Here is a 54,735-nt window from a genome sequence, read left to right on the forward strand (position 1 = left end):
CGATGACGCTGCGGTCTTTCATCGTTGCGTTTTCGATGGGCACGAGTCGCTCTAGCAGGCCCTCGGTCAGCACGAAGCCGCCGACGTGCTGGGAGAGGTGGCGCGGCAGGCCGTTGAGCTGGCGGCCGAGCGTGATGAGCTGCTGCAGGCGCGGGTCGTCATCAGGCAGGCCGAGCTGTTGAAGCAGTTCGACGCGGTGCTCTTCGGGCAGCACTTGGGTGGCCCAGCCGCTGTGGTCACTGCTCATCACGTCGAGCTGTTCTTCGCTGAAACCCAGCGCCTTGCCGACGTCGCGGATGGCGCTCTTGGGGCGGTAGCAGATGACCACGGCCGTCAGCGCGGCGCGGTCGCGTCCGTACTTCTTGTAGAGGTATTGGATGACCTCTTCGCGGCGCTCGTGTTCGAAATCGATGTCGATGTCCGGCGGCTCGTTGCGCTCGCGGCTGATGAAGCGTTCGAACAGCAGCGTGCTGCGGTCCGGATCGACCGACGTGACGTGCAGGCAGTAGCAGACGACGCTGTTGGCTGCCGAGCCGCGGCCCTGGCAGAGGATCTCGATGCTGCGTGCGAACTGCACGACATCGGCGACGGTCAGGAAGTAATGCTCGTAGCCCATGTCCTCGATCAGTTCGAGTTCGTGCGCAATGCGGGTTTGCCATTTGTCTGGCACGCCATCGGGCCAGCGCTTGGCCGCGCCCGCATAGGTCAGGTCGCGCAGATGCTGGCGCGGGGTGCGACCCGATGGCACAACCTCGCTCGGGTACTGGTAGCGAATCTCGTTGAGGCTGAACGTGCACCGCGCTGCCACCTGCAGCGTCTCGGCCATCAACTCTGGCGGGCAGATCTGCGAGATGCGCTGCCGGCTGCGCAGATGCCGCTCGGCATTGGGCTGCAGATCGAAGCCGCACGCGGCCACCGTGCGGCCCAGGCGCGTGGCCGTCATCACATCCTGCAGCGCCTTGCGGGAGCGCACATGAAAGTGCACGTCACCTGCGGCGACCAGGGGCAGGGCGGTGTCTTCCGACAGCTGCTGCAGGCGCTGCAGCCACAGCGCGTCACTGGCCTCGCGCAGCAACTCGACAGCGAGCCACGCGCGGCCGGCAAAGTGGCGCAGCGCCCAGTGGGCGGGCGCGGCCAGCTCGGCGTCGGCCGCCTCGCGCGGCAGCACGAGCAGGGCCAGGCAGTCGGCCAGCTTCTCGGGTGCGATCTGGCGCCAGTGCAGCGTGTACTCGCCCTTGACCGGGCTGGCGCGGCGCAGCTGCGTGATGAACTGGCTGAGGTTGCCGTAGCCGTTGAGGTTCTGTGCGAGCAGCACGAGCTTGAAGCGCGGCGTGCCGGCGTCGTCGCGGACGAGGAACTCGCTGCCGATCAGCAGCTTCAGCAGCTGCGGCTGCGGGATGGTGACGTCGTCGTCCGGCAGGCCGGCTTGGCGCGCAGCTTCCTTCAGCCCGTGATGGGCCGCCTCGCGCATTTCGCGCAGCTGTTTGTGGGCCCGCACGACGCCGGCCAGCGAGCATTCGTCGGTGATGGCCAGCGCTTCATAGCCCAGCTGGGCAGCACGCTCCACCAGCTCGGCCGGCTCGGACGCGCCGCGCAGGAAGCTGAACGCAGACAGGCAGTGCAGCTCGGCATAGCTCGGCACGTTGGCGCGCGAGCCGGGCTGGCTGCGCTGCCACCCGTCGGCGACGCGGCGCAGCTCGGCTTCCGAAGCGATCCCCTGCTCGCGCAGCATCGCCAGCCGCTCGTCGCGGTCCGACATGGGCGGGCTCATGCAAACACCCCGTGCAAGAACCATTCGGACGCCGAACCGGTGGCGTCGGGAAACCGCTCGTGATAGACCCACAGCAGCCCGCGTGCGGCGCTGCGGTAGACGAAGTAGTCGCGCGTCTGCAATCTGCCGCGGCCTTCCCACCAACCGGCCTCGATGCGGTGCGGGCCGCTGATGCGCGCCAGCGGCCCGGCGTACAGCGGCTGCTCCTGCGCATCGCAGCGCAGCGGCTGCGGTGGTTCGACGAGCCAGGTCGGCTGCGGCCCCGGCGGCGCGCGCACGGCCAGGGCGGGCGGCGCGGGCCAGGCCTGCCAGCGCTGCATCTCGGCCAGGCGGTGGTCCTCGTGCAGGCGGCCTTCACGCACTTGGGCCGACCCCAGGCGCACCGACAGCCGCTCCAGCAGCGCATTTGTCGTGGTGCGCTCCTGCGGGTCGGTCGGCCCGGGCAGCAGGCCGGCGCTGGTCTCCTCCAGCGGCAGCACGCTGTCGGCGCTGAGGCTGATTTCGCCGGCCGGCGCCGCCAGCGTCGTGCGGCCCAGGTGCTCGGCCAGCAGGCGCGTGAGGCGGCGCAGGTCGCGCGTCGTGTCGGCGGTGGCCACGGTCAGCTCGCCACCGTCGGCCACGTCGCGGGCGCGCATCGCGTCGTGCTGCCAGCCCAGACGCAGCGCGCGCACGCCGGCATGGCGCGCGGCCAGGAAGGCGCAGAGCTGGCGCAGCAGGGTCTCGGCAAAGTGCAGCAGCACGGGCGCGTGTTCGACGCGGTACGGCAGCTCCAGCCGCGCACTGAAGCGCTCCGGCAGGGTCAGCCAGCCGTGCACTTCGGGCAGGTCGCCATAGGCCCGGTCCAGCGCCGTCAGCAGCGCCGGGCCGAAGCGCTTGGCCAGCGCGGGGCGCGGCAGCCGGCGCAACTCGCCCAGGCGCTGGCAGCCCAGGCGGGCCAGCATGGCGTGGTGGGCCTGGGCGGCGCTGAGGGCCGCGAGGGGCAGCGCGTCGAGCCGTTCGCCCAGCCTGCCTTGCTGCGGCGGGGAGTGGCAGCGCGCCAGCGCCAGCGCCGCCAGTGCGGTCGGCGCCCAGGCCATGGCGCCCAGGGCCAGGCCGACCAGCTCGGCGTCAGCCTGCAGCTTGCCGCGCAACGCCCGCGCGCCGCCGAACAGCCGCAGGCTGGCCGACACCTCGGCGACGACCGCCTCCTCCAGCCGCGCCACGCGCGGCGTGAAGCTCAGCGCCAGCCAAGCCAGGGCGTCGGCATCGTCGGCGGGCGCATCAAGCCTGCAGCACAGCGCGAGCCAGCGCATGGGAGCGTTCCTTCGGAGGACTGACCGGCGCGGGGGCGGGCGCAGGCGTAGGCATCGGTGCCGGAACAGGCGAGGGCAGGGGCTTGCGCTTGGCCGCCGTCAGCAGCGGCTCGACCGCGCCCGGCACGGTAGGCAGTTCCAGCCAGCCCTCGTGCGCCGGCCCGCGGCGCTTGAGCACATGCACCTGCAGGCGCCAGTCCTCGCCGGGCTGCACAACGAGGCGCAGCGGTGCCGCCGAGGACTGCTGTCTCACGTGCTCCGGCCGCACCAGGAAGGCCGGCGCATCCGAACTCAGCGCATTGACCTGCAGCCGCCGGATCTGCTCCGGCCGCGCCTCGGGCAGCCAAGCCAGCACGGCCACGCGCGACTTGATGGCCTGCTCGGCCGCCCACAGCGCTTGGGCGGGTGTGGCGGCCGACACCCAGACCAGCGCCGAATGCGGCAGGCCCAGTGCTTGCAGGCCCGGCAGATGGGGCGTGTGCGGCGGGTTGATGAGCAGCAATGAGCGCAACGCCGGTGCCGCCGTCCGCGCGCGCCGGCCCGAGGAGGCGGGCAGTGCTTGCCCCGCCCACCAGCCGCGCAGGCCCGGCGCCAGCAGCCGCCACTCCAGCACACCGAACTGCGGCGTCAGCAGCTCGGTGACGGCCCGCAGCGGCCAGCCTCCGCCGGGCAGTTCGGCGTCCAGCGCCGCGAAGCCGCTGGCCAGCGTCGGGTCGGCAGTCGCGCTCAGGCTGCTGCCGCGCCACAGCCGGCCTTGCAACTGGGAGTCAAACGATGGCCGACCCGGTGAGCCGTGCAAGGGCGCAGACCCGAGGGCAGGCGGGCTGGCTGTAGAGGTGATGGAGGCGGACAACATGGCCAGACAGACAAGGCGGAAGGCGGGGGAAGAAACCTGGAGCTTGAATGTGACCACAATACTGTATGTATATCCAGTATTTTTGACCTATCGCCCCAGCCCGTCCGCTAGCATTTCATGCAATTTCCGAAAGAGCCGCCATGCAACTCGCCCCGTTGATCTGCGTCCACGATGTGCCTGCCAGCAGCCTCTGGTACCAGCGCCTGCTGGGCACCCACAGCGGCCATGGCGGCGACGAATACGAGCGACTGAACGACGCCGACGGGCGCCTTCTGCTGCAGTTGCACCGCTGGGAGGTCGAGCACCACCATGGCCCGCTCGGTGACCCCGGCTTGCCTCATGGCAACGGCGTACTGCTGTGGTTCGAGCTGGCGGATTTCGACGCTGCCGTCGAACGCGCGCTGTCCCTGGGCGTCGAGGTCGTCAGGCCCAGCCAGCTGAGCGAGAACGGCAACTGGGAGTTCTGGCTGCGTGACCCGGATGGGTATCAGGTGGTGCTGACCAGCCCGCTGCCTTGATGTCGATCAGCGGCGTTCAGGCAAACCCGTCGCCGTCGAAGTTGACAACATCCTCGTCCCGCACCACCGTCGGCGGCGCGTCCTTGGGCCGCATCGCCTCCAGTTGCTCGCGCAGCAGGGCGGCCTGGTCCATCCAGTAGTTGGGCGTGCCGAACCACGGGAAGGCGGCCGGAAACGCCGGGTCGCCCCAGCGGCGGGCCAGCCAGGCGCTGTGGTGAATCATGCGCATCGTGCGCAGCGGCTCGATGAGGCGCAGCTCGCGGTCGTCGAACTCGGCGATCTGCTCGTAGCCATCGAGCACGGCGTTGAGCTGGCGGCGGGTGGCGTCGGTCTCGCCGCCGGTCAGTAGCATCCAGAGGTCCTGCACGGCCGGGCCCATGACGGCGTCGTCGAGGTCGACGAAGTGCGGGCCTCGGTCGGGCGTCCACAGGATGTTGCCGGGGTGGCAATCGCCGTGCAGGCGCGTCAGCTGCAGGCCGGGCAGGCTGTCGAAGGCGGCCTGGATGCTGTCGATGCAGCGGCGCGCGGCGTCGTCCCAGGCTGAGGCGGTCTCGGGCGGGATGGCATCGTTGGCGATGAGCCAGTCGCGCGCGGCCTGGGCCGGTGCGGCGCTGGCCCAGGTCAGGCGCTCTGCAAAGGGCCGGCTGCGGCCAACGCCGTGCAGCCGGGCCAGCAGCCGGCCGATCCAGCGCAGCACCTCGGGGTCTTCCAGCTCTGGCCCCCGCCCGCCCTGGCGTGGCGTGACGGCGAGGCGCTGGCCCTGGTAGTGGAAGAGCGTGGAGCCGCCCTCCAGCGTCCACGGCGCGGCGACGGGCACCTCGGCGGCGGCGAGCTCGGTGGCGAAGGCGTGTTCTTCGAGGATCTGCACATCGCTCCAGCGCGCCGGGCGGTAGAACTTGGCGACGGCCGCCGAACTGCCGAATTGAGCGTCCTCCACATGCAGCATCAGCACGCGGTTCTCGAAGGAATTCAGCTGCAGCATGCGGCCATCGGCGCGCAGGCCGGCGGCTTCCAGGGCGTCGAGCATGAACTCCGGCGTCAGGTCGCCGAAGCTGAGATCAGGAGTCGCGTGATGCATCCGGCGAGTGTCGCCGGTCAGCCTCAACCCCGACGGGGACGCTGGGTCGCGTAGCGCGGCGCGTCAACGACGACGCCGACGATGTCGTCCATCATGGCCTCGTCGTCGGCATCGTCCAGCACGGGCAGGCTGCGTGGGTTGTAGCGCCCCGTGTCGAGGCTGCGCTGCGGCGCGACTCGGCGCTCAACTGGGTGGCCGTGATGCTGCGTGGGCATGCGTGGCTGGCGTTCGCCATGGGGCTCGCGCTCGCCGCCACCGAAGACGCCCGCGTCCTGCCAGAGCGGCAGTGGCTGCGAGAACTGGCCCCAGTCGCTGCCGAATTCATCTTCGCCAATGCTGCTGCGGCGACGCGGCAGGCTGGACGTGGCCGCAGGCGCCGGCAGCGGGCCGCGTGGGTTGCTGCCTTGCGGCACGAGCAGCTGCAACTCGGCGATGCTGGGCAACTGGTCCATCGCGCAGCGCAGGTAGCGCACACGGCAGGCCGACAGCACGGCATGCTTGATCTGCAGGCTGCGCGGCGTGACGCCCCGTTCGCCCTCCAGGTCGATGGCGGCCAGCACGCGGCCGTTGGGGCTGCAGACGGCAAAGGTCACATGCGAGGCGCCCAGCAGGTCGAACCAGTAACGCACTTCCTTGGCCTCGGTCGGCTGGCAAAAGCGCACCAGCGGCAGCTTGGACAGCACGATGTGGTGGGGCAGCGCCTCGCGCAGCAGACGGAAGACACGCCGCTCGTCGCTCGTGAAAACCGGCCGTGCCGTGAGTGACCACTCCGCCGGCAGGCCTCTATTGGCGTAGGCGGGGCGGCGCAGGGCCCAAACCAGGCTGATGGCCAGGCCCAGTACGCAAACAGCCAGCGCGGCGATCCAATAGATGGCGTACGGCATGTGCCTCGAAGAAGTTCGGCGTCGTCGCCGACGGACTTGCGGCGCATTAGGAGTTCAATGTAGCGCAATCAAGTGACAGGAAATTACTCGCTATTCCCGATGCCCCCAGTCTGAGGGGGGGCGTGAACCGGGGGGCTTTTAGTGGTTTATTCCTTGGCCGCGCGCCCGGAACTGTCGAAGTGCGCCTTGACCTCGGCAACGCTGTCGACGAAGTCGTTCAGCACCTGGGCCTGGCGCTTGAACTGGAAGTCCAGCTCGCCGAGATGCCGCTCCAGGGCCTGTTCGACCTGTGAGCCGAACGAGTCCGGCGGCAGCCGTAGGTAGGCCGCAGACTCGCCGCCGTCACGCTCGACGATGGCGCCAGCGGCGGTCGCGATGCGCAGCATCGGGCGGTTCTCGCTCAACGCGTGGATGAAGAGGGTGTCGATGCCCCGGTTGCGCGCGTGCAGCGCGGCGGTCTCGAACAGCCGCCGGCCCAGGCCCCGGCCGCGCGACTCAGGCAGCACCGAGACGCCGAACTCGGCCATGGTGCGGGTCGGGTCGCCCGGCACGGGCTGTCCATAGGCCAGGTGGGCTAGCGCCACCAGTTGCAGGCGGCGGTTGAAGATGCCCAGCACCTCGTCACGGGTGAAGTCGATGCCCAGCGCATATTTGTGAATCTGCTCGTCAGACGCTGGGTAGCCGAAGCGCAGGTAGCGGTCGCCGGGCTCCATCGCCAGCAGGTGGTCGATGATGCGGCGGCGGTGGCGGCGGGCCAGCGAGCGGATGGGCACCCAGGTCGACAGCCGCTCCAGCGCCGCCCGGGCACTGACCAGCGGGCCTGCGGTCGGCGTGGCCGGTGGAGGCGCCGGATGCGGGTCGGGGCCGAAGGCCGACAGCACCTGATCCCAGTCGGTCGCGGGTGCATCAGACGGGGTGACAGGGGGTGCAGGCGGTTTGCGGGGCATGGTGTGGCTGGTCGACGTGGATAGGTTAACGTGCCTGCTACTTTCAAACGATGACTGACGCTGCTACACTCATGGGCTTTTCCGTCAACAGGCTGCGGGAAAGAAGACCGAAGCGCACGCAAGTGCGCCGTGCCGAGAGGCTGTGCATCAGACACAAGCACCGAGGCCGGTAAAAATCAGCCATCTATTGCCGGTTCTCTTATGTTGAGGGCCGGCACAGCGAAAGCAACTCATGAAGACCTTCAGCGCCAAGCCGGCCGAGGTGACGCACGAGTGGTTTGTGATTGACGCCACCGACAAGGTGCTCGGACGTGTTGCCAGCGAAGTGGCACTCCGTTTGCGCGGCAAGCACAAGGCCATTTACACGCCTCACGTGGACACCGGTGATTTCATCGTCATCGTCAATGCGGAAAAGCTCCGTGTGACCGGCAACAAGGCCACCGACAAGGTGTACTACCGTCACAGCGGCTACCCCGGTGGCATCTACGCCACAAAGTTCAAGGACATGCAAGCCAAGCACCCCGGCCGCGCGCTGGAAAAGGCCGTCAAGGGCATGCTGCCCAAGGGCCCGCTTGGTTACGCCATGGTCAAGAAGCTGAAGGTCTACGCAGGCCCGACGCACCCGCATACCGCCCAGCAGCCCAAGGCTCTCGAGATCTAAGGAACGGCCATGATCGGAAACTGGAATTACGGTACGGGCCGTCGCAAGTCGTCGGTCGCTCGCGTCTTCATGAAGAAGGGCACGGGCCAGATCATCGTCAACGGCAAAGCCATTGACACTTACTTTGGTCGTCAGACCTCGATCATGATCGCCAAGCAGCCTCTGCTGCTGACGAACAATGGCGAGGCCTTCGACATCAAGGTGAACGTGCATGGCGGCGGCGAATCGGGTCAAGCCGGCGCCCTGCGCCTGGGTATCACCCGCGCGCTGATCGACTACGACGCGACCCTGAAGCCCGAGCTGAGCAAAGCCGGCTTCGTCACGCGTGACGCGCGTGAAGTCGAGCGTAAGAAGGTCGGCCTGCACGGCGCTCGCCGCAGGAAGCAGTTCAGCAAGCGTTAATTTCTGCGCTTGGACACAAAAGGCCGCTCTCAGCGGCCTTTTGTTTTTGCGCGGACAATCCCCATATTCGTCTCTGGACAGATTCACAGGAGCCTCGCCATGAGCGCCGTGCTTGATACCCCCGTCACCGACATTCCCGTCCCCCTGGTCTTCACCGACAGCGCCGCCGACAAGGTGCGCGATCTGGTGGTCGAGGAGGGCAACCCTGAGCTGAAGCTGCGCGTGTTCGTGCAAGGCGGCGGCTGCTCGGGCTTCCAGTACGGCTTCACGTTCGACGAGGCCGTCAACGATGACGACACCCAGATGAGCAAGAACGGCGTGACGCTGCTGATCGACGCGATGAGCCTGCAGTACCTGATGGGCGCCGAGATCGACTACAAGGAAGATCTGCAGGGCGCCCAGTTCGTCATCAAGAACCCGAACGCCACGTCGACCTGCGGTTGCGGGTCGAGCTTCTCGGCCTAAGAGGCTAGCCGGGGTACAACGCCCCGAGCACCCGGAGCCCCGCGGCTCCCGTAACGGCCGGCAAATTGCCCGGCCGTTTTGTTTTGAAGCGCATGGCCAGCCAGGCGAAGGCGGCGGCTTCGACCTGATCGACCGGCAGGCCGCGCGCGGCGCTGGATTCGACCGCGACGCCGGGCAGCAGGTCGGACAGGCGCTGCATCAGCCGCCCATTCAACGCGCCGCCGCCGCAGGCGATCAGGGATTTGGCGCCGCGCATTTGCCCCTGCAGTGATTCGGCCACGATGCGCGCGCTGAGTTCCAACAGCGTGGCCTGCACGTCTTCTGGCGCCAGGCCGGGGATGAGCCGGGCCTGAAGCCAACCTAGGTGGAACAGGTCGCGGCCCGTGCTCCTGGGCGGCGGCAGTGCGAAGAAGGGCTCGGCCAGCAACGTGGCCAGCAGCGCGGGCGAGACACGGCCCGTGGCCGCCCAGGCGCCGTCGGTGTCGTAAGCCTTGCCTTGGTGACGGGCGATCCAGCCGTCCATCAGGCAGTTGGCCGGGCCGCAGTCGAAGCCGCCGGTGCGGCCATCGGCGAACAGCAGGCTCAGGTTGCTGATGCCGCCGAGATTCAGCACGGCGGTGTCCTGGCCTTCAGTGCCAAAGACGGCGCGGTGGAAGGCTGGCACCAGCGGCGCGCCTTGGCCACCCGCAGCGATGTCGCGGCTGCGCAGGTCGCAGACCACATCGATGCCGGTTTGTTCGGCCAGCAAGGCGCCGTTCAGCAACTGTGTCGTGTAGCCCTCGATGCCGTCGGGCCGGTGCCGCACGGTCTGGCCATGGGCGCCGAGAGCGGCAACCTGCTCGCGCCGCGTGCCGGTCGCTTCCAGCAGCTGGGCGACGAGGTCCGCATAGCCGCGCGCAACGCCGTTAGCCGCCAGTGCGGCGCGGTGCAGTTCGTTGTCGCCGGGCGTGTTCAGCGCGAGCAGTTCATCGCGCAGCGCGGGCGAAAAGGGCGCGTGGACATGGCTCGTGACGGCCAGCCGTTGCGCATCGAAGAGAACCCCATCGATGCCGTCGAGCGAGGTGCCCGACATCAGCCCGATGTAGAGCTGGTTCGGCTCAGTCAGCGGCAGAGACGCCATCCATGGTCTCAGCCACGGAGAGCTGGGTCTTCACGCTGGCAACGGTTTGCTGGAACTGCGCCTTGGCGTAGTTGGGCAGGGTGACGGCTTCGGAGGCGCGGGCAATGACGCGCGGGTCCATGTGGCGGCCACCGACGCGGAACTCGAAGTGCAGATGCGGGCCGGTGGCCCAGCCGGTGGCGCCGACGGCACCGATGCGCTGGCCTTGCTCGATGCGCTGGCCCTTCTTCACGTCGATCTTGCTCAGGTGGGCGTAGACGGTGGTGCGGTCGCCGCTGTGGCGCACATGCACGACGTTGCCGAAGCCGTTTTGCCAGCCGGCCATCTCCACCACGCCGTCACCGACCGAGCGAACGGCCGTGCCGGTGGGGGCGCCGTAGTCGGTGCCGTTGTGCTGGCGCCAGGTCTGCAGGATGGGATGGAAGCGCATCGCGAAACCGCTGGTGATGCGCGAGAACTCCATCGGGCTGGCCAGGAAGGCGCGGCGCTTGCTCTGGCCATCGAAGCCATAGAAGCTGCCCTTGCCCGAGGCGTTGTCCTTGAACCAGACGGCCGAGTAGGTGCGGCCGTTGTTCGTGAACTCGCCGGCCAGCAGGCGGCCAACGCCGCCGTCCCAGGTGATGGGCTCGCCGTCGGCGGTCAGGGTTTCGTAGACGATGCTGAAGCGGTCGCCCTTGCGCAGTTCGCGGTGGAAGTCGATGTCGCCGGAGAACATGTCGGCCATCTGCGAGGCAATGGCGTCGGGGATGTTGGCGTCGTCGGTGGCGGCGAACAGCGAGGTGCGGATGACGCCGCTGCCCAGAGCAACCTGGGCCTGCAGCGGCGCGGTCTCGGTGCGGGCGGAGAAACCGGCGCCGTTGCGCTCGATCATCAGGCGGGTGAAGTGACTCCCTTGCTGCTCGACCTTCTCGGCGGGGAAGCGCACGACGATCTTCTGCACCTGGCCGGAGGCGTCGGCCGTCAGGTGCACCATCTTGCCGGCGCGGCCTTGCAGCACGCGGCGGGCGAGCGGGTCGGCGCGCAGGAAGGCGGCGGCGGCGGGATCGAAGGCACCGGCGCGCTTGAGCAGGCTGTCGGGCGTGTCGCTGGAGCGGGTAGCCTCAGAACGGGTCAGCGCCACGTGGTGGGCGGCGAGTTCGTCGAGTTGAGCCTCGATGCTGGGCGTGGCCAGCGTTTCGATCACGGTGCGCTTGGGCAGGGCGGCGGCGTCGGGGGCGAGGGGGGCGATACCGAAGGCGGTTACCGCGAAGCAGCTGAGCACGCCGACGACCGAGGCGGTCAATGCGCGTGGGTGGCGGGCCGCAAAGGATTCGGCACTGCCGAGGGCTTTCTTGACTTGCTGAAGGTGTCTCTGAACTACGGTCACTCTCGGCATCCCGGGGTTGTCGCTGGGGCAATCCCGGCCGAGGCCGGTTCCACGCGAAGGGCCGCACCCGTGGCGGCCCTAAAATCCATTTCGGGTTGTGTTGAAGCAACACCCCCGATTCGAAGGGTGAATTCTAACGGCGTTGTCCTACTTGGCATGCCGGTTAACCCCGACAGATCAATAACTTAACAATTTCGCGCAGCTGCTAACAAGCTGGCGCGCCGCCCATGTCCGACGCCCCGAAATTTCCCATCACCGATGCCGTTCTGGAGGCGCTGGCCGTCACGCGCCGCGGCGTCGAGGAACTGCTGCCAGAGGCCGAATGGACGAAGAAGCTGGCGCGCTCCGCCGCGACAGGCGTGCCACTGCGCATCAAGCTGGGGTTGGACCCGACGGCGCCGGACATCCATGTCGGTCACACGGTGGTCTTGAACAAGATGCGCCAATTGCAGGACCTGGGCCACCAGGTGATCTTCCTGATCGGCGACTTCACGTCGCTGATCGGCGACCCGTCGGGCCGCAACGCGACGCGCCCGCCGCTGACGAAAGAGCAGATCCAGGCCAACGCCGAGACCTACTACGCCCAGGCCAAGCTGGTGCTGGACCCGGCGCGCACCGAGATTCGCTACAACTCCGAGTGGAGCGAGCCGCTGGGCGCGGCCGGGCTGATCCAGCTGGCGGCCAAGTACACGGTGGCGCGCATGATGGAGCGCGACGACTTCACCAAACGCTTCGCCGCACAGACGCCGATCTCGGTGCACGAGTTTCTCTACCCTCTGATGCAGGGCTACGACTCGGTGGCGCTGAAGAGCGACCTGGAACTGGGCGGCACCGACCAGAAGTTCAACCTGCTGATGGGCCGCCATCTGCAGCAGGAATACGGCCAGGAGCCGCAATGCATCCTGACCATGCCGCTGCTGGAGGGCCTGGACGGCGTCGAGAAGATGTCCAAGTCCAAGAACAACTACATCGGCATCACGGAGCCGGCGAACTCGATGTTCGCCAAGATCCTGTCGATCAGCGATGTGCAGATGTGGAAGTGGTACGAGCTGCTGTCGTTCAAGTCGCTGGGCGAGATCGCAGCGTTGAAGACCGAGGTGGCGGGCGGACGCAATCCGAAGGACGCCAAGGTGCTGCTGGCCAAGGAGATCACCTCACGCTTCCACAGCGCGGCGGCGGCGGAGGCGGCCGAGGCCGACTTCAACAACCGTGCGCGTGGCGGCATTCCGGACGAGATCCCCGAGGTGCAGCTGAGCGGCGCGCCGATGGGGCTGGCTCAGGTGCTGAAGGCGGCCGGCCTCGTCGCGTCGACGGGTGAAGGCCTGCGCATGGTCGAGCAGGGCGGTGTGCGCCGCGCTGGCGAAGTCATCGCCGACAAGGGCCTGAAGCTCGATGCCGGCGAGCACGTGCTGCAGGTGGGCAAGCGCAAGTTCGCGCGCGTCGTGCTGCGCTGAGCCCAGCCTGACGATGCGGTTCGTCCTGCTCGCGCTGACGGCAGCCTTGTCCGGCTGCGTCATCAACGGCGTGCGGCCCCACGATGGCGGCGAGGCCCCGCAGGGCCGTGCCGTCGTGGTGTACGGCGTGACGGTGGCGGGAGCCTGGGGCTATCCGCGCTTCGGCGTGACGCTGGACCGCTACGACATCAGCAAGCAGGCCATCACGGGCAACTGCTTCACGTTCGACCGGCTGGAAGCCAACGTGCCCGCCACCCCGGCGCCAACGCGCTATTTCGCGTTCGACGCGCCGCCCGGCCACTACGTCTTCAGCGCCTTCAACTCGTCGAGGTTCGGCGGCAGGAACCTGGCCTTCCAGGCGCAGCCCGGCCGCGCGGTCTACATCGGCAACTTCGTGCTCGGCGAGCAGGCCACGGTGACGCTTCACCGCGAGCTTGACGACGCGGCGCGCCAGGCGGTGGCCGCGGCCTTGCCGACGCTGGCGGTGCCGTTGCAGCCCGCGTCGCAGGTGATCGCCGAGCCAGCCAGGATGTTTCTTTGCACGCCGTGACGGCGCGTTGACGTCAGCGCGCCGCGCTGGCCGCAGCAGCCACGGGCCTCGCGCACCCCTTCCTCTCGCAAAAGCATCCCCGCGTGGCCGCGTTGCTGCTTCGGTCCCTGGCCCTGCTGTGCTGGCTGCCGCATCTGTCGGCACAGGCCGCGCCGCTGCCGGTCGACTACCGCTGTGGCGAGGCCGCCGCTGCAGCCTCGGTTGCGGCGAACTGCCGCGCGACAGCTGGGTCCCGTCGAAGAGCGGCAACATCCCGGGCAAGCGTGGCGGCCAGGCCTGCTAGCTTCGCATCGACGTTTCGCAGACGGCCTGGAGGCGAGCCGCCACATCACGTCTCGCTGGCCTGCGGGGCAGCCCCGCGCATCGTGGCGATGACGGCCAATGCGATGCAAGCTGACCGCGAGGCCTGCCCGGCGGCGGGGATGGACGGCTACGTGGCCAAGCCGATTCGGGCGGCGGCGTTGGTGAAGGTGCTGAAGGGGACGGGGCGGCGGGGGGATGTTTGAGCGGCGGATTGGGCAGTGGGTGTGACTGCTAAAGGCTGATTGCCGCCGCTCGCGTCAAGCCTACGGGCGATAGCCCGTTGGCCGGAAGTGTGGGCTTCATGGTGCGCCCAACCGCTGAAAGCGACCGGCTGTAGTTCAATCATGTCAGAGAGCCAAACTGGCTTGGCGCGCGTATGCTGCGTCGACGCACGCGGATCACAACGCGATGCATAGGAGGCACATGAAACGGGCCTTGATCGCATCAGCGTCCTTCGTTCTGTCGAGCCTCGTGAGCCCCCCTGCTGCCGCAGCGGGACCCACGGTCGAGATGACGTGGATGTCCATCGCCAACTGGTACTTCAGGATCGGCGACAGGCGGGTCTTGATGGACGCTTACATCACGCGCCTGCCCGCGTCGATCTTCATGGCTCCGCCGGGACTGCCCAACGACATGGCCGCCTTCACCCAATCGCCCCAAGGCATTGACACCGCGTCAATCGCAAAGGTGCGCGACGCGGTGCTGGGGTCGGACAAGCTCGACCTGCTGCTGGCCGGGCACGCCCACTGGGATCACAGCTGGGACACGCCCACCTGGTCCAAGCTGACAGGCGCCGCGATGATCGGCAGTGCGACTGCCTGCATGCAGGCGAGTGCGCAGCACGTAGCCACAGAACAGTGCCGCGTCGTGAGCGGCGGGGAAGCGATCTCGCTCGGCGATGGCATCACGATGCGCGTCGTACGGTTCAACCACAGTGGCGACGCGACCAATCCCATTCAGCACTTCGCGCGCGAGTTGTACCGCCCGCCCGTGCCCGATCCAGTCACTGGCGGATTTCGCGCCGGCGTGGGCGAGGACTATCCCAACGGCGGGGGAAATCGAGCCTTCCTGTTTACCATCGATCGTCCCGACGGGAAGCTTGCGTTCTTCGTCAACGACTCGGCCAGCGACTACGACCTCGATAAGCCGATCGTCGTCGACGGCGCCGATTTCGGTTCTCCGCTAGCCAACCTGGCTGCGGCAATGAAAGATGCCGGGCTCGAAAAGGTCGACGTCTGGGTCGGTACCGGTGGCAAGGCGGTGGCCGAGAGACTCGTTCCACTACTACATCCGAAGGTCTATATCCCCAATCACTGGGATGGTCTGTTCCATCCTTTCTGGCGCGGCCTACCGTACCCCTTCAAGGACGAGAACTTGTCGGCGTACCTGAAGGCACAAAACATACAACTGGTGCCGCAGCGCCAGTATTTCGACAAGTTCGTACTGACGACCCACGGCGTCGAGGTGGATGTCAATCACGGGGTGAAACGCAAACTCGGCTTCGCTGATCAGCAGCACTTCAGCAAGTCGCTTCAGGATGCCGTATCGCGCGTCGCGTCGACCAGCGTGGGCGCCGACTGCGGCGAAGGGTTTGCCGTCGCGAACGACTGGGCCGAGGTCTACGCCCAGCTTTCGCACTGAAGGCAAGAACTTAGAGCGCCGACGGCCCGTCCGGAAGCCGTCGATCGCAACCGACCGGTTGAATCCGCCGCCGAGACCTGCCCTTCAGGGTGATGTGCCCGACGGCAACTGTTGTTTAGGTTTGTCCGACACCCGCCCGTCGTGCTGGACAGGTCTGGGCGCCACACCGAGCTGAGGGCAGGTGTTGGATAAACCTCGGGGGAGGAAACCGCGGCGCATGTGGCGGCGGTTGTCGAAGGCATCGTTGCTATGGCGAATCGGGGTTGTAGCCGCGCAGACGCAGCGCGTTTGACCGCGTGTCGACGGGCGCTGACGACATGCCATTGGCGCCTGCCGCGGGCATTTCCCGCCTCGCGCTGTCGATCTGTCGCAAGCGGTTCGCCAGGCGGTGCCGGCGTGAGCACAGTACGGACATCGCAACCCAACCGATTGCCCGCCATGAATGCTTCCCTTCCCGTCTGGCCCTTCGTCATCCTCGCCGTCCTCGTGGCCCTGGGAGTACGCCAATCGCGTGATCGTGTCGTCCAGCCGGGAACGCTCGCCAAGGTGGCACTCGCGATGCTGGCCTTGTCGCTCTACGGCGTCGTGGCGGCGTTTGGCGCCAGCCTCGTGCCGGTGCTGGCCTGGGCCGCAGGGTTTGCGGCGGCGGTCTTTCCCGGCGGCTTGGTCTTCGCGCCGCGCGGTCTGGCCCATGCGGGCAGCGCCGTGCGGGTGCCCGGGAGCTGGTTGCCGTTGTGGCTGATGGTCGGCATCTTCGCGGCCAAGTTCGCACTGGGCTTCGCCACGGGCGTGGATGCGCATGTCGTCCACGAGGCCTGGTTCATCGCCGCCGTGAGTGCGGTGCTCGGACTGTTCAGCGGTGCCTTCGCGGCCAGGGCCACGGCGGTGCATCGCTTCGTTCGCGCCGGCCACGCCGCCTGAGCGCTCGGCGCCACCTCACCTGGAGGCTGCGGCCTCTTGTGGCGTTTGTGCTTGGGGCAACCGCCTCAACCCGGCCGCCGGATGCGCGGCTGGCCGGAGATGGGGTCGATGTCGGGCTTGGGTGCCGACGCCGGCGCCGGCTGGCCGATGACGCGCCGCGCTGCGGGATCGACCTCGAAGCGCTCGCCTCGTTCGTTCTCGATCACCAGATGGCCGCCCTCGGCGCGCAGGGAGCGGAACCAGACGTCCTGCACGTCGCCTTCCAGCTCGGGGCGACGCGCGTTCTCGTAGACCCGCAGGCGCCACAGCTCGCGGCTGGACGCGTCGTAGGCCGCGAGGATGCCGCCGACCTGGCCATCCATGTCGATGTCGCCCGCGACCTGCGCGTAGCGCACGCCGGCGATGAAGACGGGAGGAACGCGCGGCGGCGGTGCGCGGCTGGCGCTCGGGGGTGGGGTGTGTGTCATGGGGGAGTGCTTGTTGGTGGCGCCGTCGCACGCGGCCGTGGCGAAGACCATGGCCGCAGCAGCGAGGGCGGCGCCACGGGTCATTGCGTGACGAGCTTGCGCTCGACCTTTTGCGCGGCGGTCCAACCCGTGTCTTCGTAGAGCTTGTTGCCCAGGGCCGCGATGCGGTCGCGGTCCGTCAGCGCACCGACGGCGTCAGCGCAGAAGAAGGCCCAGGAATCGGCATTGGTCTGGCACTGCCCCATCGAGAGCGTGCGCACGGCAGCGAACCCCGGCTGCAGCGCCACCCGCGCGTTGTTAACGCGGCGGAAAACGTCGGACTCGCGCGGCAGCAGGCCCTGCCAGCTGTAGCTGTGGTCAGCGGTCTGGCAGTAGTTGTGGGTGAGCTCGTGCACGATGATCCGCGCCCAGTTGGTGGCGCCGGTCAGCGTGTTGCCATTGCCCCAGAAACCGGGCTCCACCCAGACCGCGCGGACGTCGTTGCGGGTGAAGGTGTAGGCCTCGCTCTGCTCCCAGGTGCTGCCGGTGCCGCGTTGGGCGGGGTCGTCGAGGATGATCAGGTCGCCAACCTTCAGGCCGATGGCGATCTTGAGCAGACCGCGGCGCAGCGTGGGCATGAAGGCGGCGATGGCGCCATCGACGTCGGCGTGCGTTGACGGGATGAACCAGCGCTTGAGCAGCGCCTTGTGCTCGGGGCGATTCGGATCGCCTGCGACGATCATGCCGCGCTCGACCCAGCGCAGCGCCGTCGCGACAGCGCCGTCGATGCGCCGCTTCTGCTCGTCGCTGTAGGCCTCGGTGGTGGCGTTGAGCACCTGGTCCACCAGCGCATCGGTCTCGTTCGCGAACTCGATGGGGTGGGAGGTGAGCACCGACGGCAGGGACAGGATCCACAGCTTGCGCTCGCCTGCGGTCTCGTAGTGGTAGAGGTGGGCCAAGGTCTTGAGCAGCAACGCGCGGGCGCGGGCGTTGTTGGAGGGCTTGCTGATCAGGCTGCCCTCGGCCTTGGCCGCCGCGCGCAAGACTTTGGCAATCGACTTCGCGCCGGCCAGGCGGCGGCGGATGCTGTCGGGCAACGAGGCCTGCAGGTAATGGAAGCCATCACTGCGGACGAGCTTGGGTAGCGCCTCGGCGATGCTTTTCCAGTCGCTCGAATACTTGTCGGTCGACTGGATCGCCGCCACCAGTTGCTCGTGGATCTTCAAATACGGGATGGATTGGCCATCAAATGCCTTTCGCTGCGGGACCGGTGATCGGGGTGGCCCGGCGAGCGCAGGGCGGTGCAGTCTAGATTTCGCGCAATGCCACAGCAAGGGTGAGGACCCCACCCATCCGAGCGTTCAGCCCTGCCGGCCCGAGGCGATCTTGTGGCTGTTCCAGAGCTCCAGCCCGCCCACCGCGAGCACATGGTCTTCCCAGCCGTCGAGACCCGAAACGATCACGGTGCCCACGCGTCCCTTGCCGCGAACGGCCAGCGGCACGGCGCCGCCTTCGGCCTGGAAGAGCACCGGGTCCAACCCGGTCTCGGCATGGAAATTGGCCTTGCGTTCGAGGAACTCCAGCCGCACCCGGAACGAGCTGTAGCCAAACCGGCGAACGACGTTCTTCTTCTTGATGATCCAGTCCGCGTTGCCGGCGTTCGTGCCGTCCATGAAATAGACGAACAGCGGATGGTCGTCGGTCTCCAGGTGGATTGCCACCGGCCGGCCCGGGAACCACTCCAGTGCCAGCGCGAGGATGGATTGGCCGATGCCCATGGCGTCGGCCGCAGTCAGGCGGTCGAGCACGAGTGTGGCTTCCTGCGCTGCACATTCGGCGGCGGTCTGCGGGGCTTTCAAGGTATGGGCCATGTTTCTCTCGCTGGTTCAGGGTTTCACGGGCCTGACGGGCCTCAGGTAGGGCCCCGGCTTCACGACCGGCACGGGCTGCTCGGCAATGCGTTTCTTCAGCTCGGCAATCGCCGCATCCAGCTGCGCGTCCTGGCCCATGGCCGTGGCGCGCGGCAGGTTGTCGACCTCGATGTCCGGCGTCACGCCCACGCCCTCAATGAGGAAGCGGCCTTCGGCGTCGATCTGGCCGCTCTCGGCGGCACGCATGATGCCGTTGTCGATGAGGCGGTTCTGGTCGGACAGCCACACGCCCGCGCCCGAGCTGCGCTTGCCGATGACGGGGCCGATCTTCAGGCGCTTGAAGCCCTCCGCGAAGGTCTCGCCATCGCTGTAGGTGTCCTCGTTCATCAGCACCACCGTGTGGCCGCGGTAGACGTTCTGCATGTTCGGGTACACGGCCGTGCCGGCGGGTGAGCGCGGCTGCCAGAAGGCCCAGGCGCGGCGCAGCAGCTTCTCCAGAATCCAGCTGTCGATGTTGCCGCCGTCGTTGTAGCGCACGTCGATGACGAGGCCGTCGCGGTCGCTGGCGGCGTAGAACTCGCGCACGAAGTCGGCGATGTCGGCCGCGCCCATGGCGCGCAGGTGCACGTAGCCGATGCGGCCCTGGCCGGCCTGCTGCACCGCACGGGCGCGGCTGACGCGCCAGTCGTTGTAGCGCAGCTGGTTCTCGCGCCGCTGTGCCACCGGCGTGACGATGCGCTGCACCGTCTTGCCGTCGGCTAGTCTCACGTCCAGCAGCACCTGGCGCCCGGCCTGGCCGCGCAGCAGCTCCAGGATGTGCGGCGCCTCAGCGGTGGGGCGGCCGTTGACGTGGGTGATGACGTCGCCGACCTTCAGGTTGACGCCGGCGGCAGCGAGCGGTGGCGCCTCGACGGGCAGCTCCGCTTCAAAGCCGTAGATCGCGTCGATGCGCCAACCGCCCGGCGCCCTGGAGAAGCGCCCGCCCAGGCCGGCAAGACCGGGTTCTTCCGGCGCCGCGCGCGTGTCGCCCGGCGCGACCTGGCTGTGCAACGCGCCCAACTCCGACACCATCTGCGCCATCAGCTCGGCCAGCTCGAAGCGGTCGGTCACGCGCTCCACCAGCGGTTCGTACTTGGTGCGCACGGCCGCCCAGTCGACGCCGTGCATGGCCTTGTCGTAGAAGTGGTCGCGGTGCATGCGCCAGGCGTCGGCGAACATCTGCCTCCACTCGGCGCGCGGCTGCGTGGCGATCTGCCAGTCACTCCAGCGCACGGTCAGCTTGGCCAGATCCTTGGCGTCGGTCGGCAGCTTGGGCGCTGCGTCGACGATGAGGACCTCGGGCGCGGCGCCCTGGCCTTGGCCCTGGTTGCGCACCAGCATCAGCTTCTTGCCGTCGGCGCTGATGTCGTAGCTGCGCACGTCGCTGGCCAGCGTCTCGGGCGTGCCGCCCTGGTTGTCGATGGCGATGGACTTGAGCTGGGTCTTGCGCTCCAGGTCCTGGTCCAGGAACCACAGCCGCTTGCCGTCGGCGCGCAGCGCGCGGTAGTTTCCGGCGGGCACGGGTAGCTCGTACAGGCGCTCGGCCAGGCCGTCGAAGACGATGCCGGGCTTGCCTTTCTTCTCGGGTGCGGCGGCCTTCTTGTTCTTGTCGTCCTTGGAATCCTTGGCATCGGGCTTGCGCTCCGTCGGCTCCTTGTCGGTGGCCTTGCGGTCGTCGGCGCGTTGCTCCTCGGCCTTCTTCTCGGTGGGCGATTCCAGCTCGTCCTTGGCCGCGAACGGCGAGCGCAGGCCGGGCTGCAGGGCCAGCGTGTAGAGCTTGCTGCGAAAGGCCAGGAAAGGCCCGGTGTTGCGGTCGCCCCAGGGGCTGGGCTGGCCGGTCGTCGCGAAATTGCGATCGGATGCGAAGTACAGCCAATGCCCATCGGGGCTGAAGGTGGCGGCGTCGCTGTTGTAACGGTCGCTGGTCAGCGTGTGTGTGCGGCCGTCGGCCACGCTGTAGAGCTGCAGTTGGCTGCGGTCGGCTTGGCGCAGCGGCATCGTCCAGGCCAGGGCCTGGCTGTCGGGGCTCCAGCCTTGCAGATGCGAGTCGCCGTCCATCGTGCCGCGACCGATTTCCTTCGTCGTCTTGGCCTTGAGGTCAGTCAACCAGATGCCGCCTTCCTTGTCCGTGTGCGCCAGCCAGCGGCCGTCGGGCGAGGGCAGCAGTTCACGGCGCTGCGTGACCGTGGCGTTAGGGGCGCTGCTGGTGATGCGCTCGGGCTGGCCCGCGCCATTGGCCGCGAAGCGCCAGATTTCCTGCTCGCCGCTGAAGTCGCAGACGGCGAACACACCCTTGCTGTCGCTGCTGAACTCGCCCCGCTGGCAGCGGCCGTCGGCCGGTTGCGGCAGCTCCGCGCGGCGCAGCGCCTGCACGCCCTGCGTGGCGAGATGGCCGCGCGCGGCCAGCAGCACGCGCTCGCCGTTGGGGGCGAAGGCCGTGTCGGTCAGGAAGTCCTGCGGCTTCTTGATCCAGCGCTCGCGCTGCTGGTCGAAGTCGCCGCCCAGGCTCACGTCGAGCTTCTTCGGCGCGGCGGCTTGCGCGAGGTCGACGGTGTAGAGATCGGCGCCCAGCGCGTAGACGACTCGGCTGCCGTCGATGGACGCATGGCGGATGTCCCAGCCCTTGTGCGTCGTGTGCTGGCGCGGGTCCGTGCCTTGCGCGTTGACGCTCCACAGATTGACCGTGCCGTCGCGGTCCGACAGGAAGGCGATGCGCTCGCCCGCGTCCGTGCGGTAGGGCAGCGGCCGGCGGTCGTTGTTGCCCTCGGCCAGCAGCGGGCGGGCCTCGGCCTTGCCGCCTAAGTCCATGACCCACAGCCGCGCGATGGCGCCGCCGCGGTACTGGCGCGCGTTGTCGCTGCGCAGGCCGCTGCGGGTGAAGTAGAGGGTCTTGCCATCGGCGCTTAATGCGCCGTCGCTGCCCTGGCCCACGGGCAGTTGGCGGCGCTGGCCGGTCTTCGGGTCCAGCGCGAACAACTGGGCACCGGGGCGGGCATCGAGGCTGGTGTAGATGATCTCGCCGGCCGCGCTGAAGCCCCACACGCGCATGCCGCCGCCTTCCCATGTCAGCCGCCTGGGCGGGCCGCCGGCCACGGGCATCAGGTAGATCTCGGTGCCGCCGTCGTACTGGCCGGTGAAGGCCAGCCACTGGCCGTCGGGCGACACGGCGGGTTGGGTCTCCTGGCCGGCGTGGGTCGTCAGTCGCTGGGCGTCGCCGCCTTGTGAAGTGACCCGCCACAGATCGCCTTCGGCGACGAGGACGATCTGATCGCCATGCAGCGCGGGCTGGCGGTAGAAGCCGCTGGTGCCGGCCCAGGCGCTCGTGGCGCTGGTGAAGCACAGGGCGGCGGCCGCCAGCGCGGCGAAACGGATACGGGGCATTCGGCTCTCCTTGTAGGAGGCGGCATTGTGTTGCCAGTGGTCGAGCAGGCGATTCGTCACATCGAGTGAATCCAGCCTCGATCTGGCGGCGTAGAGCCCCACAGATGCCAAGCCGGTATCGCCCCACAGGATGCCCCCCATGAACGCCCGACTCACCCACAGCGCACTGGCCACGGCACTGCTTTGCCTGGCCGCTGGCGCCCAGGCCTCCAGCCACCGCGAAGCGCCCTTCATCACAACGGTCCCCAAGGTCGACGCTTCGGACTTCTACATGTTCCGCAGCTACGAGCCCAACCGCGACGGCATGGTCACGCTGATCGCCAACTACCTGCCGCTGCAGGACGGCTACGGCGGCCCCAACTACTTCTCGCTGGACCCGAACGCGCTCTACGAGATCCACGTCGACAACACCGGCGACGCCAAGGAAGACATCAGCTTCCAGTTCCGCTTCAAGAACAAGCTGGCCAACAACGGCGCGGGCGTCAGCCTGAACGTGGGCGGCAAGATGGTCGGCATCCCGCTGATCCAGGCCGGTGCGGTGGCCAACGTGAAGGACGGCAACCTGCAGCTCAATGAGAGCTACACGCTGACCGTCGTGCGCGGCGACCGCCGCAGCGGCACCGCCCAGGCCGTGGCCCACGCGACGAGCGGCGCCACCACCTTCGACAAGCCGGTCGACAACATCGGCAAGAAGACGATCGCCGACTACCCGGCCTACGCGGCCAAGCATGTCTACCCGATCACGATCCCGGGCTGCGCCACGCCGGCCAAGGTCTTCGTCGGCCAGCGCCAGGACCCGTTTGCCGTCAACCTCGGCACGATTTTCGACCTGGTGAACGCGCCGGTCTCGGTCATCACCGACCCCGCGCTGATCAATGCCGCGCCCAACACCATCGGCGACAAGAACGTCACCACGCTGGCGCTGGAGATCCACAAGGATTGCCTGAAGGGTGCCGGCAGCGACGTCATCGGCGGCTGGACGACGGCCAGCCTGCGCCAAGGCCGCTTGCTCGACCCCAAGCCCGCTTCGGGCCACCAGACGGCCGAGAAGGCCGGTGGCGCCTGGGTGCAGGTCTCGCGGCTGGGCATGCCACTTGTCAACGAGGTCGTCATCGGCCTGAAGGACAAGGACAAGTTCAACTCGTCCAAGCCCAAGGACGACACCCAGTTTGCCGACTACGTGACCAACCCGACGCTGCCCGCGTTGCTCGAAATTGCGCTGGCCCTGCCCAACACGGCGCCGACGAACTTCCCGCGCAACGACCTGGTCACGACCTTCCTGACCGGCATCAAGGGCGTCAACCAACTGGCCACCGTGACGCCGTCTGAAATGCTGCGCCTCAACACAGCCATCGCGCCGGTCGCCTTCGCGCAGCAGAACCGTCTGGGCATCGTCGGCAACATCCTGGCCGGCGGCAGCGACAGTGCCGGCTACCCCAACGGCCGCCGCCCCAAGGACGACGTCGTCGACATCTCGCTGGTGGCGGTGATGGGCGGCCTGTGCATGGCCAACGGCGACACCGATGCGCTCGGCTTCGGCGCCGCGTGCAAGCCGTCCGCCGTGCCGCTGGGCGCCACCGCCTTCAAGCTGCATGACGCGGTCGACCAGGCCGTCGTGCCGCTGCTCGGCACCTTCCCCTACCTCAACACGCCCATCCCGGGCACCAAGTGAAGGAAGCCGCCATGCGCACCCTGTTCAACGTGGCGGCGGCCGGTGCCGCCAGCCTGGCCCTCGTCGCCTGCGGCGGCGGTTCGGACTACACGGCCCCGCCGCCGCCCGAGCCGCTGACGGCCGTGCCGGACGGCGCCATCGTCTCGTCGTCTGCCTTCGTGAGCTTCTTGAACGGCCAGAGCTTCAGCGACGAGACCAGCGAGCCGCTGACGCTGCCGGCCGGCGACCTGGCGACCAGCGAGACCGACGAACCGCTGCCCGTCTGAATGAAGGCGCTGCTCGTCCTGCTCCTGCTGGCGCCGCTCGCGGTTTCGGCGGAGCCCTTCACACCGAAGAGCGACGGTGACACCGTGCAGCGCCTGCCCTACCGCGTGGACGCCGCCGAGCGCACGCGTCGGGCGGCGCTCGCGCGTGACCCGGCCCAGCTGCCGCTGGCGCTGGCCACCGCGCGCGCCGCGCTGGACCGAGCCCGCGTGCTGGGCGACCCGCGCGAGCTCGGCGCCGCTCAGGCCGCGCTCGCACCCTGGTGGACGCGCGCCGACGCGCCTGCTGAGGCCGTGCTGCTGCGCGCCCGCGTGCTGCAGGCCCGGCATGATTTCGACGGCGGGCTGGCCCAGTTGCGCGGCCTGCTGGCGCGCGACGACCTCGCCCCCAAAGTCCGCGCCCAGGCGCTGCTCGACGCAGCCAGCGTGCACCAGCTGCGCGCCGAGCTGCCGCAGGCGCGCGCGCTGTGCGAGCAGCTGAAGCCGCTCGCGCCCCTGCCCGCAGCCGCCTGCCTGGCGGAGCTGGACAGCCTGTCCGGCAAGGCCCCAGCCGCCGCGCAGGCGCTGGCCCGGCTGAGCCCGGGCCGCCACGTGCTGCCCTGGCTCGCGGTGATGCGCGCCGAGCTGGCTGAGCGCATGGGTGATGCCTCGGCGCTCGCGCTGTACCGCCAAGCGCTGCTGGGCGCCGACGAGGTCTACACCCGCGCGGCGCTGGCCGACTGGCTGCTGGCCCAGGGCCGCGACGCCGAGGCGCTGGCGCTGACCGAGGGCTCCAACGCCGACGCGGTGCTCTTGCGTCATGTCATCGCGCTGCACCGCCTGGGCCGCCCGGACAGCGAGGCCGCCGCGCCCACCGCCCGCCTGCGCGACAGCCTCGCCGCCGCCGACAAGCGCGAGCCCGGCAAGCATGCCCGCGAGCAGGCCCGCTTCGCGCTGGACGTGGCCGAGCAGCCGCGCGAGGCGCTGCGCCTGGCCCAGGTCAACTGGGCCATGCAGCGTGAACCGGCCGACGCCGTGCTGCTGCTGCGCGCCGCCCAGGCCACCGGCCGCGACGGCGAGCCCGCACGCCGCGAGCTGGCGCGCTTCGTGCGCGAACGGGGCTGGCAAGATGCCCGCCTTGCTGCCCTTGCTGCCCTTGCTGCCCTTCTACCCGCCACCGGAGCCTGACCTCGTGACCTTTCGCGGACTCGTCCTGCTGCTGCTGTTCTGCGCCAGCACCAGCGCCTGGGCCCACCAGTCCAGCGAGGCCTACCTGCGCTATCGGGTGGACGGAGCGGAGGTCGAGCAGCGCCTGGACATCTCGCTGCGCGACCTGGACCGCGACCTGGGCCTGGATGCCGACGGCGACGGTGTGCTCAGCTGGGGCGAGGTGCGCACGCACTGGGGCGACATCGAACGGCTCGCTGCCGACGGCACGCGCTTCACCGCCGCCGGCGCCACCTGCCAGCCGACGGGCGCTGGCACGCCGCAGCTCGACGAACACAGCGACGGCATGCACGCCGTGCTCGTCACGCGCTGGCTTTGCCCGGCGACCGTGCAGGCGCTGGCCATCGACTACCGCCTCTTCGCCGCCACCGACGCCGGCCACCGCGGCCTGGCCCGGCTGGTGGGTACAGCCGGCGACCCGCTGGTGCTGGTGCCCGGCGCCGGCCCGCAGACGCTGAGCGCCAGCGGTGCGGGCCTGGGCAGCTTCGTCATCGAGGGCATGGCCCACATCGCCAGCGGCCTCGATCACCTGCTCTTCCTTGCCACGCTCATCCTCGTGGCGGTGTGGCGTCGTGACGGCGCCGGCTGGGCGCCGCGCGCCAGTGCACGCAGCGCGGTGGCCGAGACGCTCAAGCTCGTCACCGCCTTCACCGTCGCGCACTCCATCACGCTGGGCCTGGCGGCCAGCGGCGTCATCAACCCGCCGTCCCGCTGGATCGAATCGCTGATCGCGCTGACCGTGCTGCTGGCGGCGCTGGACAACATCCGGCCCTTCGTGCCGGGGCCGCGCTGGGTCATGGTCGGGCTCTTCGGCCTCGTGCACGGCGTGGGGTTTGCGGGGCCGCTGAAGGACCTGGGCCTGCGCGGCGCTGAGCTGCTGAAGCCGCTGCTCGGCTTCAACGTGGGCGTAGAACTGGGCCAGCTCGCCGCGGTGGCCGTGCTGCTGCCGCTGGCGCTGCTGCTGCGTGAGCGCAGGGCCTACCGGCGCTGGATCGTGCCGGGCGCATCCAGCGCCATCGCCGCGCTGGCCACGCTGTGGCTGGCCGAGCGCAGCCTGGCGCTGCAGCTACTGCCCTGACTGGTCCCGCCCAGCTCTACCGCCCGTGGGCGATAGCGCTGGCGACGCCTGCGGTCACCTGGCCCGCCGGCACGTGCACGGCGGCACTTTCGACATGACCCACCTGGTCATCGAAGAAGAAGTCCGGCTCGAACTCGCGCAGGAACTCGCCTTTGGCAAGGCCGCCGAGGAACATTGCCTCGTCGACCTCGATGTCCCAGTCCATCAGCGTGCGGATGGCCCTTTCATGCGCCGGCGCACTGCGCGCCGTGACGAGGGCGGTGCGCACGCGCATGCCGCCGCCGGGTGCCTGCTGCAGCCGTTGCAGCGCCTGCAGCACCGGTTTGAACGGCCCGGCCGGCAGCGGCAGGTGGGCGCGCTGCAGCTCGTGCTCGCGGAACGCCGCCAGACCGTCGCGCTGGTAGACCTGCTCGGCCTCGTCGGAGAACAGCACCGCGTCGCCGTCGAAGGCGATGCGCAGCTCGTTCGGGTGAGCCGCCGAAGCACGCGCCGCCAGCGGCATCACGCGAGCGGCGGCCACGCCGGCCGCGAGCGCCTGGCGCACATCGTCGTCGTTGGCCGACAGGAAGAGATTCGCCGACAGTGGTTTGAGATAACGCCACGGTGACGCGCCACGCGTGAACACGCCGCGCTCCACCGGCAGGCCGTAATGCTTGGCCGAGCGGAACACGCGCAGGCCCGAGATCGGGTCATTGCGCGACAGCACGACCACCTCGACCTGCGGCCCTGAATCGAGCCGGCCGTCGTTGAAGGCCAGCAGCTTGCGCACCAGCGAGAAGGCCACGCCGGGCGGCGCGGGCTCGTCCAGGCGCTGCTGCTGCAGGGCCATGTAGGCGCGGTCGTCGCTGGCCTCGAAGACCTCGTTCTCGGCCTCGAAATCGAAGAGCGCGCGCGACGAGATCGCGACGACGAGTTGACCGGTGAGCGTGGCTGGCATCGGGCGACCTATTTCACCCAAGTATTCAGCTGGATGATGGGCAGCAGCACCGCCAGCACGATCATCAGCACGATGGCGCCCATCGCGACGATGAGCAGCGGCTCCAGCAGCGTGGCCGCAGCCATGGAGCGGCGCTGCACCTCGACGCTGAGCTGGCGTGCGGCGCGGCCCAGCATCTCGGGCAACTGGCCGGTCTGCTCGCCCAGGCGGGCGAACATGGCCAGGATGCCGGGGAAGCGCTTCCTGCCCGCCAGCGCCGAGCCCAGCGGCGCGCCTTCGCGCACCTGCACCAGCGCGTCCAGCGCGTCGGCCCGCATGGCGCGGTTGGACAGTGTCTCGGCCGCCGCCTGCAACGCCTTCAGGATGGGCACGCCGGCGCCGGCCAGCATGGCCAGCGTGCCGGCGAAGCGCGCCGCGTTGTAGCCGCGTGCCAGCCGGCCGATCAGCGGCAGGCCCAGGACGGCGGCGTCGAAGCGCAGCCGGAAGGCTGTCGCCTTGAGCGCCTGGCGCAGCAGCAGCGCGGCGACGACAAGGGCGGCGAGCATCGCCCAGCCCCAGTGGCGCACGAAGTCGCTGAAGGCCAGCATCGCGATGGTCAGCGCGGGCAAGGTGCGCTTGGAGCTGGTGAACACGGTTGCGATCTGCGGCACGACGTAGGTGACGAGGAAGATGACGATGAGCACCGAGATGAGCGACACGATGGCCGGGTAGGCCATGGCGCCGATGAGCTTGGACTTGAGGTCCTGGCTGCTCTCGAGGTCGTCGGCCAGTTTCTCCAGCACCTGGCCGAGCGCGCCGCTCTGCTCGCCAGCGGCGACGACGCCGCGGTAGACGTCGTTGAACTCGCGCGGCGACATGGCCAGCGCGCGGGCGAAGGTCGAGCCGGCGTTGACCTCGGCCTTGAGTTGGCTGATGAGCTCGCGCTGCTTGACGTCCTCGCTCTCATCGGCGAGCGCGGTCAGGGCGCGCTCGATGGGCAGGCTGGAGCCGACGAGGCCGGCGAGCTGGCGCGTCCAGACGGCCAGCGCCGTCGAGCTGAAGACGCGCCGCGCGAAGCGGCTGCCCTCTTGCGCGCCGTGCTGCTGCACCATCTCGATGGACAGCGGCGTCAGGCCTTGCGTGCGCACCATCGCGCGGGCGGCGCGCGGGTTGTCGGCCTCGATCAGGCCACTGGTCTGGCGGCCGGAGGCGGCGAGGGCTTCGTATTTGTAGGCGGGCATGTCAACGGCATTCTGCGGGACGAGCGCCGGGCCGCTCCCAAGCCGGCCCGCGCTGGCGATGTGCTCGCGGTTCGAAGCCGCGAGCATCGCCGCCCCCTCGGGGGGCCGGCCAAGGTATGCCTTGGGCGGGGGGCTTCATATCATTCGCGGGTCACGCGCAGCACTTCTTCCAGTGACGTGACACCGGACTCGATCAGCCGCTCGCCGTCCTCGCGCATCGAGCGCAGCCCGATGGCCTCGGCGGCGGCCTGCAGCTGGCTTTCGGGCGCGCGGTTGTGAATGAGGCTGCGCACGGCGTCGTCGGCCACCATCAGCTCGTAGACGCCCGTGCGGCCCTTGTAGCCGGTCTGGCCGCAGGCGTCGCAGCCCACGGGGTGCCAGCGGCCATGGTCGTCCTGCGTCTTGCAGACGGGGCACAGGCGCCGCACCAGGCGCTGGGCCAGTACGCCGAGCAGCGAGCTGCTGAGAAGGAAGGGCTCCACGCCCATGTCGGTCAGCCGCGTGACGGCACTGGGGGCGTCGTTGGTGTGCAGCGTGGCGAGCACCAGGTGGCCCGTCAGCGAAGCCTGGATGGCGATCTGTGCGGTCTCAAAGTCGCGGATCTCGCCGATCATGATGACGTCTGGGTCCTGGCGCAGGATGGCGCGCAGGGCCTTCGCAAAGGTCAGGTCGATCTTGGCGTTGACCTGCGTCTGGCCAATGCCGGGCAGCTCGTACTCGATCGGGTCCTCGACGGTCAGCACATTGGTGGTGGCCGTGTCCACGGTCTGTAGCGAGGCATACAGCGAGGTCGTCTTGCCCGAGCCCGTCGGGCCGGTGACGAGGACGATGCCGTGCGGCTGCTGCACCAGCTTCTTGAAGGACGACAGCACCTGGCCGTCCATGCCCAGGCCTTCGAGCGTGAACTTGGATTCGCTCTTGTCCAGCAGGCGCAGCACGGCGCGCTCACCATGGGCGCTGGGCAGCGTGGACACGCGCACGTCGATGGCTCGGCCGCCGATGCGCAGCGAGATGCGGCCGTCCTGCGGCAGGCGCTTCTCGGCGATGTCCAGCTCGGCCATGATCTTCAGCCGCGAGATCAGCGCGGCGTGCAGCGCCCGGTTGGGCTGCACCACCTCGCGCAGCGTGCCGTCGACGCGAAAGCGCACGGAGCTGGAGCGCTCGTAGGGCTCGATGTGGATGTCGCTCGCGCCGTCCTTGGCCGCCTGGGTCAGCAGCGCGTTGAGCATGCGGATGATGGGCGCGTCGTTGGCGGCTTCGAGCAAGTCCTCCACCGCCGGCAGGTCCTGCATCATGCGCGACAGGTCCACCGCGCTCTCGACCTCGCCGACGACGACGGCCGCGCTCGATTCGCTGCCGGCGTAGGCCGTGCTGATGCGCTCGGTCAGCGAGTTCGCGGCCTCGGACTCCAGCCGGTCCACCGCGTACAGGCGTTGCACCTCGGACAGCGTCGCCCAGCCGACCTCGGGCGGCGCCCACAGCGTCAGCGTGTTGCCGTCGTCTTCCAGCAGCACGGTATTGGCCCGTGCGAAGGCATAGGGCAGGGGGTGGCGGATGGCGGCCATGGTCCGTTATTGCGGCGGTTGCTGGGGCTCTTGCTGCGGCACTTGCTGCGGCTGCTGCGGCGGAGTGGGCGGTTGCAGGGAAGGCTGCGGCAGCGCCTTGCTCGGCGACGAGAACGTGGGCTCGGGCATCACCGGCGCGCCGGTGTCGGGCAGCAGTAGCCGCTGCGGCGGCTGGCTGGCCTCTTGCACTGCACGGATGCTGCGGTAGCGGTCCAGCGTCAGCTCGTTGCCGCTTTGCGCGCTGCGCATGACCACCGGGCGCAGGAAGACCATCAGGTTGGTCTTCACGCGGCGGCGGTTCTCGCTCTTGAAGAGGTTGCCCAGCAGCGGGATCTTGGACAGGCCTGGCACGCCGTCGCCGCCGTCGGTGTACTCGTCCTTGAGCAACCCCCCCAGCACGATCAGGTCGCCGTCATCGACGATGACATTGGTCTCGATGGCGCTCTTATCCAGCGTCGGGCCGTTGGTGCCCGTGCTGCCGGGCACGACGGAGGAGTTCTCCTGATAGACCACCATGCGCACCGTGCCGCCTTCACCGATCTGGCTCTTGATCTTCAGCGTCAGGCCGACGTCCTTGCGGTCCACGGTCTGGAAGGGGTTGACGTTGCCGCCGGTCCCGGCCGTGGCGGCGTAGGAGCCGGTCACGAAGGGCACGTTCTGGCCGATGACGATGCGCGCCTCCTCGTTGTCCAGCGACACGATGTTGGGCGTGGACAGCACGTTGGCGCCGCTCTGGCTCTCGAAGAAGTTGGCCACCGCGCCCAGCGTGTAGAAGCTGCCGAACTTCTTGATCACGCCGATGTTCAGCCCCTGGGGCGCCGCGCCGCCGGCCAGCCCCTTGGTCACGCCGTCCCTGCCGCCTGCGACGGCGCCGGTTGCGTTGATGATGTTGGCCAGGCCCGAGCCGAAGTTGGTGCCAGCGCCGGTGATGCTGGAGTCGCCCTTGCTGCCGAACAGGTTCTGCCACTGGATGCCGAACTGGGCCGACTTGCTGTTGTCGATCTTGACAATCAGCGACTCGACGTAGACCTGCGCGCGGCGGCCGTCCAACTGCTCGATGACGGCGCGCACCTGGCGGTACAGCGGCTCGGGTGCCGTGATGATCAGCGAGTTGGTGGCCGTGTCGGCCTGCACGAAGCCGCCCGTGGAGGGCCCGGCGGACTGGCTCAACGGTGCCGTCGCTGCGGTGGAGGTCATGCCACCGCTGTTGTTGCCACCGTTGTTGTTGCCCGTTAGCGACTGCGCGCCGCCGGTCAGTGTGCCGTTGCCGCTGAGGCTGGAGGTGCCCGACGAGCTGCCGCCGCTGCCGCCGCCGGAGGACGCGGCGCCGAAGGCCGCGCGCAGCACGGCCGCCAGTTTGGTCGCGTCGGCGTTCTTCAGGTAGACGACGCGGATGCTGTTGCCGCCGTCGATGCTGGGCTGGTCGAGCTTGTCGACCATGGAGCGCACGGCGGCCAGGCGCGTGGGGTTGCTGGCGCGCAGGATCAGGCCGTTGGAGCGCGGGTCCACCAGCACGTTGACGGCGCTGCTGCTTTGGCCCGGCACGGCCTGCGCGGTGGTGGCACCGCCGTCGGCCAGGCGCTGCACCAGCGGCGCCAGGTCGGCCGCGACGGCGTGCTTGAGCGGGACGATTTCGATGTCGCTGGTGCCTGGCGTATCCATCGCCGCGATGATCTTGGCGATGCGCTGCAGGTTGTCCGCGTAATCGGTGATGACCAGGCTGTTGTTGCCCGGGTTGGCGTTGATGGTGTTGTTGGGGCTGATCAGCGGGCGCAACACGGCGACGAGGTTATTCGCGTTCTCGTGCTGGATGCGGAAGATCTGCGTCAGGATCTGGTCGCCCCGGGCGCTGCTGGTCTCGATGGCGACCGAGCCCGCCTGCAGCTTGGCGTCGGCCTCGGGCAGCACCTTCAGCAGGCCGGCCGTCTCGACGACGGTGAAGCCCAAGCCGCGCAGGGCGGCGAGGTAGTTGCGGTAGGCCTCGGCCACCGACACCGGCTGCTCGCTGTAGACCGTGACCGTGCCCTTGACGCGCGGGTCGATGATGATTTGCCGGTCCAGCATGACGCCGATGGCGCGCGTCACGGCCTCGATGTCGGCATTGACGAAGTTCAGCGTGACCGGCGAGCTGGCCCTGATCGCCGGGCCTTTGCCCGAGTTCGGGCGGGCGCGCTGCACGGTGGCGTTGTCGGGCTGCGCGAACGCGCTGCCTGCGGCCAGCAGCAGCGCGGCAATCGCGGTAGCGGTGCGTTGGGGATTCATGATCATCCGATCGTCAAGACGGAGCGCGCCCCCTGGCGGCGTCCGATGATGTTCAGCAGGTTGTTGAGCGCTTCCTCGCGGCCCGGCGCGGCGCCGGCTTCGCCAACAAAGCGGCTCTTGCCGCCCGGCACCACCGTGCCCGCACCGGTGAGCTGCAAGGCCCCTTCCAGCGTGGACAGGCGCAGCGTGCTAACGCCGGGGTTGCCCGGGTCGGCGGCGAGGTTGAAGCGGTAGCTGCCCAGCGGCGCGACGGTGGAGATGCGCGAGGACAGGTTGAGCAGGTCGAACTGCAGTTCGCCGAACTGGCGCCAACGGCCCTGCACCGACTCCAGCCGGAACTCGCGTGCCGACAGCCGCAGCGAGCCGCCGAGCTGCAGCGTGTTCCACGGCGTGCCCAGGCCCGCCAGCACACTGGCCGGCAGGCGCGCCAGCCAGTCGGCGCGGCTGTCGATGCTGATCTCCATGCGGCCCAGGCCGGGCTTGATGCCCAGCAGCAGTTCGCCGTTGATGCAGCAGTCCTGCCGCGCAGCGAGCTGCAGGCCCGTCGTCTTGAGGCTCATCCTCCAGTGCAGCCGGCCGGGCAGCGAGGACGCGTCCCGACTGCCGACACCGCCCGTCAGCACGAGCACGCCCGAGCCGTTCCAGATGCTGCCGCGCGTGTCGACGAGCAGCAGGTGCTCGCCCGTGGCCGAGGCCAGCGAGCGTGCTAGCCAGCTCGCCGGTGCGAACAGGATGAGCGCGCCGACGAGGCCGATCAAGGCGCCAGCGATGCTCCAGCGCCGTGCCGTGGCGTGGCGCACCGAGCGGCCGGTCAGCAGCGTGCTGGCGCTGAAGACGGACTCCTGCACTGTCATCGGCGGTGGCGCGGATTTCTTCTTGAACCAGGCCATCAGGCGCCCCCTCCCAGGCTGAGGACGAGGCTGCCGGAATAGCCTGTGGGGCCGCGTGTCAGTTGCGCTTCGACCGGGCGCGCACGTGCCGCCGAGCGCACCTCGCCCAGCCAGGCCTGCAAGGCCTGCGGCGCGATGCCGTTCAGCGTGATGACGGCGCGATCGCCCGTCAGGTTCAGTCGGGCGACCGGGCCCAGATGCTCGACCGAGGCGGTCAGTGCCGCCTGGGCCTGGGCCGGCGGCACGCTGGGTGCCTTGCGCAGCGCACCGGCTTCCTGGGCCTGCGCCTGCATCTGCTGCAACTGCAGCTCCAGCTTTTCGAGCTCGGCGGGTGCGGCCTTCAAGGTGCGCAGAGCCGGCGCCAGCAGCAGGGCCCACGCCATCAGCAGGCCCAGCAGCACGGCGACAACGCTCAGCACAAGGCGTTCGCGCTCACCGAGCGTCTGCCATTGCGTGAGAGCCTGGGCGCGGGCGTGGCGCAGCTGGGCGGCAAAGCCGCCATCGGCGGCGGCGGTGGAGGAGGGGAAACGGGTAGCCATCAGCGTCGTCCTTGGGCGCTGGCGCGGCTGAGGGTCAGCTTGCCTTCGCTGGCGTCGAGTTGCCAGCCGTCGCTTTGCAACTGGCTGCGGAAGTTGTCGATCTGGGGCGGCGCCCAGCCTTGGGCCGACACGGTCAGGCGCCCCGGCTCGAAGGCCAGGGCCTCGGCGGGCGGGCGGTCGGCCGGCCAGGCGGTGGCGGCGGCGCCGAGCAGGGCCTCCAGGTCTTGCTCGCCGACGCTGCCGGCGCTGATGCGCAGCAGGTCGAGCTGCTTTTGCATCTGCACCGGCGCGTCGAGGATGGCGCGCACCTGCGGGAAGGCGCCGGTCAGCGTTGTGGTGATGGCCTCGCGGTGCGCGGCCAGCTCGCGGTTCTGGTGCCAGGCCCAGAGGTTGAGGCCCAGCAATTGCACGACGATCAGGGCGCCCAGCCCCCAGCGCACCGGCTGCCAGGGCTTGCGCATCAGGCCGCGGCTGAACAGGCGCAGCGCCCGGACGCCCCGGGCCCGCGGTGCCAGGTCGAACTGACGCAGGTCCCAGGCGCCCTCGACGACGGCCAGGGCGCGCTGCGCAGGCGTCAGCACCGTCACCGTGGTGCCCAGCCAGCGTTCGGCGCTGGTGGCGATGCCGGGTGTGGCCGTCCACTGCGCGGCATGCACGATGCCGGGCGGGAAGAGCTGCCGCGGCAGGCCGCCCTGCAGCGGCAGCGTCGCGACGCCGTCGGCGTGGCTCCAGCGTAGTGCGATGCCTTCTTCGCCGCTGCCGTTTTGCGTCTCGAAGAAATGGCCGCGCGCCAGTTCGTCCGGCCAGGACAGCGGCGCGACGCGGTCGACGAAGACATGGGCCGCGTCGAGCCGGGCGAGGTGATCGGCCAGCCAGGGCTTGGACGTGATGGCCACCCAGGCCGTGTCACCACCAGCGGCGTCGGGCTCGACGGCGAAGTGCACGGTCTCGGGGTCGTCGAGCAAGGCCTCTTCCAGCTTGCCGGCCAGGGCCGCGCGCATCTGGCGGCCGGCGCGCGGCAGTTCCACGCAGCGCCAGCTGATGTCGGACTCGGGCACGACGGCGACGACGCTCTCTGCCGCCGGCAGCGCCGTGGCGGCGGAGCGGCCTTCGCGGTCGACGTGGCGGCCGTCGGACGTGAGCGCCCAGTCGTACTCAGGCAGCGCGCCGGCTCGCGCCGGCTCGGTCGCCGCAGGCGCGGCTCGGCCCAGGGCGCGCAGGCGCGCTCGGGCGGGCAGGAACAGCAGCAGGGTGCTCATAGGGGCAGGCAGGCGCGGCGCATTCTAGGAGGGGCTTTTGATGTGGCGACTCGAACGGGGCGGGTAGTGTCCCGTGAATCTGCGGGCCGAGCGCCGGGCCGCTCCCCAGCCGGCCCGCGCTGGCGATGTGCTTGCCGGTCGATCCGGCAAGCATCGCCGTCTCCTTGGGGGACCGACCGGACTCGCTCGCGTTCAGCGATGCGAGGGTGGGCGAGGGGCAGCTTCATCGGTCGAGCAGTTGGTTGATGCGCTCGCGGGCCAGTACGACCATGGTCAGGCCCTGGCGCTCGATCAGCGATCGCTGCTCCAGTTGCCGCTCGTCCAGCCGCAGGCGGCCGGTGACGATGAAGAAGGACGAGTCCACCGACGCGCGACCTGGCGTGATCTGGACGGTAGCGGGCAGCAAGGGCGCGGCGTCGGCGATGTTCTGCAGCGGCTGGGCCTTGCGGCCCTGCACCACGCGCTCGGCCGAGGCGAGATCGACGCCATCAAACAAGGCCGCGATGACCTCGCGCGGCGCCGTGTTCAGGTTGACCGGCGTGGGCTTGGGCAACAGCACGACATAGGGTTGCAGGCGCGCCAGCGTGGCGGCGTCCAACCCCAGCCAGGCGAGCTGGTCCAGGCCGGCGGGTTGGATGGGGCCGCTGTCGCTGGTGGCTGGCGCGCTGGCCGGGCCGCTGGCGCCGCTGGCCGGCGCCGGGAAGGCGGCACGCAGTCCGTTGATGATGACGGCGGCCGTGCCCGGCGGCGCGTTGACCTGGCTGCACAGCCGCTCCAGCACGCGCTGCTCCAGCGGGTCCACCTGGGGGCTGTTGATCAGCGCGCGCAGGTTGTAGCGGCTCTGGGCGTCGTCGATGGTGCCGGACAGGAAGGCCTCGGGGCCTTCGTCGTCGGTGGCGGCCGTGCGTTCAGCGGCCAGGAAGGTGGACAGTCGCGCCTCGGCCAGCGGCACGGCCCAGGGCTCGCCGAGGTGGTCCTTGAGCGGTGGCTTGCTCTGGTCGGCGCGGAGGTCTTCCTTCAGAATCAGTCGCGCCCAGTCCAGCGCCCCCTGCAGGATCCAGGCGCTCTGCGCGCGGGCGCGGTCGGCGGCCTCGATCTGCACGGCGCGGTATTGCTGCCAGACCATGCCGGCGGCGAGGCTGGCGATCAGCGTGACGATGATCATGGCCGTGAGCAGGGCCGCTCCGCGTTGATGCCGGCGGGCCGTCACGGGTACCTCCTTCGGCCTGCGGCCTTGCCTGTCCGACGGATCGGCCAGGCGTTCGCCAGGCTTGGCACGCCCTCTGGGCATCCCAAGTCCGGGCTCACTCCCCCCGAGGGCGTGCGAGCTTGCTTGGGGCGGCCCGACGCGGCGCTCATCGCACGGTCACTTCCAACTCGCGCGTCAGTGTGCCGACAAGGCCGCTGCCTTCGGCGAACTGCATCGCGATGCGCAGGCCGGCCGGCGTCTGGCCGGAAGCCTTGGGGTTGACCGGCCCGGCGTTGGTCTGCGCCGTGCCGCCGGTGGACTGGCAGTTGCTCCAGGCATTGCCCCAGAAGCAGTAGAACTGCCAGCCCGCCACGCCGTCGAAGGCACGCAGCGCCGGGTTGCCCTGGGCCAGCTGCTGCAGGCCGCGCTGGCGCTCGTTCTCCAGGTTCTCGATGGTCAGCACGCTGGGGCTTTCCCAGCGCCACAGACTGCTGTCGCGCAGGCTCCAGACGACGACTTGCAGGCCGGTCGGGGCCTGGCGCGTGAGCACGAGGTTGCCGCCGTCGAAGGCGATGGGCTGCACGGTGCTGTGGCTGTTCTGCAGCGCGCGCAGGTCGACCTCCCACTGGGCCAGCACGGTCTGCAGCCGCGCGGTCTGGGCCAGGCGCGCCTGCGCGATCTCACGGCTCTTCACAAGGGCGTCGATGCCGCGCCAGGCCATGGCCGCCATCGTCGCCATGACGACGAGGGCGACGAGCACTTCGACGAGGGTGAAGCCGCGGGTGCGGTCAGCGCTGTTCACGGCTTGCCCATGATGGTCGACAGCGTCAGCATCGGCCGGCCGGCGTCGTCCGCCACGTCGGCGTCGACGCGGCGGAACAGCGGGTTGGGCGTCGCACTGACCTTGAGCTTGCCGCCATAGGTGCGGCCGAGCTGCTCGCAGGAGAAGGGCGACTCGCCGATGTCGGGAAACTGCTGCGTCAGGCGCAGTTCGGTCAGCGTGTTCTCGGCGCACCACTGCGCGGCGCTGACCTGGGCCAGCCGGTCGGCGTTGCCGGTCAGCGCCCCGGCCGCCTTGATGCCGGCGCCGAGCGCGATGGCGACGATGACCAGGGCCACCAGCACCTCGATCAGTGTGAAGCCGACCTGCCTGTTCATTGGGGGGGAATGACGTCGAAGGCCGACAAACCGTCCGTGCCCAGCACGACGCGCTGGCTGCCGAGCTGCAGTTGCAGGCGCTGGGCCGGGATGAGGGGCTCCGGGCCGAGTACGAGGCCGGGGTTGGTGGCGCTTGCGTTCGCTATGGTCACGGCGACCGGGTCACCCAACCAGCGCGACGGCAGTTGGATGGTGCGCGGCAGGCCCTCGAAGCGGAAGTCGTCGCCGGTCTTGATGGCTGCGGGGATCCAGCGCACGGCCAGGCCCGAAGCGCGGCTCTCGGCACGCGCCGCCTCTAGCAGCGCAGCTAGGCGCTGGGCTTCTCGCTGCAGTTGCAGCTCGGCAGGGTCGCGCAGGGCCAGTGAAATCGTTGCGCTGGTGATGGCGATCAACGCCACCACGACGAGCAACTCGATCAGCGTGAAGCCGCGCGGCTTATTGCCAGGAGCCGACGTCAGCGTCACGGCCCTCACCGCCGGCGTGGCCGTCGGCGCCGAAGCTGTAGACATCGACCTCGCCCTTCACGCCGGGATTGGCGTACTGGTAGGGGTGGCCCCACGGGTCGTTGGGCAGCTTCTCTAGATAGTTCTTCCAGTTCGGCGGCGGCGTGCCGGCGGTCGGCTTGTGCACCAGCGCGTCCAAGCCCTGTTCGGCGCTGGGGTAGCGCTGGTTGTCGAGCTTGTAGAGCTTGAGCGCCTGCATCAGGTTGTTGACGTCGGTGCGGGCTGCGGTGACGCGAGCGTCCTCGGCGCGGTCCAGCACATTGGGCACGACGAGGGCCGCGAGCACGCCGATGATGACGAGCACGACCAGCAGTTCGATCAGCGTGAAGCCGCGGGCAAGGGAGGAACGACGCAGGGCAGACATGGATGAGCGCTTGGGCTGCAGTGAGCGGGCCATCATAATGGGCCATGCTTGCTCGATTGATGGCGTTCTGGGTGTGGCTGCTGCTCGGCGGCACCGTGGCTTACTGGGGTCTGCAGTTGCTCGCCCGGCCGCTGGCCATGCCGGCGTCGGTGCTGCCTGCCGGTGAGGTTCGGTCGGGGTCGGTCGACCTGGCCCGGCTGCTCGGTTCGGGCCCTGCTGAGCCGGCGCCCGGGCCCGAACTGGCACCGTCCACGCGGCTGCGCCTGGTCGGTGTCGTGGCGCCCAAGAGCGCCAAGGCAGCGGAGGCCGGCGAGGGCGTCGCGTTGATCGAGGTGGATGGCGTGACACGCACGGTGCGTGTTGGTGCCGTCGTCGATGGCGAGCTGCGGCTGCTGCGCGTGAATGCCCGCAGCGCCGGCCTGGGCCGGGTCGGCGATGCGCCTGTCCAGGTGCTGGAGATGAGCCCACCGGCCGCACCCGCAACGGGCTCGCTGATGGCGGCAGCGCCGTCCCCCGTGGTGCTGGGCGGCAACCCGCCTGGCACGATGCCGCAGGGGGCGCAGATGCAGCAGATGCCGCCCCCTCAAGCCGCCGCGCCGCCCGCTTACGGCATGCCCTTGGCCGCATCAGCTCCCGGCCCCCGTGGCCAGGAACTGCGCTGAGGTTCAGGCGCTCAGCGTGGGCACGTGAGCGCCGGGCTCGGGCCTGATCGCCAAGCGCGCCTCGGCCACTTCGTGCAGATCAGTCAGCAGCGCCGCCGCCGAGCGGATCATGGGCCAGGCCAGTGCCGCACCGGTGCCGTCGGCGCTGTCCATGCCCAGCTCCAGCAGGGCCGAGGCGTGGAACAGCGCCAGCGCTTCGTCCAGGCCCCGGTGCACGTGGCTGCGACAGAACACGGCGTAGTCGGTCACTGGCGCGCAGATCAGTGACGCGAGCTTGAGCGCCGCGCAGGCGGCGATACCGTCCACGATGATGAGGCTGCGCTTGCTGGCCGCCACGAGCATGGCACCCACCATGACGGCCAGCTCATGGCCGCCGAAGGCCGCCAGCAGGTCCATCGGGTCCTTGGCATCGCGGTGGCGGGCTTGGGCGCCCTGTAGCACATCGAGCAGATGGATGAGGTCGTCCTGGCGCATCGTCGGGCCGGAGACGACGAAGTCGCGCACCGGCTGATCGGCCAGGCGCGACAGCACCAGAGCCGCGCATTCGGCGGAACCCTGGCCCATGCCGGCGCAGGCCAGCACATTGCCGGGCAGGTTGTCGGCGATCTCCATGCCGACGCGCACGCCGGCATGCGCCTGCTCCACGCTCATGGCCAGCGCCGTGCGTGCATTGCGCGTGCCGTGGGCCACCTTGCGCGCCAGCAGCCGGGCATGGGGCGGCAGGTTGTCGGCAACGCCGCAGTCCACCACGGTCAGATGCAGCCCCTGCAGCCGCGCGAACACGGACACCGGCAACTGCGCGTGCAGGGCCATCTGCACCTGGTCCTTGGTCGCTCGGCCCCACTGGGCGCCAACGCCGTCGACAACGATGCCGTGGTCGGACGCGAACAGGCCGAGCACGGGATCGCGGAAGCGCGGCGTCAAGCTGTTCTGCACGAGCCCGAGGCGAACGGCCAGGGGTTCCAGTTCGCCCAGGCCGCCAGCAATGGCGGAACGGCGGTCGACGCGGTCGCGCAGCGCTTTTTCAAGCTCTGGATTGGCGGTGGGGGAGATCAGCGACTGTTGGGCGACGGTCATGGCGCGGGCGTTGATGGACCCGTGGATTTCAACTCAACCCAGGAACAAGCGGTAGACAGGGTTCGTTGTTTCATCCTCGAATGGGTAATTCAACCCACCGAGGAATTCCCTTAACGCGGCAGCGTCGCCCTTGGGTACCTGGATGCCGACGAGGATGCGGCCGTAGTCCGCGCCTTGGTTGCGGTAGTGGAAGAGGCTGATGTTCCAGTCCGGGTGCATGCTGGACAGGAACTTCATCAGCGCCCCCGGCCGCTCCGGGAACAGGAAGCGGTAAAGGCGCTCCTCGCGCGCCAGTTCGCTGCGCCCGCCGACCATATGACGGATGTGCTGCTTGGCGAGCTCGTCGTTGGTCAGGTCCAACGTCTGGAAGCCCGCCTTCGTGAAGGTGCGGGCCAGCTTGGCAGCGTCGTCGGGCTTGGAGATGGCGATGCCGACGAAGATGTGGGCGACGGCTGCGTCGGCGATGCGGTAGTTGAACTCGGTCACGCTGCGCGGCCCGAGCAACTCGCAGAAGCGTTTGAAGCTGCCGCGCGCCTCGGGAATGGTCACGGCGAACAGCGCCTCGCGGTGCTCGCCCACCTCGGCCCGCTCGGCGACGAAGCGCAGGCGGTCGAAGTTCATGTTGGCGCCGCAGGTGATGGCGATCAAGGTCTGACCCTTGGCGCCCGTGCTGGCGACGTACTGCTTGACGGCGGCCACACCCAGGGCACCTGCCGGCTCCAGGATGGAGCGCGTGTCCTCGAAGACGTCCTTGATCGCCGCGCAGACGGCGTCGGTGTCGACGAGGATGTAGTCGTCCACCAGCTCGCGCGTGATGCGGAAGGTTTCCTCGCCGACGAGCTTGACCGCCGTGCCGTCAGAGAACAGACCGACATCGCTGAGCGTCACGCGTTTGCCGGCCTTGACCGAGCGGACCATCGCATCGGAATCGGTCGTCTGCACGCCGATGATCTTGATGTCCGGCCGCAGCGCCTTGACGTAGGCCGCAACGCCCGAGATCAGGCCGCCGCCGCCGATGGCGACGAAGATGGCGTCGATGGGGCCGGGGTGCTGGCGCAGCAGCTCCATCGCGATCGTGCCCTGGCCGGCGATGACGTCGGGGTCATCGAAGGGATGCACGAAGGACAGGCGTTGTTCCCGCTCCAACTCCAGCGCGTGGCCATAGGCCTCGGTGAAACTTTCGCCGTGCAAGACTACCTCGCCGCCGAGTGCCTTGACGGCATCGATCTTGAGCTGAGGCGTTGTCACGGGCATCACGATGACGGCGCGGCAGCCTAGCTTCTTCGCCGACAGGGCCACGCCCTGGGCGTGGTTGCCGGCCGAGGCGCAGATGACGCCGGCAGCTCGCTGCTCAGGCGTCAGATGCGCCATCTTGTTGTACGCGCCGCGCAGCTTGAAGCTGAAGACGTCCTGCTCGTCCTCCCGCTTGAGCCAGACCTTGTTGGCCAGGCGCTTCGACAGCTTGGGGGCGACGGTGAGCGCGGTCTCGCGGGCGACCTCGTAGACCCGGGCGTTCAGGATGCGCTGCAGATAGCTGCTGCCGGGCGGCAACATGGCTGGCACCTGGGCTGCGGGTGCTTTGCGGCGCGAGGGGGCGCTCATCGGGTCTCCATGGGGGTCATTGGGGCGCCGCATGATAAGAGACGCGTCCCGCCAACCCGCGAAGACGGGCGTCGCGCCGCACCGCGGCGCGGACAGGCTTTTTGGCAAGAGGCCGGAGGCCGGTGGAGCGCCAGCGACGAGCCCGTCGCAACGGGCCTGCCAAAAAACGGACAAAAAAAACCCGAGCTCTTGCAAGCTCGGGTTGAATCCACCATGGAGGCGGTGGAGGAGACAATCGGTGCGAAAGCGTTTTCGCGTGCTTGCAGTTTAGCGTCGAGTTATGCTGCGGTGCAATATTTTTCTGTGAACAAATTGGAATTGGCTCCTTAGATGACGATGGAATGCACAGTCAGTTGGCTTGGTTCGGAGGGGCCGAGCGGCATGAGCTTCGTTGCCGAGACCGGCAGCGGCCATGTATTGACCATGGATGGCGCCCCCGATGGTGGCGGCCGCAACCTGGCGCCGCGGCCGATGGAAACGGTGCTCGCTGGCACCGGTGGCTGCACGGCCTACGACGTTGTGCTGATCCTGAAGCGTGGCCGCCACGACGTGCGTGGCTGCAAGGTCGTGCTGAAGGCGGAGCGCGCCACGAGCGATCCCAAGGTGTTCACGGCAATCCATTTCCACTTCATCGTCAGCGGCAAGGGCCTGAAGCCGGAGACCGTGGAGCGCGCCGTCGCGCTGTCTCACGAGAAATACTGCTCCGCGACGGCCATGCTGGCCAAGGCTTCGGCGATCAGCACGTCCTTCGAAGTCGTCGACAGCTGATCAGAAGCGATGGGCCACGGTCGTCATGACCTTGGCCGCCGCGCGCATCAGGCCGCGCACGGGCGCCGGCAACGGCAACGCACCGGCCGCAAGAGCGGCGTCGGCGTGCTCGGCCTCCTCGCGCTTCATCTGCTCGACGACGGCCCGCGACGCGGTGTCGCCTTCGGGTAGCCGGTCCAGATGCGAGGCCAGATGGGCTTCGACCTGGCGTTCGGTCTCAACTACAAAGCCGAGACTGCGGCGGTCGCCCGACATCCCGGCGAGGCTGCCCCAGGCGAAGGCGCCTGCCCACCAAAGCGGTGCGAGATGGCTGGTATGCGTGCCGAGATCGACGACGCGCTCGGCCGTCCAGGCCAGGTGATCCAGCTCCTCCTGGGCCGCCTGCTCGAAATGCCGGCGCAGTTCGTCACTGCGGCCAAACAGTGCCTGCGATTGATAGAGCGCCTGAGCGCAGATTTCTCCGACGTGGTTGACCCGCATCAGCGCACCGGCTTCCCGTGCTTCGGCGGCGCTTAGCGCGATTGACTCATTGCCGACTGCGGGAGACGGACGCCCCGCTCGTGGCGGCGCGAAGACGGTTCGCAGACCGGAATCGAGCGCGCCAAGGAGGCGATCTCCAAAACTGACGGGGCGGGGAAAGCTTGCGCTTGTGTGCGGTTGCATTCAGTTAACGATCATTGATATGGCGAAATCGTGACAGGATCTATCGTTGTCCTCGGACAACGCCAACACACAATTTCATATCCGTAAATTCCCGAGCGGGTCAAACCTGTAGTGGAATACGCGGACTTCCTCACAGGAGGTAAGCCACCGCGCCGTCTCGGCCGGCGGCTCGGATGAATATCTAGGAGTATCGAATGAAGAAAGCTCTGATTGCCTTGGCCGTCCTCGGTCTGACCGGCGGCGCTGCTGTTGCGCAATCCTCCGTCACGTTGTTCGGCGTCATCGATGCCGACATGAAGTACGTCAAAACCGGCTCGCTCAAGCTGAAGAAGCTGGATTCCGGTGGCCTGAACACCAGCCGTTTCGGTGTCCGCGGCACGGAAGACCTGGGCGGCGGCCTGAAGGCTGGCTTCTGGCTGGAATCCCAAGTTGATGCCGACACCGGTGTCGCTGGTGGTGGCAGCGCCTTCTGGGGCCGTCGCGCCACGGTCAGCCTGAGCGGCGATTTTGGTGAGGTGCGCCTGGGTCGCAACAAGACCGTCTCGCGCCTGCATCTTGAAGACTTCGACCCGACCTCGTTTACCGGTCTGGGCAGCGTCAGCGCCGTTTACAGCAACCTGGGCAGCGGCAACGGCACGTCTTTCGGCCGTGCTGACAATCTGGCGTCGTATTCCCTCCCCAGCAACCTGGGCGGTTTCTACGGCGGTGTGGATGTCTCGGCCGGTGAAGGTACAGGCACCAACAAGGGCCAATCGGCTCGTCTGGGCTACAAGGCCGGCCCCCTGCATGTGTCGGGCGCTTACGCCAGCACGTCCAATGCAGCAGACAGCAGCAAGTTCAAGCTGACTTCGGTTGCCGCAGCTTATGACTTCGGCGGGGTTCGCCCGTCGCTGTCGTACACGGAATCCAAGTACATGTCGCGCAAGCAGCAGATCCTGACGGCTGCCGTGACGGTGCCGCTGGGCCAGGGCCAACTGATCGCTTCGTTCACGGATGCCAAGGCCAATTCCACGGCTGAGACGTCTGTGGTTGGCTACACCGCGATCGGCGATGCAAAGTTGTTCGCGATCGGCTATGCCTACAACCTGTCCAAGCGTACTGCGCTGTACACGACGTTCTCGCAACTCGACAACGATGGCGCTGCGCGCTTCACCGTCTCGGGTGCTCCGGCAGCAACCGCTGGCGGCCAGAAGTCCACCGGCTTCGACGTCGGCGTCCGCCACAGCTTCTGATCAAGACGCCGCGACTTCTCAGTCGCGGCCGGTCACGCAAGCCGCCTTCGGGCGGCTTTTTTTGTGCGCCCAGCATGGGTGCACTCTGCTGCAAGCGCTGCGAGGGTCAGTTTGGGGCGCGGGGAAGCCATGTGGGTAAGGAACAACAGGGGTAGCGCCCCGAGGCAGTGCTTCGCTGAGAATAAGGTGGTTCACTTTTCTTCGCAGGAGACAACCTTGATGAAAAAAGCTACTTTGGCCCTCGCCATTCTGGCCGCCAGCACTTCCGCCGCCTGGGCTCAATCCAGCGTGACCCTGTATGGCATCGTGGACGCAGCAGCGCGTTACACGACCAATGCCAACCCCGGGCAATCCGACAAGCAACTCGTCCCGGGTGGCATGTCGCAAAGCCGCCTCGGTGTGAATATCGTTGAAGACATGGGCGGCGGCCTCAAGGCACTCGCGAACATGGAGCACCGCTTCAATTCGGACACGGGCGTGACGTCCTCGCCAACCGATTTCTGGCGCCAGGCCTGGGTTGGCCTGCAGTCCAGCGAATTCGGTCAGATTCGCCTTGGCCGCCAATACAACGTCCTGTTCGACGTCTACACGTCGACGTACGCGTCCTTCCGCTACTCGCCCTACATCGAGGCGTACAAGCCCGAAATCGGCCTGTCTGCCGGCGCACGCCAGGACAACATGGTCAAGTATCTGGCGCAGTTCGGGAACGTCTATGCCGAGCTCTCGATGTCCGCCGGCGAAGGCAACTCGCAGAACAAGTCCGAAGGTGGGCTGCTGCGTTACGCCGATGGCACCTTTGGATTCGGCGGCGCTTACCTGCAGGTGACCGACACGACCGGCAAGAAGGTCAAGGCCACGACGATCGGCGGCTCTTATACCGCTGGCCCGCTGTACGTGAGTCTGGCCTGGGCGCAGAACAAGTTCGACACCGGCAGCCTGCTGCAGGCGGGTTACACCAGCGGCATGCTGAATGCGCAGAGCGCCGTCAATGCAGCCGGCAACAGCGTCTCCAAGCGTGAGATGTGGTCCGGTGGTGCGACGTATCAACTGACGACGCAGCTGAATCTGGGCGCTCATTACTGGCACGCGACCCAGACGCATCAGCTGGCTTCGCTGCCCGGCACCAGCAAGGCCGACTTCTTCGCGGCTGTTGCTGACTACGCTTTCTCCAAGCGTACCGATGCTTACCTGGAAGTGGACTACACCAAGTTCAACGGCGCCGTGGCGTACCTGAACGGCGCTCAAAAGCGCGGTGGTGCCATGGTGGGCCTGCGTCACCGTTTCTGATCGACAAAGACAGGCGTTAAGCCTGTTCGCTCAGTCCAACGGGCCGCGTCAGCGGCCCGTTTTTATTGTTGGCATCGCTCTTGCCCGTCTAGGGCTTTCCCGGAAGTCCGGCCCGCCGGTCTTCGCCATGATCGCGCCACCCTGCGCACCGCGGCATCGGTCCACGCCACTCGAAGCTTCATGCTGGTTTTCATCCTCCGCCGATTGGCTCAGGCCGTCGTTGTCATGCTCTCGGTCGCCTTCATTGCCTTCATGCTGTTCCAGTATGTCGGTGACCCGGTCACGAACCTGCTGGGTCAGGACGCGACGGAGGAGCAGCGCGTCACACTGCGCAAGGACCTCGGTCTGGATCAGCCCTTCCCGGTGCAATTTGCACGTTTCGCCGTCAATGCGGCGCAGGGCGAGTTCGGCATCAGCCTGCGTCAGGGCCGCAAGGTGTCCAGCCTCATCGTCGAGCGCTTTCCGGCGACGCTGGAACTCGCTCTCGTCGCTGGCCTGATTGCGCTTGGCTTCGGCATCCCGCTTGGTGTCTATGCCGCCCTGCGGCGCGGCAAGGCGAGTGCGCAGTTGCTGATGACCGGCACGCTGTTCGGCGTCAGCCTGCCCAACTTCGTCATCGGCATCGTGCTGATCTGGGTGTTTGCGGTGGAGCTGAAGTGGCTGCCCAGCTTTGGCCGCGGCGAGGTGGTGGACATCGGTGGCTGGACCTCGGGCCTGCTGACGCGCGATGGCCTGCTGCATCTGATCTTGCCTGCCTTCACGCTGTCGGCCTTTCAGCTCACGCTGATCATGCGGTTGGTGCGCGCCGAGATGCTTGAGGTGCTGCGCACCGACTACATCCGTTTCGCGCGCGCCCGTGGGTTGACCAACCGCAGCGTCTACTTCGGCCATGCGTTGAAGAACACGCTGGTGCCGGTCATCACCATCACCGGCCTGCAACTCGGCTCGCTGATCGCCTTCGCCATCATCACCGAGCAGGTCTTCCAGTGGCCCGGCATGGGCCTGCTCTTCATCCAGGCCGTGCAGTTCGCTGACATCCCCGTCATGGCGGCCTACCTCTGCTTGATCTCGCTGATCTTCGTCGTCATCAACCTCGGCGTGGATCTCCTCTATTTCGCCGTCGACCCGCGCCTGCGCGTCGAGGGCAAGGCGCACTGAACACACACGATGGCAGTCGACGCCAATCCCAATGCCACGCCGTCGGCCTCCGCGCTACGCGGCTTTTTCGACGGCGACGTCTGGCACTCTTTCCGCTCGTCACCCGTGGCGATGCTGGCGGCCGCCATCACGCTGATCTGCTTCATCTGCGCGCTGTTTGCCGAGGTTGTCGCGCCGCACAACCCGTTCGACCTGGCGACGCTGGAGCTGATGGACTCGCTGAAGGCCCCCGCCTGGATCAGCGGCGGCGAGACGAAGTACCTGCTCGGCACGGATGGCCAGGGCCGCGACATCCTGTCGGCGCTGATGTACGGCGCACGCATTTCGCTGCTCGTCGGCATCGCCTCGGTGCTGCTGTCCATCGTCATCGGCGTCAGCCTGGGGTTGCTGGCAGGCTTTCTAGGCGGGCGGACCGACGCCTTCGTCATGCGCATCTGCGACGTGATGCTGTCCTTCCCGTCCATCCTGGTCGCGCTGATGATCAGCGGCGTGGGTCGCAGCCTGTTCCCCAATGCGCCCGACGCGCTGGCCTTCGTCGTGCTCGTGCTGGCCATCTCGCTGACGGGCTGGGTGCAGTACGCGCGCACCGTGCGCGGCTCGACGCTGGTGGAGCGCAACAAGGAGTACGTGCAGGCGGCCCGCGTCATCGGTGTCGGGTCTTTCCGCATCATGCGCCGCCACGTGCTGCCCAATGTGCTCGGGCCGGTGCTGGTGCTCGCCACCATCCAGATCGCCTCGGCCATCATCACGGAGGCGACGCTGTCCTTCCTCGGTGTCGGCGTGCCGGTCACCAGCCCGTCGCTGGGCACGCTGATCCGCAACGGCAATGACTATCTGTTCTCGGGCGAATGGTGGATCACCGCCTGGCCCAGCCTGACGCTCGTGCTGATCACGCTCAGCGTGAACCTGCTGGGCGACTGGCTGCGCGACGCGCTCAACCCGAGGCTGCGTTGATGGCGATGACCGCTCCCTTGCTTGAAGTCAGCCACCTGCGCGTGGAGTTCCCGACCCGCCACGGCACGCTGCTGGCGCTGGACGACATCTCCTTCTCGATTGCGCCCGGCGAGATCCTCGGCGTCGTCGGCGAATCCGGCGCCGGCAAGTCGCTGACCGGCGCGGCCATCATCGGCCTGCTGGACCCGCCGGGCCGCATCGCTGCCGGTGAGATCAGATTGGCGGGCCGGCGCATCGACAACCTGCCCTACGAGCAGATGCGCCGCGTGCGTGGCCGCGAGATCGGGGCCGTCTTCCAGGACCCGCTGACCTCACTGAACCCGCTCTACACGGTCGGCCACCAACTCGTCGAGACCATCACGACCCACCTCGACCTGACGGCGTCGCAGGCCCGCAAGCGCGCGGTCGAACTGCTCGCCTCCACCGGCATCCCGGCGCCCGAGGCGCGCATCGACCACTTCCCGCACCAGTTCTCCGGCGGCATGCGCCAGCGCGTCGTCATCGCGTTGGCGCTGGCGGCCGAGCCCAAGCTCATCGTTGCCGACGAGCCGACGACGGCGCTCGACGTGTCCATCCAGGCGCAGATCATTGCGCTGCTCAAAAAGGTCTGCAAAGACCAGGGCGCGGCCGTCATGCTGGTCACGCACGACATGGGCGTCATCGCGGAAACCTGCGACCGTGTCGCCGTCATGTACGCGGGCCGCATCGCCGAGATCGGGCCTGTCGCCGACGTCATCCACCGCCCGGCCCACCCCTACACCGTCGGCCTGATGGGCTCCATCCCCGCCATGGACGAGGACCGCGAGCGCCTGCTGCAGATCGATGGCTCCATGCCTCGGCTAACGGCTATCCCGCCGGGCTGCGCCTTCAACCCGCGCTGCAGCCGCGTCGTCGAACGCTGCCGCGCCGAGCGGCCCGATCTGGCCTCGGTCGGCGCGACGAGCGCCGCCTGCTGGCGCCCCGTGACCGTGGAGGTGGCGCGATGAGCCAGCCACTCGTCGAGGTACACGACCTCGCCAAGATCTTTGACGTGTCGCCGCCGTGGCTGAACCGCGTCGTTGAGCGCAAGCCCAAGGCCTTCGTGCATGCGGTCGACGGCGTCTCCTTCGCCATCGAGCGCGGCAAGACACTCGCGCTGGTCGGTGAAAGCGGCTGCGGCAAGAGCACGGTCGCGCGGCTGCTGGTCGGCCTTTACGGTGCGACACGCGGCTCGGTGAGCTTTGACGGCGAAGACATCGTCAAGACGCTGGCCGGCGCCGGCGCGGGCCCCCTGCGGCGACGCATGCAGATGATCTTCCAGGACCCGTATGCGTCACTGAACCCGCGCTGGAAGGTGCTGTACATCGTCGCCGAGCCGCTGCGAGAGCATGGCCTCGTGAAGGGCGATGCCGAGGCCCGCCGACGTGTCGGCGAGCTGCTGAGCTCGGTCGGCCTGAACCCGGCCGACGCCGAGAAGTTCCCGCACCAGTTCTCCGGCGGCCAGCGCCAGCGGATCTCGATTGCGCGGGCGCTGGCGACGAATCCGGAGTTCCTCGTCTGCGACGAACCGACCTCGGCGCTGGATGTGTCTGTGCAGGCCCAGGTCCTCAACATCATGAAGGACCTGCAGCGCGAGAAGGGCCTGACCTATCTCTTCATCTCGCACAACTTGGCCGTCGTGCGCCATGTGGCGGACCAGGTCGGCGTCATGTACCTCGGCCGGCTTGTCGAGGTGGCGGGCAAGGCCGAGCTGTTCGCGCAGCCGAAGCATCCGTACACGCGCATGTTGCTGGATGCCATTCCCGACATTCACATGACCGGACGCGCGCGCACGCCGGTGCAGGGCGAGGTGCCCAACCCACTCAACCCGCCCAGCGGCTGCAGCTTCCATCCGCGCTGCCCGCTGGCGAACGCGCGCTGCATGGCAGAGCGGCCGGCGTTGTTGGAGATCAGCGGTGTGCGCGTGGCCTGCCACGCGGTGGAAGAGCGCAGGGCTTAGCGCGCCGGTGCCGAGGACGGCGACGAGGCCGAGGCGGCTGATTTGGGCAGCGTCAACGGCCCCTTTTGTCCACAACCCGCAAGGGCGGTAAGGGTGATCAGCAGCGCTGCAAAGCGCCCACCTACACTGACGGCTGTCTTGTTCATCCGCCCAGTTTATGTCCCTGTCCGACGCCGATTACCTCACCAAGGCCCACGCGCTGCTTGCCCATATCGAGGCGCAGATCGACGCCTGGCTGGACGAAGACGTGGTTGACATCGACACCCACAGAACGGGCGGCTTGCTGGAACTCAGCATGCCGGGCGGCAGCAAGATCGTGCTGAACACCCAGCCGCCGCTGCAGGAGCTCTGGCTGGCTGCGCGCTCGGGGGGCTTTCACTACAAGTGGGACGGCGCTCAGTGGGTGGACCGCGAGGGCCAGGAGTTCCTCGCGCGGCTGTCGCGCTGCGCGAGCGAGCAGGCCGGCCAAGCGCTGACGTTCAGCGCTTGATCCTCATCATCGTTTGAAGAGGTCGAGGATCGACTTCTTCTCGTCGTCGGTTGCGGCCGGTGGTGCATTCGGCTCATTGGCGAGTTCGCGCACGCCGCTGCCGGCCGTGTACTCCTCGTAGAACCACTCGCCGTTCACGTTGACGACGCCTTCGGGCGGCGTCACTTCGTCGACCGGCTTGCCACGCAGCGCGAACTGCATGTACTCGATCCAGACCGGCAGGCTCAGGCCCCCGCCCGTTTCGCGGTCGCCGAGCTTGCGCGGCTGGTCGTAGCCGATCCAGACGATGGCGACGACATCCTTCTGGTAGCCGGCGAACCAGGCGTCCATCGAGTCGTTGGTCGTACCGGTCTTGCCGTAGATGTCGGGGCGCTTGAGCGTGGCTTGTGCGCGCGCTGCCGTGCCGCTGCGCGCGACCTCCTGCAGCAGGCTGCTCATCAGGAAGGCGTTGCGCGGCTCGATGGCGCGAGCGTTGTCCGTCAGCGTGACGGGCAGCGCCTCGTAGAGCAGCCGACCCTTGTTGTCAGTGATGCGGCTGATGAGCTGCGGGTTGACGCGAAAGCCGCCATTGGCGAACACCGAATAACCCTGGGCCATCTGCATCGGCGTGACGGAACCGGCGCCGAGCGCCATCGTCAGATAGGCCGGGTGCTTCTCGGCCTCGAAGCCGAAGCGCGTGATCCATTCCTGCGCGTAGCGCACGCCGATGGAGTTCAGCACGCGGATGGAGACCATGTTCTTGGATTTGGCCAGGGCCGTGTGCAGCGGCATCGGGCCTTCGAACTTGCCGTCGTAGTTTTTGGGCTCCCAGGGCTGGCTGCCGGTCGTGCCGGCGTCGAAGAACAACGGCGCGTCGTTGACGATCGTGGCGGGCGTGAAGCCCTTTTCCAGCGCGGCCGAGTAGATGAAGGGCTTGAAGCTGGAGCCCGGCTGGCGCCAGGCCTGAATGACGTGGTTGAACTTGTTCTTGGCGTAGTCGAAGCCGCCTACCAGGGCGCGCACCTGGCCGTTGTGCGGGTCCAGCGAGATGAAGGCGCCCTCCACCTCGGGCAACTGTGTGATGGTCCATTCGCCCCCGTCCTTCTGCTTCGCGCCCTTGACGACGCGGATGACCGCGCCGCGGCGAATGCGCGTCTTGGGGTTGCCCTTGTCGGACAGGCCGGACGTGGCGGGCCTCAGGCCCTCGCCGACGATGGTGATGGCGTCACCACTCTGCAGCACGGCCGTGACCTTCTTCGGATCGGCCTCCAGCACGACGGCTGCCAGCAATTCGTCGTTGGCGGGGTGGTCGGACAAAGCCTCGGCGATGCGCGAATCCAGCGCCTTGGCGTCGCCCGGCAGGTCGGCATAGGCCTCGGGGCCGCGGTAGACCTGGCGCTTCTCGTAGTCGAGGATACCTCGGCGCAGCGCGCGGTAGGCGGTGTTCTGCTCGTCGCTGTTCAGCGTCAGGTAGACGTTCAGGCCACGCGAATAGGCCTCGTCGCCGTACTGGCTGAAGATCAACTGGCGCGCCGCCTCGGCGACGAACTCCGCGTGCGTGGCCGACTCCTGTACTGGCCGGATGAGCAGCTTCTCGGCCTTGGCTTCATCGCGCTGCTCTTCGGTGATGTAGCCCGTCTCGTACATCCGTTCGATGATGTATTGCTGGCGGATGGTGGCGCGCTTGGGGTTGTTGATGGGGTTGTAGGCCGACGGCGCCTTGGGTAGGCCGGCCAGCATGGCGGCCTCGGCAATGCTCAGCTTGTCCAGGGTCTTGCCGAAGTACACCTCGCTGGCCGCAGCGAAGCCGTGCGCGCGGTGGCCCAGGAAGATCTGGTTCATGTAGATCTCGAGGATCTTTTCCTTGGGCAGGGCCGCTTCAATCTTGAGCGCCAGCAGGATCTCGTAGATCTTGCGGGTGAAGGTCTTCTCGGTCGACAGATAGAAGTTGCGGGCCAGTTGCATCGTGATCGTCGACGCGCCCTGGCTGCGCGACTCGCCGACGTTGGCCAGGCCGGCGCGGATGACGCCGAGGTAGTCCACACCGCCGTGCTGGTAGAAGCGCGCGTCCTCGATGGCCAGTACGGCCTCCTGCATCAGCTTGGGGATCTGCTGGATCGGCAGATAGCTGCGCCGCTCCTCGCCGAACTCGCCCAACAGCACCCCGTCGCTGGACAGCACGCGCATCGGCAGCTTGGGGCGGTAGTCCGTCAAGCCGCCGATGTCAGGCAGGTTGGGGTAGGCCAGCGCGAGGCCCAGCCCCAGCAGCAAAGCCACCGCAGCAGCGCCGCCCGCCAGCAGGCCCAGGCCCCACAGGGCCAGATGACCCAGGCGGGCGCCGAGCGAGGCGGTCGCGCGGGAGGTGGGCGGGGAGCCGGCAGTTGCGGAGGCCGCAGCAGGGGCGCTGGGCGCAGCGGAGCGAGACTTGTCTTTCATGTGCCGGCAAAGCGCGCCCGCAGGCGTGTGGGGATGAGTCGGGCGATTATAGGAAGCAGCATCTGGGCGCTCGCGTATACCGACCGTGTCCACAAACAACGTGTCAAACGACCGCTTTCCCTGTGTTTTTCAGGAGCTTGCAATCTTGTTGAATCGTGTATGTTTAGCAACGTGGCGTTACCAGCGCGAGCCGGATTTCCGTTCGGAGTCAAAGGCTTTGCTGCTAGCATTGAAGTAACTTATTAATAGTCGATACGTAACTGGCATATCGGGGACAAAGGGCATGGGAATAATTGATGCACTTTTGGGGCGCACGCACCCTCCCATGATCGGTCTGGATATCAGCTCCTCCAGCGTCAAGCTGGTGGAGTTGAGCCAGACCAAGGGTGGCGAATTTGTGCTGGAGCGTTTTGCGAGCGAGCCCTTCGAAAAAGGCTGGATCGCGGACGGCCAGATCGAGAAATTTGACGAAGTGGCTGATGCCGTGCGCCGTGTCGTTGCCCGCAGCGGCAGCAAGACCCGCGATGCCGCCCTGGCCATGCCCCAGTCCGCCGTCATCACCAAGAAGATCATGCTGCCGGCCGGCCTGCGCGAGGAAGAGCTCGAGCTGCAGGTCGAAGCCGAAGCCAATCAATACATTCCGTTCTCGCTCGACGAGGTCAGCCTGGATTTCTGCGTCATGGGCCCCAGCCCGACGTCGGTCGGTGACGTCGAGGTGCTGATCGCCGCGTCCCGCAAGGATCGGGTCCAGGACAGGCAAGGTTTGGCCGAAGCCGCCGGCTTGCGGCCCGTCGTACTGGACATCGAATCGCATGCGTCGCGCATGGCCATGGGTCGCCTCATCGCTGCGTTGCCAAACGCCGGCCGTGACGCACTTGTCGCCCTCTTCGAAATCGGCGCCGACACCACCAGCCTGAAGGTACTGCGCGACGACGAACTGCTCTACGACCGCGACCAGTCCTTCGGTGGCGCTCAACTGACGCAACTCATCTCGCGCCAGTACGGCTTCTCCTTCGAAGAGGCCGAGCAGAAGAAGTTGTCCAGCGATCTTCCTGAGGACTACGAGACCGGCGTGTTGACCCCCTTCGTCGACAGCCTGTCGCAGGAAATCGGCCGGGCGCTGCAGTACTTCTTTACCAGCACGCCGCACCACAAGGTCCATTACGTGATGCTCGCCGGTGGCACGGCGACACTGCCCGGGCTCAAGGAGCGCGTGACCGACCTGACCGGCTTCGCCTGCATGGTGGTGAATCCATTCGACAACATGGGCCTGGCCTCAACGGTGCGCGAATCCAAGCTGCAGCGTGAGGCGCCGTCCTATCTCACCGCCTGCGGCCTCGCGATGCGGAGGTTCTTCCAGTGATCCTGATCAACCTGCTGCCTTACCGTGAGGAAAGGCGCAAGCGGCGCAAGGCCGCGTTCTTCGCGGGGATGGGCCTGGCTGCCGTTGTCGGCGCGGGCATCGTCGTGGCCGTCTATCTGCTGCTGCAGTTCCTGACGCAGGAGCAGCAGTCGCACAACCAGTACATCCAGAGCGAGATCACGCGCCTGGAAGCGCAGATCAAGGACATCGCCAACCTCAAGGCGGAGATCGAGTCGCTGAAGTCGCGCCAGCGCGCGGTGGAAGACCTGCAGACCGACCGCAACACGCCCGTGCAGTTGCTCAACGACCTGGCACGGCTGGCGCCTGAAGGGATCTACCTCACCGCCATCCGCCAGGCCGACAAGGTCGTCACGGTCAGCGGTATCGCCCAGACCAATGAACGGGTCTCCGAGTTCCTGCGCAACGTGTCGCGCGGCTCGGAATGGCTGGAAAAGCCGGACCTCATCGAGGTGAAGCTGGCGAATGTGACGGCCAACACGCGCGACCAACGCCGGCTGCTGGACTTCTCCATGAAGGTCTCGATCAAGGCGCCGCCGCGTGACCCTGCATCGGCCGCTTCCGCACCCAAGAAGGGCTGATCGACATGGCCACTTCCAAGTCCATTCCCAAGTTCGATGTGAACGCCTGGTTTGCAGACTTCGCAAGCCAGTTCAAGGATCTGAATTTCAAGGAGCCCGGGCAATGGCCCTGGGCGCCCAAGCTCGCCAGCGCGCTCGTCGTGATGCTGGTCGTCGTTGGCGCCGGCTATGTCGTCCTGCTACAGGACGAACAGGACCGCCTGGAAGCCGAGCACAACCGCGAGCCGCAGCTGCGCGAGGACTTCCGCAACAAGCTCGGTCAGGCCGTCAACCTGCCAGAGCTGCGCAAGCAGAAGAGCCAGGTCGAGGAGTACGTGACCCAGCTCGAAAAGCAGTTGCCCGGCAAGGCGGAGATCGACTCCCTGCTGTCCGACATCAGCAGCGCCGGCGTCGGCCGCGGCCTGCAGTTCGAGCTG

53 protein-coding genes (1 of these 53 only partly in view) are annotated in these 54,735 nt (G+C 68.2%); 24 read left to right on the forward strand and 29 right to left on the reverse strand.

Translation table 11 applies throughout. From position 1 onward, the window contains the following. From ABIS05_RS02365 to imuA, 3 genes are all read right to left on the reverse strand, one after another. Positions 1 to 1,759 (reverse strand): PHP domain-containing protein (locus tag ABIS05_RS02365; RefSeq protein WP_348063207.1); only part of this gene is annotated, 1,759 nt, incomplete at its 3' end. A gap of 8 nt (positions 1,760 to 1,767) precedes the next feature. Then, on the reverse strand, positions 1,768 to 3,063 hold the full coding sequence (locus tag ABIS05_RS02370; RefSeq protein WP_348013961.1) for a DNA polymerase Y family protein: 1,296 nt from the start codon (positions 3,061 to 3,063) through the stop codon (positions 1,768 to 1,770). Continuing rightward, positions 3,032 to 3,919 (reverse strand): translesion DNA synthesis-associated protein ImuA, encoded by an 888-nt coding sequence (gene imuA / locus ABIS05_RS02375; RefSeq protein ID WP_348013962.1) that lies wholly within the window; start codon positions 3,917 to 3,919, stop codon positions 3,032 to 3,034. Before imuA ends, ABIS05_RS02370 begins: the two co-directional genes overlap by 32 nt. Positions 3,920 to 4,059: 140 nt before the next feature. On the opposite strand from imuA, the gene ABIS05_RS02380 reads away from it, so the two are divergent. Further along, the gene (locus tag ABIS05_RS02380) at positions 4,060 to 4,437 is read left to right on the forward strand and encodes a VOC family protein (protein WP_348013963.1); all 378 of its coding nucleotides are present in this window, start codon (positions 4,060 to 4,062) and stop codon (positions 4,435 to 4,437) included. A 16-nt stretch (positions 4,438 to 4,453) separates the two neighbouring features. Here the strand turns inward: ABIS05_RS02380 and ABIS05_RS02385 are convergent, their stop codons facing one another. The 3 genes from ABIS05_RS02385 to ABIS05_RS02395 form a co-directional block, all read right to left on the reverse strand. After that, positions 4,454 to 5,515, reverse strand: coding sequence for a serine/threonine protein kinase (locus ABIS05_RS02385; protein WP_348013964.1), 1,062 nt, complete (start codon positions 5,513 to 5,515; stop codon positions 4,454 to 4,456). Between the two features lie 23 nt (positions 5,516 to 5,538). After that, entirely contained in the window at positions 5,539 to 6,399 is an 861-nt protein-coding gene (locus ABIS05_RS02390; RefSeq protein WP_348013965.1) for a DUF2726 domain-containing protein, read from the reverse strand. A gap of 146 nt (positions 6,400 to 6,545) precedes the next feature. Continuing rightward, positions 6,546 to 7,346, reverse strand: coding sequence for a GNAT family N-acetyltransferase (locus ABIS05_RS02395; RefSeq protein WP_348013966.1), 801 nt, complete (start codon positions 7,344 to 7,346; stop codon positions 6,546 to 6,548). A gap of 232 nt (positions 7,347 to 7,578) precedes the next feature. Here ABIS05_RS02395 and rplM point away from each other — a divergent pair, with 232 nt between their 5' ends. The 3 genes from rplM to erpA all read left to right on the forward strand — a co-directional run bounded on the left by rplM (position 7,579) and on the right by erpA (position 8,874). Continuing rightward, on the forward strand, positions 7,579 to 8,007 hold the full coding sequence (gene rplM / locus ABIS05_RS02400; RefSeq protein WP_348013967.1) for a 50S ribosomal protein L13: 429 nt from the start codon (positions 7,579 to 7,581) through the stop codon (positions 8,005 to 8,007). A gap of 9 nt (positions 8,008 to 8,016) precedes the next feature. After that, positions 8,017 to 8,409 (forward strand): 30S ribosomal protein S9, encoded by a 393-nt coding sequence (gene rpsI / locus ABIS05_RS02405; protein ID WP_348013968.1) that lies wholly within the window; start codon positions 8,017 to 8,019, stop codon positions 8,407 to 8,409. Between the two features lie 99 nt (positions 8,410 to 8,508). Further along, a complete protein-coding gene (gene erpA / locus ABIS05_RS02410) occupies positions 8,509 to 8,874 on the forward strand; it encodes an iron-sulfur cluster insertion protein ErpA (protein ID WP_348013969.1) in 366 nt (121 codons plus the stop codon). Between the two features lie 4 nt (positions 8,875 to 8,878). On the opposite strand, the gene ABIS05_RS02415 is transcribed toward erpA, so the two are convergent. Together ABIS05_RS02415 and ABIS05_RS02420 are read right to left on the reverse strand one after the other, a co-directional pair. Then, the gene (locus ABIS05_RS02415; RefSeq protein WP_348013970.1) at positions 8,879 to 9,994 is read right to left on the reverse strand and encodes an anhydro-N-acetylmuramic acid kinase; all 1,116 of its coding nucleotides are present in this window, start codon (positions 9,992 to 9,994) and stop codon (positions 8,879 to 8,881) included. Then, a complete protein-coding gene (locus ABIS05_RS02420; RefSeq protein WP_348013971.1) occupies positions 9,972 to 11,276 on the reverse strand; it encodes a M23 family metallopeptidase in 1,305 nt (434 codons plus the stop codon). The genes ABIS05_RS02415 and ABIS05_RS02420 overlap by 23 nt, the downstream gene beginning before the upstream one ends. A gap of 311 nt (positions 11,277 to 11,587) precedes the next feature. Between ABIS05_RS02420 and tyrS the strand changes: the two genes are divergently transcribed. The 4 genes from tyrS (at position 11,588) to ABIS05_RS02440 (ending at position 16,229) form a co-directional block, all read left to right on the forward strand. Beyond that, positions 11,588 to 12,814, forward strand: coding sequence for a tyrosine--tRNA ligase (gene tyrS / locus ABIS05_RS02425; protein WP_348013972.1), 1,227 nt, complete (start codon positions 11,588 to 11,590; stop codon positions 12,812 to 12,814). Between the two features lie 13 nt (positions 12,815 to 12,827). Continuing rightward, complete coding sequence (locus ABIS05_RS02430) at positions 12,828 to 13,364, forward strand: hypothetical protein (RefSeq protein ID WP_348013973.1); 537 nt, start codon at positions 12,828 to 12,830, stop codon at positions 13,362 to 13,364. An 822-nt stretch (positions 13,365 to 14,186) separates the two neighbouring features. Further along, positions 14,187 to 15,308, forward strand: coding sequence for a hypothetical protein (locus ABIS05_RS02435; protein WP_348013974.1), 1,122 nt, complete (start codon positions 14,187 to 14,189; stop codon positions 15,306 to 15,308). 249 nt (positions 15,309 to 15,557) lie between these two features. Continuing rightward, entirely contained in the window at positions 15,558 to 16,229 is a 672-nt protein-coding gene (locus ABIS05_RS02440) for a DUF6622 family protein (RefSeq protein ID WP_348014039.1), read from the forward strand. Between the two features lie 65 nt (positions 16,230 to 16,294). Here ABIS05_RS02440 and ABIS05_RS02445 read toward each other — a convergent pair whose 3' ends face one another. The 4 genes from ABIS05_RS02445 to ABIS05_RS02460 form a co-directional block, all read right to left on the reverse strand. Continuing rightward, positions 16,295 to 16,780, reverse strand: coding sequence for a hypothetical protein (locus ABIS05_RS02445; protein ID WP_348013975.1), 486 nt, complete (start codon positions 16,778 to 16,780; stop codon positions 16,295 to 16,297). Further along, positions 16,777 to 17,901: a M35 family metallo-endopeptidase gene (locus ABIS05_RS02450; protein WP_348013976.1), complete on the reverse strand. Its 1,125-nt coding sequence runs from the start codon at positions 17,899 to 17,901 to the stop codon at positions 16,777 to 16,779. The genes ABIS05_RS02445 and ABIS05_RS02450 overlap by 4 nt, the downstream gene beginning before the upstream one ends. A 135-nt stretch (positions 17,902 to 18,036) precedes the next feature. After that, on the reverse strand, positions 18,037 to 18,546 hold the full coding sequence (locus ABIS05_RS02455) for a heme-binding protein (protein ID WP_348013977.1): 510 nt from the start codon (positions 18,544 to 18,546) through the stop codon (positions 18,037 to 18,039). 15 nt (positions 18,547 to 18,561) lie between these two features. After that, positions 18,562 to 21,966 (reverse strand): S41 family peptidase, encoded by a 3,405-nt coding sequence (locus tag ABIS05_RS02460; RefSeq protein WP_348013978.1) that lies wholly within the window; start codon positions 21,964 to 21,966, stop codon positions 18,562 to 18,564. A 139-nt stretch (positions 21,967 to 22,105) separates the two neighbouring features. On the opposite strand from ABIS05_RS02460, the gene ABIS05_RS02465 reads away from it, so the two are divergent. Genes ABIS05_RS02465 through ABIS05_RS02480 form a run of 4 tightly spaced genes read left to right on the forward strand, consistent with a single transcriptional unit; the run spans position 22,106 to position 26,185 of the window. After that, positions 22,106 to 23,638, forward strand: a complete 1,533-nt coding sequence (locus tag ABIS05_RS02465; RefSeq protein WP_348013979.1) for a DUF4331 domain-containing protein — start codon at positions 22,106 to 22,108, stop codon at positions 23,636 to 23,638. Positions 23,639 to 23,649: 11 nt separating this feature from the next. Further along, positions 23,650 to 23,904, forward strand: coding sequence for a hypothetical protein (locus ABIS05_RS02470; RefSeq protein ID WP_348013980.1), 255 nt, complete (start codon positions 23,650 to 23,652; stop codon positions 23,902 to 23,904). Continuing rightward, a complete protein-coding gene (locus tag ABIS05_RS02475) occupies positions 23,905 to 25,068 on the forward strand; it encodes a hypothetical protein (protein ID WP_348013981.1) in 1,164 nt (387 codons plus the stop codon). Further along, positions 25,010 to 26,185, forward strand: coding sequence for a HupE/UreJ family protein (locus ABIS05_RS02480; protein ID WP_348063208.1), 1,176 nt, complete (start codon positions 25,010 to 25,012; stop codon positions 26,183 to 26,185). Before ABIS05_RS02475 ends, ABIS05_RS02480 begins: the two co-directional genes overlap by 59 nt. 16 nt (positions 26,186 to 26,201) lie before the next feature. On the opposite strand, the gene ABIS05_RS02485 is transcribed toward ABIS05_RS02480, so the two are convergent. From ABIS05_RS02485 to gspG, 12 genes are all read right to left on the reverse strand, one after another. Next, a complete protein-coding gene (locus tag ABIS05_RS02485; RefSeq protein ID WP_348013983.1) occupies positions 26,202 to 27,122 on the reverse strand; it encodes a 5'-nucleotidase in 921 nt (306 codons plus the stop codon). Between the two features lie 8 nt (positions 27,123 to 27,130). Then, positions 27,131 to 28,342, reverse strand: coding sequence for a type II secretion system inner membrane protein GspF (gene gspF / locus ABIS05_RS02490; RefSeq protein WP_348013984.1), 1,212 nt, complete (start codon positions 28,340 to 28,342; stop codon positions 27,131 to 27,133). A gap of 140 nt (positions 28,343 to 28,482) precedes the next feature. Further along, positions 28,483 to 29,898 carry a type II secretion system ATPase GspE gene (gspE, locus tag ABIS05_RS02495; RefSeq protein WP_348014040.1) on the reverse strand — a complete coding sequence of 472 codons (1,416 nt, stop codon included), beginning with the start codon at positions 29,896 to 29,898 and terminating at the stop codon, positions 28,483 to 28,485. A gap of 15 nt (positions 29,899 to 29,913) precedes the next feature. Beyond that, complete coding sequence (gene gspD / locus ABIS05_RS02500; protein WP_348013985.1) at positions 29,914 to 32,169, reverse strand: type II secretion system secretin GspD; 2,256 nt, start codon at positions 32,167 to 32,169, stop codon at positions 29,914 to 29,916. 2 nt (positions 32,170 to 32,171) lie between these two features. Next, positions 32,172 to 33,059, reverse strand: a complete 888-nt coding sequence (gspN, locus tag ABIS05_RS02505) for a type II secretion system protein N (protein ID WP_348013986.1) — start codon at positions 33,057 to 33,059, stop codon at positions 32,172 to 32,174. Continuing rightward, positions 33,059 to 33,598 carry a type II secretion system protein GspM gene (gene gspM, locus ABIS05_RS02510; protein ID WP_348013987.1) on the reverse strand — a complete coding sequence of 180 codons (540 nt, stop codon included), beginning with the start codon at positions 33,596 to 33,598 and terminating at the stop codon, positions 33,059 to 33,061. The genes gspN and gspM overlap by 1 nt, the downstream gene beginning before the upstream one ends. Further along, the gene (gene gspL / locus ABIS05_RS02515; protein WP_348013988.1) at positions 33,598 to 34,857 is read right to left on the reverse strand and encodes a type II secretion system protein GspL; all 1,260 of its coding nucleotides are present in this window, start codon (positions 34,855 to 34,857) and stop codon (positions 33,598 to 33,600) included. The genes gspM and gspL overlap by 1 nt, the downstream gene beginning before the upstream one ends. A gap of 223 nt (positions 34,858 to 35,080) precedes the next feature. Continuing rightward, the gene (gene gspK / locus ABIS05_RS02520) at positions 35,081 to 36,067 is read right to left on the reverse strand and encodes a type II secretion system minor pseudopilin GspK (protein WP_348013989.1); all 987 of its coding nucleotides are present in this window, start codon (positions 36,065 to 36,067) and stop codon (positions 35,081 to 35,083) included. A gap of 145 nt (positions 36,068 to 36,212) precedes the next feature. Then, on the reverse strand, positions 36,213 to 36,848 hold the full coding sequence (locus ABIS05_RS02525; RefSeq protein WP_348013990.1) for a prepilin-type N-terminal cleavage/methylation domain-containing protein: 636 nt from the start codon (positions 36,846 to 36,848) through the stop codon (positions 36,213 to 36,215). Next, positions 36,845 to 37,204 (reverse strand): type II secretion system minor pseudopilin GspI, encoded by a 360-nt coding sequence (gene gspI, locus ABIS05_RS02530; protein ID WP_348013991.1) that lies wholly within the window; start codon positions 37,202 to 37,204, stop codon positions 36,845 to 36,847. Before gspI ends, ABIS05_RS02525 begins: the two co-directional genes overlap by 4 nt. Beyond that, positions 37,201 to 37,668: a prepilin-type N-terminal cleavage/methylation domain-containing protein gene (locus ABIS05_RS02535; protein ID WP_348013992.1), complete on the reverse strand. Its 468-nt coding sequence runs from the start codon at positions 37,666 to 37,668 to the stop codon at positions 37,201 to 37,203. Before ABIS05_RS02535 ends, gspI begins: the two co-directional genes overlap by 4 nt. After that, complete coding sequence (gene gspG / locus ABIS05_RS02540) at positions 37,640 to 38,071, reverse strand: type II secretion system major pseudopilin GspG (protein WP_348013993.1); 432 nt, start codon at positions 38,069 to 38,071, stop codon at positions 37,640 to 37,642. Before gspG ends, ABIS05_RS02535 begins: the two co-directional genes overlap by 29 nt. Positions 38,072 to 38,115: 44 nt before the next feature. Between gspG and ABIS05_RS02545 the strand changes: the two genes are divergently transcribed. Further along, positions 38,116 to 38,733: a hypothetical protein gene (locus tag ABIS05_RS02545; RefSeq protein ID WP_348013994.1), complete on the forward strand. Its 618-nt coding sequence runs from the start codon at positions 38,116 to 38,118 to the stop codon at positions 38,731 to 38,733. A 3-nt stretch (positions 38,734 to 38,736) separates the two neighbouring features. Here the strand turns inward: ABIS05_RS02545 and ABIS05_RS02550 are convergent, their stop codons facing one another. Both ABIS05_RS02550 and ilvA read right to left on the reverse strand, forming a co-directional pair. Continuing rightward, entirely contained in the window at positions 38,737 to 39,810 is a 1,074-nt protein-coding gene (locus tag ABIS05_RS02550) for a nicotinate-nucleotide--dimethylbenzimidazole phosphoribosyltransferase (protein ID WP_348013995.1), read from the reverse strand. A gap of 33 nt (positions 39,811 to 39,843) precedes the next feature. After that, complete coding sequence (gene ilvA, locus ABIS05_RS02555; RefSeq protein WP_407074903.1) at positions 39,844 to 41,412, reverse strand: threonine ammonia-lyase, biosynthetic; 1,569 nt, start codon at positions 41,410 to 41,412, stop codon at positions 39,844 to 39,846. Positions 41,413 to 41,748: 336 nt separating this feature from the next. On the opposite strand from ilvA, the gene ABIS05_RS02560 reads away from it, so the two are divergent. Beyond that, the gene (locus ABIS05_RS02560; RefSeq protein WP_348013996.1) at positions 41,749 to 42,180 is read left to right on the forward strand and encodes an OsmC family protein; all 432 of its coding nucleotides are present in this window, start codon (positions 41,749 to 41,751) and stop codon (positions 42,178 to 42,180) included. Here the strand turns inward: ABIS05_RS02560 and coq7 are convergent, their stop codons facing one another. Then, the gene (gene coq7 / locus ABIS05_RS02565; protein ID WP_348013997.1) at positions 42,181 to 42,843 is read right to left on the reverse strand and encodes a 2-polyprenyl-3-methyl-6-methoxy-1,4-benzoquinone monooxygenase; all 663 of its coding nucleotides are present in this window, start codon (positions 42,841 to 42,843) and stop codon (positions 42,181 to 42,183) included. A 194-nt stretch (positions 42,844 to 43,037) separates the two neighbouring features. Here coq7 and ABIS05_RS02570 point away from each other — a divergent pair, with 194 nt between their 5' ends. From ABIS05_RS02570 to ABIS05_RS02595, 6 genes are all read left to right on the forward strand, one after another. Beyond that, entirely contained in the window at positions 43,038 to 44,075 is a 1,038-nt protein-coding gene (locus ABIS05_RS02570) for a porin (protein ID WP_348013998.1), read from the forward strand. Positions 44,076 to 44,204: 129 nt separating this feature from the next. Further along, positions 44,205 to 45,362, forward strand: coding sequence for a porin (locus ABIS05_RS02575; RefSeq protein WP_348013999.1), 1,158 nt, complete (start codon positions 44,205 to 44,207; stop codon positions 45,360 to 45,362). A 180-nt stretch (positions 45,363 to 45,542) separates the two neighbouring features. After that, entirely contained in the window at positions 45,543 to 46,520 is a 978-nt protein-coding gene (locus ABIS05_RS02580) for an ABC transporter permease (RefSeq protein WP_348014000.1), read from the forward strand. A 9-nt stretch (positions 46,521 to 46,529) separates the two neighbouring features. Then, entirely contained in the window at positions 46,530 to 47,474 is a 945-nt protein-coding gene (locus tag ABIS05_RS02585; RefSeq protein WP_348014001.1) for an ABC transporter permease, read from the forward strand. A gap of 5 nt (positions 47,475 to 47,479) precedes the next feature. Next, positions 47,480 to 48,460: an ABC transporter ATP-binding protein gene (locus ABIS05_RS02590; RefSeq protein WP_348014042.1), complete on the forward strand. Its 981-nt coding sequence runs from the start codon at positions 47,480 to 47,482 to the stop codon at positions 48,458 to 48,460. Further along, complete coding sequence (locus ABIS05_RS02595) at positions 48,457 to 49,452, forward strand: oligopeptide/dipeptide ABC transporter ATP-binding protein (protein ID WP_348014002.1); 996 nt, start codon at positions 48,457 to 48,459, stop codon at positions 49,450 to 49,452. The genes ABIS05_RS02590 and ABIS05_RS02595 overlap by 4 nt, the downstream gene beginning before the upstream one ends. On the opposite strand, the gene ABIS05_RS02600 is transcribed toward ABIS05_RS02595, so the two are convergent. Continuing rightward, positions 49,449 to 49,598, reverse strand: a complete 150-nt coding sequence (locus ABIS05_RS02600) for an LPS translocon maturation chaperone LptM (protein WP_348014003.1) — start codon at positions 49,596 to 49,598, stop codon at positions 49,449 to 49,451. The genes ABIS05_RS02595 and ABIS05_RS02600 overlap by 4 nt on opposite strands. An 11-nt stretch (positions 49,599 to 49,609) precedes the next feature. Here ABIS05_RS02600 and cyaY point away from each other — a divergent pair, with 11 nt between their 5' ends. Beyond that, on the forward strand, positions 49,610 to 49,942 hold the full coding sequence (gene cyaY / locus ABIS05_RS02605; protein ID WP_348014004.1) for an iron donor protein CyaY: 333 nt from the start codon (positions 49,610 to 49,612) through the stop codon (positions 49,940 to 49,942). 6 nt (positions 49,943 to 49,948) lie between these two features. Here the strand turns inward: cyaY and ABIS05_RS02610 are convergent, their stop codons facing one another. Then, positions 49,949 to 52,357, reverse strand: coding sequence for a penicillin-binding protein 1A (locus tag ABIS05_RS02610; RefSeq protein WP_348014005.1), 2,409 nt, complete (start codon positions 52,355 to 52,357; stop codon positions 49,949 to 49,951). Positions 52,358 to 52,640: 283 nt separating this feature from the next. Here ABIS05_RS02610 and ABIS05_RS02615 point away from each other — a divergent pair, with 283 nt between their 5' ends. The 3 genes in view from ABIS05_RS02615 to ABIS05_RS02625 are tightly spaced (at most 5 nt apart) and all read left to right on the forward strand, a layout consistent with a single transcriptional unit that may run on beyond the window. Continuing rightward, on the forward strand, positions 52,641 to 53,720 hold the full coding sequence (locus ABIS05_RS02615; protein WP_348014006.1) for a pilus assembly protein PilM: 1,080 nt from the start codon (positions 52,641 to 52,643) through the stop codon (positions 53,718 to 53,720). Next, positions 53,717 to 54,319 carry a PilN domain-containing protein gene (locus tag ABIS05_RS02620; RefSeq protein ID WP_348014007.1) on the forward strand — a complete coding sequence of 201 codons (603 nt, stop codon included), beginning with the start codon at positions 53,717 to 53,719 and terminating at the stop codon, positions 54,317 to 54,319. Before ABIS05_RS02615 ends, ABIS05_RS02620 begins: the two co-directional genes overlap by 4 nt. Positions 54,320 to 54,324: 5 nt before the next feature. Beyond that, positions 54,325 to 54,735: the 5' portion of a type 4a pilus biogenesis protein PilO gene (locus ABIS05_RS02625; protein ID WP_348014008.1), read on the forward strand. The gene runs 276 nt beyond the window's last position; only the first 411 of its 687 coding nucleotides appear in the window; its start codon is at positions 54,325 to 54,327; its stop codon lies off the right edge, out of view.

Source organism: Roseateles sp. (genome assembly GCF_039929605.1).
In the GTDB taxonomy this organism is placed as follows: Bacteria; Pseudomonadota; Gammaproteobacteria; order Burkholderiales; family Burkholderiaceae_C; genus Pelomonas.

Excerpts from the sequence above, each read along its gene's own strand:
- ABIS05_RS02570 (WP_348013998.1), top strand. The coding sequence starts at position 43,038 with ATGAAGAAAGCTCTGATTGCCTTGGCCGTCCTCGGTCTGACCGGCGGC.
- gspF (WP_348013984.1), bottom strand. The coding sequence starts at position 28,342 with ATGCCCGCCTACAAATACGAAGCCCTCGCCGCCTCCGGCCGCCAGACC.
- ABIS05_RS02480 (WP_348063208.1), top strand. The coding sequence starts at position 25,010 with ATGCCCGCCTTGCTGCCCTTGCTGCCCTTGCTGCCCTTCTACCCGCCA.
- ABIS05_RS02590 (WP_348014042.1), top strand. The coding sequence starts at position 47,480 with ATGACCGCTCCCTTGCTTGAAGTCAGCCACCTGCGCGTGGAGTTCCCG.
- ABIS05_RS02430 (WP_348013973.1), top strand. The coding sequence starts at position 12,828 with ATGCGGTTCGTCCTGCTCGCGCTGACGGCAGCCTTGTCCGGCTGCGTC.
- gspL (WP_348013988.1), bottom strand. The coding sequence starts at position 34,857 with ATGAGCACCCTGCTGCTGTTCCTGCCCGCCCGAGCGCGCCTGCGCGCC.
- ABIS05_RS02395 (WP_348013966.1), bottom strand. The coding sequence starts at position 7,346 with ATGCCCCGCAAACCGCCTGCACCCCCTGTCACCCCGTCTGATGCACCC.
- ABIS05_RS02455 (WP_348013977.1), bottom strand. The coding sequence starts at position 18,546 with ATGGCCCATACCTTGAAAGCCCCGCAGACCGCCGCCGAATGTGCAGCG.
- ABIS05_RS02445 (WP_348013975.1), bottom strand. The coding sequence starts at position 16,780 with ATGACCCGTGGCGCCGCCCTCGCTGCTGCGGCCATGGTCTTCGCCACG.
- tyrS (WP_348013972.1), top strand. The coding sequence starts at position 11,588 with ATGTCCGACGCCCCGAAATTTCCCATCACCGATGCCGTTCTGGAGGCG.
- ABIS05_RS02580 (WP_348014000.1), top strand. The coding sequence starts at position 45,543 with ATGCTGGTTTTCATCCTCCGCCGATTGGCTCAGGCCGTCGTTGTCATG.
- ABIS05_RS02575 (WP_348013999.1), top strand. The coding sequence starts at position 44,205 with ATGTGGGTAAGGAACAACAGGGGTAGCGCCCCGAGGCAGTGCTTCGCT.
- gspN (WP_348013986.1), bottom strand. The coding sequence starts at position 33,059 with ATGGCCTGGTTCAAGAAGAAATCCGCGCCACCGCCGATGACAGTGCAG.
- ilvA (WP_407074903.1), bottom strand. The coding sequence starts at position 41,412 with ATGAGCGCCCCCTCGCGCCGCAAAGCACCCGCAGCCCAGGTGCCAGCC.
- gspI (WP_348013991.1), bottom strand. The coding sequence starts at position 37,204 with ATGAACAGGCAGGTCGGCTTCACACTGATCGAGGTGCTGGTGGCCCTG.
- ABIS05_RS02585 (WP_348014001.1), top strand. The coding sequence starts at position 46,530 with ATGGCAGTCGACGCCAATCCCAATGCCACGCCGTCGGCCTCCGCGCTA.
- ABIS05_RS02380 (WP_348013963.1), top strand. The coding sequence starts at position 4,060 with ATGCAACTCGCCCCGTTGATCTGCGTCCACGATGTGCCTGCCAGCAGC.
- ABIS05_RS02610 (WP_348014005.1), bottom strand. The coding sequence starts at position 52,357 with ATGAAAGACAAGTCTCGCTCCGCTGCGCCCAGCGCCCCTGCTGCGGCC.
- rplM (WP_348013967.1), top strand. The coding sequence starts at position 7,579 with ATGAAGACCTTCAGCGCCAAGCCGGCCGAGGTGACGCACGAGTGGTTT.
- ABIS05_RS02615 (WP_348014006.1), top strand. The coding sequence starts at position 52,641 with ATGGGAATAATTGATGCACTTTTGGGGCGCACGCACCCTCCCATGATC.
- ABIS05_RS02545 (WP_348013994.1), top strand. The coding sequence starts at position 38,116 with ATGCTTGCTCGATTGATGGCGTTCTGGGTGTGGCTGCTGCTCGGCGGC.
- ABIS05_RS02550 (WP_348013995.1), bottom strand. The coding sequence starts at position 39,810 with ATGACCGTCGCCCAACAGTCGCTGATCTCCCCCACCGCCAATCCAGAG.
- ABIS05_RS02390 (WP_348013965.1), bottom strand. The coding sequence starts at position 6,399 with ATGCCGTACGCCATCTATTGGATCGCCGCGCTGGCTGTTTGCGTACTG.
- gspM (WP_348013987.1), bottom strand. The coding sequence starts at position 33,598 with ATGGCTACCCGTTTCCCCTCCTCCACCGCCGCCGCCGATGGCGGCTTT.
- ABIS05_RS02415 (WP_348013970.1), bottom strand. The coding sequence starts at position 9,994 with ATGGCGTCTCTGCCGCTGACTGAGCCGAACCAGCTCTACATCGGGCTG.
- ABIS05_RS02370 (WP_348013961.1), bottom strand. The coding sequence starts at position 3,063 with ATGCGCTGGCTCGCGCTGTGCTGCAGGCTTGATGCGCCCGCCGACGAT.
- imuA (WP_348013962.1), bottom strand. The coding sequence starts at position 3,919 with ATGTTGTCCGCCTCCATCACCTCTACAGCCAGCCCGCCTGCCCTCGGG.
- gspD (WP_348013985.1), bottom strand. The coding sequence starts at position 32,169 with ATGAATCCCCAACGCACCGCTACCGCGATTGCCGCGCTGCTGCTGGCC.
- ABIS05_RS02560 (WP_348013996.1), top strand. The coding sequence starts at position 41,749 with ATGGAATGCACAGTCAGTTGGCTTGGTTCGGAGGGGCCGAGCGGCATG.
- erpA (WP_348013969.1), top strand. The coding sequence starts at position 8,509 with ATGAGCGCCGTGCTTGATACCCCCGTCACCGACATTCCCGTCCCCCTG.
- ABIS05_RS02435 (WP_348013974.1), top strand. The coding sequence starts at position 14,187 with ATGTCCATCGCCAACTGGTACTTCAGGATCGGCGACAGGCGGGTCTTG.
- rpsI (WP_348013968.1), top strand. The coding sequence starts at position 8,017 with ATGATCGGAAACTGGAATTACGGTACGGGCCGTCGCAAGTCGTCGGTC.
- cyaY (WP_348014004.1), top strand. The coding sequence starts at position 49,610 with ATGTCCCTGTCCGACGCCGATTACCTCACCAAGGCCCACGCGCTGCTT.
- ABIS05_RS02485 (WP_348013983.1), bottom strand. The coding sequence starts at position 27,122 with ATGCCAGCCACGCTCACCGGTCAACTCGTCGTCGCGATCTCGTCGCGC.
- ABIS05_RS02595 (WP_348014002.1), top strand. The coding sequence starts at position 48,457 with ATGAGCCAGCCACTCGTCGAGGTACACGACCTCGCCAAGATCTTTGAC.
- gspG (WP_348013993.1), bottom strand. The coding sequence starts at position 38,071 with ATGTCTGCCCTGCGTCGTTCCTCCCTTGCCCGCGGCTTCACGCTGATC.
- ABIS05_RS02460 (WP_348013978.1), bottom strand. The coding sequence starts at position 21,966 with ATGCCCCGTATCCGTTTCGCCGCGCTGGCGGCCGCCGCCCTGTGCTTC.
- ABIS05_RS02385 (WP_348013964.1), bottom strand. The coding sequence starts at position 5,515 with ATGCATCACGCGACTCCTGATCTCAGCTTCGGCGACCTGACGCCGGAG.
- coq7 (WP_348013997.1), bottom strand. The coding sequence starts at position 42,843 with ATGCAACCGCACACAAGCGCAAGCTTTCCCCGCCCCGTCAGTTTTGGA.
- ABIS05_RS02440 (WP_348014039.1), top strand. The coding sequence starts at position 15,558 with ATGGCGAATCGGGGTTGTAGCCGCGCAGACGCAGCGCGTTTGACCGCG.
- ABIS05_RS02470 (WP_348013980.1), top strand. The coding sequence starts at position 23,650 with ATGCGCACCCTGTTCAACGTGGCGGCGGCCGGTGCCGCCAGCCTGGCC.
- ABIS05_RS02465 (WP_348013979.1), top strand. The coding sequence starts at position 22,106 with ATGAACGCCCGACTCACCCACAGCGCACTGGCCACGGCACTGCTTTGC.
- ABIS05_RS02600 (WP_348014003.1), bottom strand. The coding sequence starts at position 49,598 with ATGAACAAGACAGCCGTCAGTGTAGGTGGGCGCTTTGCAGCGCTGCTG.
- ABIS05_RS02475 (WP_348013981.1), top strand. The coding sequence starts at position 23,905 with ATGAAGGCGCTGCTCGTCCTGCTCCTGCTGGCGCCGCTCGCGGTTTCG.